Here is a 56467-nt window from a genome sequence, read left to right on the forward strand (position 1 = left end):
CAGCGTCAGCGGGATCAGGGCGACCGCCGGGATCGGACGCAGGAACTCGGTGATCGGCCGGATCAGGGCCTCCAACCGGGGCGAGGAGCCGAGGACCAGGCCCGCCGGCACCGCCAGCGCGGCGGCGGCGAGCACCCCGGCCCCCCACATCTGCAGGGTGGCCACCACCGACCGCAGGAACTCGGCATCGCCGGCCAGGCGGACGGCACGGGCGACGACCGTCGAGGTCAGCGGCAGAACGGAGCGGTCCACCAGCCCCGTCCGGCCGGCGGCCTCCGCGGCCGCCGAGAGCACCGCGATGCCCGCCGCCCCGGCCGCCCACCGGCGACCCCGGCGACCCGTTCGGATCACTTCGCCGCCGACGCGGGGACGATCATGGGCTGGACGTTCACCTGCTTCTTCACGAAGCCGTACTGCAGCATCAGGTCGGCCACCCGCTGCAGCCGCGTCGGGTTGAGCGAGGTGGGGTAGCTGCCCAGCGTGATCAGCTGCGCGGTGCCGGGATCGATGCCCTTGACGTAACTGGGCAGGACGCCGGTGACCACCGACCGGCCGCCGGCCGCCAGTTTCTGGGCCTTGCCCATCGCCCGCTGGAAGGCCGCCACGGTCTTGGGGTGCTTCTTGGCGTAGTCGTCAAGGACGCCCCAGCCCGCCATCGGAAACGCCTCGGTGGTGCTGCCGGGCTCGGCGGTGTCCAGTACGGTGCGCGCCCCCATGGACTTCTGCATGGCGGTGATGAACGGGTCCGGTGTCCAGACGGCGTCCACCTGCCCCTTCGCCAGAGCCGTCGGCATCTGCGGGAAGGGCATCTCGACGAACTTCAGGTCCTTCTGATCGATTCCCCGGGTGTGCAGCGACGCCGTGATCATCAGCTGCCCGACCGAATGCAGGGAGGGAATCGCGATCGTCTTCCCCTTCAGATCCTCCGGGGTCCGGATCGACGACTTGGGGCCGACCAGCACCACGAAGGCGCCCTTGGCGGCCTGGTAGGAGTCGGCGACCAGGTGCCAGTGCGCGACCCCCTGGTCGTCGGCGGCGAAACTCGCCACGTAATTGTCCAGCGAGAAGTCCATGGCGCCCGAGCGGAGCTTGGGCACCGCGAAAGAACTCGACTGAAGGACGTCGACCTTGACGGTCAGGCCCTCCTGCCGGAAAAAGCCCTTCTGCTGTGCGATGGCCAGCGGCGCGGCATCCGGGATCGGAAGGATGCCGACGGTGATATTCGACTTCTCCAGGCCATTCACATGCTTCTCGGAGGAACCGCCGCAAGCGGCCGCCGGGGCGACAAGACCGACGCCCACAATACCTGCGATCACGCGGAACCGCATCGAGCACCGGAAGGAGGACGAGTGCGACGGGCGCGGGGCCGTCGCGCGACCCGGCGAGACCCTCCGCAACCGGTCAGGGAGGAAGGCCATGGAGCGGCTCCGAGGTTTCATGGCGAAGATCTCATCGGAACAAGCAACCCGAAAGCAACAGGCATTTACTATGCATCAACTAGGCGTTTCAACGCCAAGCGTGACGCGAACTAGGCGTTCCGGGCACCGGCGGACGCCGCGTCATTCTCCTCCCGCCACGGCTTCCTGCCTGGTAGGCGCACATGGGCGGGCAGGTAGCGACATTCCCCGGCGAAAGCGGCAGGGTTGCGTCGCAGGGCAAAACACCGGAATTGGTGGAATATTGGTCAGTTGAACGCCACAATGTGAGCCGGTCCGGTGGAGCCTTGAGAGGGAGACGATGACGCCTCGCCCCTGGTTGGCTGACCTGCGTAAAGCCGCCTGTTACACCCAGTCCTCCCTGGCCGAGGAGATCGGGGTGTACGTCACGACCGTCAGCCGCTGGGAGACGGGCGCCACCGAGATCGCCGACCGCCACCGGCGCCCCCTGGCCGACGCCCTGCAGCTCACCCTGGACGAACTCAACAAGCTCCTCGACCCGGTCGCCAGGAGGCGGGCACCGGGCGGCGCCGGCGTGACGGGCGCCCCCGGCAGGCATGGTCCCGGCGCCGCCCCCGCGGCGCGCCCGCAGGCCAAGACGGCGGTGGCGCTGGACGTCGAGGGAACCGCGCCCGCCGACGGGCTCCCCGCCGACTCGGTCGAGCGGCTGCGCATCGGCCTCGACCGGTCGGTGCGCACCGCGGACCTCTCCCATCTCGTCGAGGACTGGGAGCTGACGGCCTACGAGCACGCCTGCTCGGTGCGCGTCGCGCCGCCCAACGCCGTCATAGGCGACATCGGCGCCGACATCGGCGACCTCCGCGAGCTCATCAACGCCCCGCCTCCCGGCCTCGACGACGCTGACGGGGACGTGGACATCCACCAGTCCCTGTTGCGGGTGAGCGCCCAGCTCTGCGGGCTGATGGCGGTGGCGCTCACCGAAGCCGGCGAACTCGCGGCCGCGTCCCGCTGGTGGCGCACCGCACGCCAGACCGCCCGGGCGAGCGGCGACCAGCAGCTGCAGACCTGGATCTGCGGGCGGCGGGCCCTGGCCGCCCAGGCGACCGGAATGCCCTCGCTGGCGTTGCGGGTCGCCGAGCAGACGCGGAAGCTGGCCGGCGAAAGCCCCTGCGCGGGATCGGCCGAGGCCCACGCGGCCCGCGCCCTGTCGCTGGCCACGTCATTGACCACCTCGAGCGGCCCCGCACGGGCCCGGCTGGCCATGGCCGAGATAGCCGGGCTGGAGGAGCTGTTCGAGCAGCTCCCCGACGAGGTCCGTACCGAGGAGCACGCCCTCTGGGGCTGGCCGCAGAGGCGGTTGCGCTCCACCCGCACCGCCGTGCAGGCCATCCTGGGGCCCGGCACCCCCTACACCGACCTCACCGGCGACCTCGAGAGCGACCTCAAGGCCGAACTCCACGAGCTGGAACCCGAAGCCGTCCGCGAACGCGTCGAGGTGAAGCTCAAAACGAGCATGGTCCTCATCCACGCCGGACAGACCTCCCACGGCCTGGACACCGCGGCCGCCGCGCTGGACGGACTGCCGCCCGACCACCGCACCGCCACACTGGCCTACCTGGCCCGCCGCGTGTACCAGTGCGTGCCGGAACGCGACCGCGACCGCCCCGCCGCCCACGGCCTGCAAACACTCGCCGGCCAGTACTGGCGATGAAGGCAAGGTGCTCAGCCCTGCCGAGCCCGGTTCCGGACACCCGATGTGCGGCGTCGGTCAGAGCGCTGGTTCTGCGATTGGCGCGCGGTCGAGCGATAGCCAACAGCGTCGACGCGTTGAATCGGCCCGCCTCAGCTCACTCCGCAGCGCTGCGAGTGACACGGCTCCAACGAGGACGGTCCCGTCCGGGAACCGGAAGACCGGCACTCGCGGGCCGGACGCGCAGACGGCCTGCGCAGGTTCCGCGCGGGGCCGCTCGCCGTCCTTCTCCCCGTTCCACCGGACGCCGATCGCGGACGCCATGCTCCGCAGCACGTCCGCGTCGGCGATGTCCAGACCGTCGGTGAAGTAGGCGCGGTACAGGCGGGCGGCCATGTCCTCGGCGGTGCCGTGCGCGGACGCCAGCGCGATGAGCCGGTGGGCATGGGCGCTGTGGGCGGGCACGATCCGGTCGAGGTTCACCACCAGGCCGTCGGCCGCCGCTGCCCGTGCGATCTGCTCGGCCCCCGCGGCGGGGACGAGCTGGAGATCTCCGCGGCTCGGCGACGTCCCCGCTGACGGGACCGCGGTCTGGTACGGCCTGAAGACGATCTCCAGCTCGCCGCCGCCCGCCCGGTGCTCCGCGGCGGCCCGCTGGAAGCGGGCGTAGCCGAGCGCCGACCAGACGCAGGCGATGTCGTGGGTGAACTCAACTTTCATGGGGCTCGTCCCTCAATGGCGGCACGGATCGTTCCGTGCCGCCTCAGCATGCCCGCCGCCGTCCACCGAGTCAATACGGAACGTTCCGTGCCGCCTGAGGGCTATGCTGTTCGCATGTCACCTAGACGTCCCGAGCGCCGCAGCGAAGAGGCCGCCAACGCCGTCATCAAGGCCGCCATGGACCTGTGCCAGGAGGTCGGGTACCGCAAGCTCAGCATCGAGGGCATCGCCGCCCGCGCCGGCGTCGGCAAGAACACGATCTACCGCTGGTGGCCGTCCAAGGCCCTCGTACTGCTGGACGGCCTGCTGTCCACCTGGAAGATGGACGCCTCCTTCCCCGATACCGGTGACTTCGTCGCCGACATCAAGACGCAGATGGCGGCGGCCTCCCGCATCCTCGGCGACCCTGACGTCTTTCCGCACTACCGCGCACTGATCGGCGAAGCCCAGCACGACCCCGACCTCCACCGGGCCCTGTGGGACAGCTTCATCGGCCACCTGGCGGGCGCCGCCGCCGAACGCATAAAGACGGCGCAGCGCGAAGGACAGGTACGTCCCGACGCCGACCCGGTCCTCGTCACCGAACTGCTCTACGGCGCCGCCTACTACCGCCGGCTGCTCACCCCGCGCACGGCCGACACCGAACACATCAACGCCATCGTCGACCTCGCCTTCACCGGTCTCGCCCCCTCCTCCGGATAGCACGCCCCACCGCTTCGACGGACTCACCAAAGGTAATCGAATGACACGCCTCGGTGATCGGAGCTTCGGCCGCCGGTCCGGACCACACTGACCACATGAGTGATCGGGATGCGGAGGAAGGGGCACAGCGGACGTTTCCTCCGTTGCCGGAGAGTGCGGCGCACGCTCGAGGGTTCGTGCGGGACAGGCTGGCGGGCGGCGTTGCCCAGGACGTCGTGTGCACCGCCGAGCTGCTGGTCAGCGAGCTGGTGACCAACGCGGTGCTCCATACGCGTTCCGAGATCGGGGTGTCGGTCCGGTCCCTGGACGGCACGGTCCACGCGCGGGTCGTCGACCACGAGCCGCGTCGCGGGCTGGTGTCGCGGCGCCGCCATCCGTACACCGACACGGGACGGGGCCTCTACCTTGTCGAGCGGCTGGCGTCCCGCTACGGAGCCGACACCGGCGAGAAGAGCAAGGCGGTGTGGTTCGAGCTGGGCCCGCCAGGACCCCGGTCGGCGGCTTCCGCCGGGTGGGGTCCGGTCGTTCCGTTCTCCGGCGCCGTCCGCGGCGTGACGCTGGCCGACCTGCCGTGGGCGCTGTGCATGGCCGAGCAGCAGCACCGGCACGCGCTGCTGCGCGAACTCCTCCTCGCCTCGGCCGGCGGCGGGCCGCTCGACATCCGGCCGGGCGACCTCGAAGCCGCCCACGACGTGAGCAACGTGATCAGCGCATGCGTGGCGGCCGCCGGGGAGGACCCTCCCGCCGACGCCGATGTCCGCACTCTGGCCCTCTCGGTGCCGGCGCACGTCACGCCGGCCCTGCTCGCCTTGCGCCGCGTCCTCGACAGGGCCGAGGAAGCCGCCCGGCTCGAGCACCTCCTGACCCGGCCCTCCCTTCCGCAGCTCTCCGCCCTGCGGCGGTGGATGCTCGACGAGATCGGCGGGCAGCTCGGCGGAAGCGCCCCCACCGCGTGGACGGTGGTCCCCCGGGAGCCGACCGCCTCGCCCCTGGAGCTGAGACCCTGGGACCGCGAGCAGATACGGGCCAGCAGGTTCCCCACCATCGCCATCGACGACCGGAACCAGATCATCGCGGCCAACGAGGCGGCGGCGGACCTGGTCGGCTGGGACGCCGGCGACCTCGTCGGGCGGCGGCTGTCCGTGCTCATCCCCGAGCACCTGCGGGAACGCCATCTGGCCGCGTTCACGTCCCTGCTGCTCACCGGACGCCCCCGGATCCTGGGCCGGCCGGTCCCCCTCCCCGCGCTGCACCGCGACGGCCGGCTGATCCCCATCCGCCTGCTCATCCAGGCGCAGGAGATGATCGATGGCCGCACGGTCTTCGTCGCCCAACTCGTCCCCCGGACGGCCGCGCCCGAGCCCTCGCCCGGCGAGTGGCCCGGGGAACTCCAGGAGAGCCGGAAGGCGGCCTTGACCCAACCGCCGCCCTCGCCGGACGTGCAGCCTCGCGGGCTCGGCGAGCGGGCGCGCGAACACGACCGGAGCATGTCGGAGCTGGCGCGACTCTCCCTGCTGGCCGAGAGCGGGCGCGCGGCGAGCGAAGCCCAGGACCTGCCGCAGGCTCTTCGCCACGTCGGCCTACTGCTGACCCGGCGGCTGGCGGACTGGTGCGCGGTGGACCTGATCGACGAGCACAACGAGGTGGAGCGGGCCGTCGTCGTCCGCCACGATCCCGCCCCGTCCTCCTCCGTCTACGAGGGCGCTCTCCCCGCGCTGTCGAGCCCCGCCCGGGGCCCCCTCGCCCGGGCGCTGCGCGGCGCGGGCCCGCTGCTGCTCACATGCGCGCCCCCGATGGGCGCGGGCGAGAGCCCGCTGGACAGCCGGTACGCGGAGCTGTCGGAGCGGCTGGGCGTCTGCAGCGCCGTCGTGGCGCCGCTGCAAGCCCATCGCGAGATCGTGGGCGCGCTCACGGTGGGCCGCCTCGGCCCGGAACAGCCGTTCACGCAGGACGACGTGGAGCTGGTCGGAGAACTGGCCGGGGGGCTCGCCCTCCAGGTGGCGAACCTGCGCAGGTTCACCCGCGTCCGCAACATCGCCGAGCACCTGCAGCACTCCCTCCTTCCGGCGCTGCCCGAGATCGAAGACCTGCGGCTCTCCGCGCGCTACGCACCCTCGACCATCACCGCCCAGGTGGGAGGCGACTGGTATGACGGTTTCCTCCTCCCGGACGGCGGCACGGCCGTGGTCATCGGGGACGTCACCGGCAGCGACATCGACGCGACCGCCGCCATGAGCCGGCTGAGCAGCATGATGCGCGGCATCTCCGTCGTCTGCCAGGAACCGCCCGAGGAGGTCCTGCGCCACCTCGACATGGCGAACCGGACCCTGGTCCAGGAGGCCACCGGCACATGCGTCTACGCCGTCGTCAAAGCATCCGGTGCGGGCCTTTGGGAGCTGTCCTACTCCTCCGCCGGGCACCTGCCGCCACTGCTGACCACGCAGAACGGCGAGACCCGCTACCTGGAGGAGGGCGGCGGCCTCATGCTCGGCACCGGATTCGACCTGCCGCGCCCCGGGGCCCGGACCCTGCTGCCCGCCCATTCGACTGTGCTGCTGTACACCGACGGCCTCGTCGAACGCCGCGGCGAGGCTCTCGACCGCGGCCTGGGCAGGCTCCGCGAACACGCCGCCGCCCTTTCCCGCGCCCCTCTCGAAGCGTTCTGCGACGAACTGCTCATCAGGCTGGGCTCTGACAGCGACGACGACATCGCCCTCATCGCCGTCCGCCCGACCCCACCGTGAACAGGGATGCAGTGTCTCGCCGGGCGCCCAGCCGGCGCCGCAGAGTCGAGCCCTACGGTGTCGACCGCCAAGGCGGCCAGATCGGTGCGGCGGCCCGTCGCGACCAGAAGGCGTTCGGCGCGCAGCGGATGCGGAGCGTCTTCGAGCCCGACCTCGAAGGCCGTGCCGTCGTGGTCGATCCGCTCGGCCCGGGCACGGGTGCACGGTGACGCCATCGGCCCGCAGCGCCTTCCCCGCCAGATCCCCGGCCGCGATGGCTTCCCGGTTCGTTCAGTACGGCGTCACCGCCAGGCCCGGCACCGGAGGGACGCCGGGCCGGGAGCCGGTGGCCACGACGATCCCGCGCCGCGCCTGGAACGTCCGATCGCCCACAATCGCCTGGCGCGGACCCGCGAGCCGCCTCGTCCCTCGGACCAGCCGCACGCCCTTGGCGACCAGGCGGTCGGCGGCCGCCTGGTCGTCCCAGCCGCGAGTGGCCTCGCTCCGGATGCGTAACGACATCCGCCTGGTCTTTCACGTCGTTCTCCTCTCGTTCGCATATCGGTGGTCGTCGGCGCATGCGACGTCGGACTTCCGGGTGCGGCGATGCCCGAGAGCAGCAGCGGTTGTTCGGGCGGCTCGGATGTAACGGCGCTCGCCGGGGGTGGTGCCGGCCCAGATGCCGTCCGGTTCCCCTGCGGTCAAGGCCCATTCCAGACAGGGGCGTACGGCAGGGCAGGCGGCGCAGATTCGACGTATCGGTGCGATCTGGTCCGCGTAGACGGTTTCGTCGGCCACGGGAAAGAAGAGGTCTGGATCGAGCGAGCGGCACGACGCCGACTCGGTCCAGTGCAGATCAGCCTTGCTCATGTCCGGTCACTGCTTCGTTTCAAGGGAGCGACGACAGATCTCTGGGCTCGGGGCAATACGCTCGCCGATCCGGCGATGCCGCACGGCTTCGGCTCCAGCAATGGGTGCTTCCGCAAAACGCGTGAGTTGCCGGAGGGGCCGATGACGTCCGCGGCGAAGAGGGCTTCGAGGGCCGTCACGTTCCCCCTGTGTGCGGCGTCGAGGAAGGTGGACAGCAGACGCCGGTGCTCGCCGGCTCCGATCGACGCGCGCCGCGGGGCGTTCAGGTACCTGCGAGCGCGGCTCACCAGTTGGCGGACGTTGGCCGGGCTGAGCCGGATGATCTCGGCGATCCGCTCGTAGGGGTAGTCGAAGGCCTCACGGAGGATGTAGGCGGCCCTCTGGGCGGGGGTGAGCCTCTCGAGCACGAGCAGCAGGGCCCGCTCGAGCGCTTCGCCCTGCTCGAAGCCGACGGCGGGATCGGCGCCGGCGTCGATGGGCCGCCAGGATCCGAAGCCGGTCTCCCGGCGGACCCGGGCGGACCGGGCGGCATTGATCGACAGACGTGTCGCGATCAGTGCCAGGAACGCCGCCGGATCGGCGATGACCGACCGTTCGGTGCACTGCCAGCGCAGCCACGTCTCCTGGACGATGTCCTCGGCCTCCGCCGCGCTGGCGAGCATCCGGTAGGCGATGCCGAAGAGGCGCGGACGCACGCCCACGAAGGTCGCGGCGGCATGATCTAGAGAGTTTTCCTGGCCACGTTCGTCAAGCTGAATACTCATTCCAACCTTCGATGAAATCGCACATACACGACGTGCCGAACCGATGAGAGCAGGGACGCCGAAAGAGGCGGAGTCCGACCAGGAAGCGGTTCAATCTCTTTCTCAGGCCGTTAGTCGCCGGCACGAATGTGCTTCAGGTAAACGCGTGCGGGCGCCGGGCGCGAATTCACTCCGAGCCCGCAGAACATGTGCATGAAGTGCGGGCCGACCATGGCTCCCCGAACCGGGTTCGGCCTGCGCCGCCCGCTTGCGGCCTCGTTGTCGCCGGGCTCGGCGGCTTCGGCCGTGGCCAGGGCGACCTGGTCGATGGGCGAGCCCTGCGCCGAACTCAGGTCGGCGGCTCCTTTGCGCAGCGCCCGCCGCAGCGGCGCCGGCAGCGTCTCGCGAATGGCCCTGCGGACGATGTCGTGCCGGAACGTGAACGGGTCCGTGGGGCGGACGATGCCGGCGTCGACGGCTTCCTGCAGTGCGGCCACGACCTCGGTGACGGTGTGCCCGCCGAGATCGGCGAGCACGGCGGGCTCCAGGTCGCGGCCGAGCACCGACGCGAGCCGGAGCACGCCCCGGGCGACCGGGGAAAGATGGTCCAGGAGGCTCTGCGCAGAGCCGTGGGAGTGGAGCGGCACATACCGTCCGGTCAGGTGCGCGACCGTCTCCGTCCAGGTGACAGCGCCTTCGCCCATGAGCCCGCGGACGGTCTCGATCACCAGGAGCGGCCGCCCGTCGGCCTGCCGGAGCAGGTCGAGGACGTCCTCGCCGGGTTCGGCGCCGAGCAGGTCGCGGGCGATCTCCTCCACCGCGTCGTCCTGCAGCCCGGCCAGGCGGATGGTGCGGGCACCGGTGTCGACGAGGTCGGCGACGGTCGCCCGCACGTCGGCGCCGGACGATCCGGTACGGACGGTCACCAGCCACAGGACCGGCTGCGAGGACAGCCCTGCCGTGAGGGCGCGCAGGGCCAGCAGCGTTCCGGCGTCGCACCACTGGAGATCGTCGATGACGATGAGCAGCGGCCTGGCCTGCGCCGCCCGCGACAACTGGTCCTGCAGCGCCCGGAACAGCCAGAACCGTTGCTCGGCGGACTCCGACAGCGTCCGGAGAACGCCTGCTTCGACGAGGGGCCTCCCGTCCGAGACCAGCGCCTGCAGCAGCGCGCCGAACGGGACGCTCTGCCGGTCGTGCTCTCCCGCCCCGCTGAGGACCCGGACCGGGAAGGCCTCCGCGATGGCGCACACCTCCCGCGCGAGGCGGCTCTTACCCGCCCCCGGCTCGCCCTCGATGAGGACGACGCCGCCGCGCGCTTCGGCCAGCCGCGAGATCCGTCCGGCCAGGTCGGCGACCTCGGTGTCCCGGCCGCGCAGTTCGAGCTCGCCCCCGTGCGGCCTGAGCTCGCGTCCGCGCCCCGGAAGACCGCCGACGCGACCGGACGGCACCCGGGCGCACCTCGCGCCTACGGCCCGCGTCCGCATCCCCTTCTCGACCCCCATGGCCCCTCCGTTCGACATGACCGCGAGCGTCCCTCGCCGACACGACCAACTGTCGTCGGGGGCCTGCCGCGGGCGCATCAGTGAGAAGCCCTGGCCAGGGTCCCTAGTGAAGGGCCGAGCCACCCCGAGGTCCCTGGGGAGATGCCGGGCCGATGCCCTGGGGCCACTGGTCGGCCAAGGCGCGGCGAACGGCTCAGAGCAGGTATTGCAGCAGGTAGCGGGAGGCGACGCCGAGGTCCATGAAGGCCTCGGGCAGGTGGGGGATGGCGCACAGGCATGCGGCGATCCCCTAGTCGGTCAGGCCGGCCGGGGCCACCCGGGGCTACCACTCGCCGGAGAGCAGGTGGGCGCGGGCGTGGACGACGCCCATCCGGATGCGGTCGAGCCGGTGTCCCTGGGGCCAGTTCGCGGCGGGCAAACTTCAGGGGGCTGACGGCCCGAAGATGCGCCGCAGGTGGTGTTGCCCAGGTGGCGCGGCCGGAACAGCTGGTCCCGGCGCACTCCGAGCGTGCGCGGTCGGAGCGTTCGTCCGCCGAAGCGCGGGCCGGGGGCTGTTCGGCATCTTGGAGCCGTTCCACGGCGTGCGGCAGCGGGCGGGATCGTTGTCGATGTGTCGCACGCTTGGGCGGCGACGCTCCGCAGAAGGACCCGGGCGGCGGACGCGAGGCCGGGAAGCCCGGCGCAGAACGCGAGATGCGCGAGCACGACGAGATCGATGGGGGGCCGGATGGGGAACCCAAGCAACGCGCCCAACACGTCCGCGTCCCTCGCGCCCTTTTGGCGGCGTCCGCCTCGGTGCAGGCGGCGGCGAAACGGCCGGTCTCGAACGGGGTGGTCTCAGCGGCGAGACGATCCCGCTCCGGTTCCGCCTGGTCGGCCGGTGAACAGGGGGCCGACGACGGATCCAACGCGACCGCGTCGCCGCATCAGGAAGACCCAGGCCCGGGTCCGCAGGGAGATGACCTGTGTCTCCCTGCGGACCCGGGCCTGCGACGGAACGCCATCACCTTGTGAAGGCGCCACCTGTGGTCCGGAACGGCTGCAGCTCAGTCCTGGTGGTGGTCGACGGCTTCGAGGATGCAGGCGACCACGGCGTCGGGCTGGGACGCGGCGATGGCGTGCGAGGCCCCGGCGACTTCGCGGCTCCCGCGGGCGGAGGCCCGCTCGGACATGAACCTGATCGCCTCGGGCGGGATGTTGCGGTCCTGCTCGCCGAAGACGAACCACGAGGGCTTGGTGCGCCAGGCCGGCTCGCTCGCGTCCAGCCCGTCGGCGAGCGCTCGCTCGGTCACCGGCCGCTGGGTCGCCGCCATGAGGGCGGCCTCCTCGGCGTCCAGGTCGGCGCAGAACTGGTGGTGGTACTTCTCCTCGTCGATCCGGAACTCGTTGCCGCCGGACGCGACGGGGTAGGCGACGAGCGCGCCGCCCAGGGTGCTGCCCTCGAACTTGCCGGACAGCTGCAGGGCGCTCTCGCCGGAGTCGGGGGCGAAGGCGCCGACGTAGACCAGCGAGCGGACGGCCGGGTCCCCGGCCGCCGCCTGGGTGATCACCATGCCGCCGTAGGAGTGGCCGACCAGGACGACCGGACGGCCGATCCCCGCGACGACGTCGCGCACGTAGGCGGCGTCGCCCGCCAGGTTCCGCAGGGGGTTGGCCACGGCGACGGCGCGGAGGCCGTGGCCGTCCAGGCGCCGGATGACGCGGTTCCAGCTGGCCGACTCCGCGAACGCGCCGTGGACCAGGACGATGGCGGGCTTCTCGCTGGTCATGAGTCTGCCTTTCCGGTGTTCAGGGCGGCCTGGAGGACCGTGATGGCCTGTGCGGTGGCGGCCCGGGAGGCCTGGGTGTCGCGGACCGGGTCGAGCATCATGAAGTCGTGGAGCGTCCCGTTGTAGCGGATGGCGGTGGTGGGGACGCCGGCCTCGGTGAGGCGGCGGGCGTAGGCCTCGCCCTCGTCGCGGAGCACGTCGTTCTCGTCGACGATGAGGAACGCGGGCGGCAGACCGGCCAGGTCGTCGAGGGTCGCGCGCAGGGGCGAGGCGGTGATCTCCGCGCGCTCGGCGGGATCGGTGGTGTAGGCGTCCCAGAACCAGGCCATGGCCTTGGCGGTGAGGTGCGGTCCGTCGGCGAACTCGCGGTAGCTGGCGGTGTCCTGCGCGGCGTCGGTGACCGGGTAGTACATCGACTGGTGGACGAACGTGACGTCACCGCGCCGCTTGGCCATGATCGTGAGCGCGGCGGTCATGTTCCCGCCGACCGAGTCGCCCGCGACCGCCAGCCGGGACGGGTCGAGGCCCTCGTCCGCGCCGTGCCGGACGATCCACTGCGCCGTGGCGTAGGCCTGCTCGATCGCGACGGGGTAGCGGGCCTCGGGCGACCGGTCGTACTCCACGAACACGACCGCGGCGTGCGCCCCGGTGGCGAGTTCGCGGACGAGCCGGTCGTGGGTGCCGGCGTTGCCGAGGACCCATCCGCCGCCGTGGACGTAGAGGACGGCGGGCAGCACCGTCCCGGACGTCCCGGCGGGCTTGACGATGCGGACCCGGACGTCTCCGACCGCGGCGGGGACGGTGATCCACTTGTCGTCGACGTCGGGCGCGGCGACCGGGCCGGCCTGGACGTCGTCGAGGAGCTTGCGGGCCCCCTCGGTTCCCCGCTCGTACAGGAGCGGCGGCTTGGCGGCCGCGTCGGCGAACTCCTGCGCGGCAGGCTCCAGGACGTGCTCGTTCATGCTGTCCTTCCCTTCTCCGTGGTGGTGCCGCCGGCCGGGCGGGTCGCCGGGCCGGGCGCTTCCTCGCGGAAGTCGATCTTTCGGTGGGTCCCGTCGCAGAGCGGCTTGCCGGACGAATGCCCGCAGCGGCACAGCGTCATTCGGTTCCGGGTCTCCAGAGGCCGCCCGTCCGCGCGGTGGACGGGCACACCGCCGGTGACCCACAGCGCGCTGGCCAGGCCGTCCTCCTCTTCGAGGACGGAGATGGCGGGCGGGAGATCGGGCTCGATCGCCTCGCCTCCGCGCCGCTGGGCGTAGCTGTAGGAACCGGAGGGGCAGTGCTCGATCCGTCCCATGACGTTGGAGCGGACGTCGCTGTCGCCGGTGTCGGCGAGCATCGCGGCGATCGGCCGGGTGCGCCCGATGCAGAACGCGGCGTGGATGCACAGCTCGCCGACCCGCTGGGCCGAGATGTTCACGCCGTCGTGCACGTGCTGCAGTTCCTTGTACGGCCGGACGTCGGCGCTCTCGGTGCCGTCGAACCCGGCCCGGGCGTGCGTCCCGTCGCAGAACGGTTTCGACCGCGAATGACCGCAGCGGCACAGGGCGTAGGTCGCCTCGGTGGGCAACGCGTCGCCGGTCTGCCAGGTGAGCGCGTTGCCCTCGCCTGAGACGATCTTGCCCTTGCGCCTGAGCGGGACCCCGCCGTAGACGAGGTACGGGCCGTCGGGGAGCACCGTGATCCGCTGCGCACTGTCGCCGGCGATCCACCCGCGGCGCTCGGGCGGGACGTACTCGAAGGTCGGCCCGGCCGTCGTGCCCTCGCCGTCGGGCATCCGCATCAGGGCACGGGCCTGCGCCTTGATCGTGTACATGGTGGCGGTGGCGACCGCGAGCAGCCTCGGGCTGCCGTTGAAGGCCTGCTCCAGCAGGTGCAGGAGGGTGCAGTAGGTCCGGTTGAACTCCTCCTGGGCCACCCGGATCTCGCTGCCCGGAGCGTGGTCGGCGATCTTCGGGTTCGGCCTCATCGGCAGGACGCCGGCGAGGTCCACGGCGACCTTCTCGCCGGTGGGCCCGGATCGCGGGGTGTCGCCGCGCCGGTAGCGCCGGCCGGCCCTGAGCTCGTGGAAGCGGTAGTAGTGGGCGACCTCGTCCCGGTCGGGATGGTGGACGTCGGGGTCGCCGTCCCAGACCGCGCCGCGGGAGGTGCCCTCGCCCTCCTCGACGATCTCCTCCAGGGCGGCCAGTGCCGAGGCCAGATCGGTGACGGCGATCATCCGGCCGGCGGTGTGCCGGAAGTGCCCGGCGCGGATCTGGCGGGCCGGGTCGCCGCCGAAGACCTCCCGCTCGCCGAGCCGGTCGCACAGGCCGCGCAGTGCGTCCCCGACCGCGTCGTAGAACTGCCCGATCGTCTCGTAGCCGTCGCCCTCCGCCGGAGCGCCGGGCGGTGCCGGCTGCTCGAGCCGGAGGAACATGTCGAGCGCCTCGTCACCGAACGGGAGCAGGGACAGCTCCAGCGAGGGGTCGCTGTGCGGCAGCCGCCGGGGATGCGGGGGCAGCATCCGCGGCGTGTCCAGCCGCGGGCTCCCGCCGACGGCGTTGAGCAGGTTCGCGGCCAGCGTCAGGTGGAGCATCTCCTCGATGAAGACGCCGGCCACCGCCTCGACGGCCTCGGGGTTGCGTTCGGGATCGAGCGAGTAGAGCGCGCACAGGTACGGCGGCAGGGTGGCGTGTTCCAGCTCGATCGCCCACTGCAGGTGCTCGCGGAGATCGTCGAGCGTGGCGATGCCGGCGGACGGGACGGGAACGGGGGCATGCTGCCGCCCGGCTGGGTGGTTCATGGCGTCTCGCTTCGGATGTCGTGAGGTGATGTCACCGGCGCCGCGGCGGCCGGTGCGCGGAGTTCAGGCGCCTTCGCCGGTGCGGCGCCCGCGGGACCGGAGGTCGGCCTCCAGCTCCTCGGCCGCGCCGAGAAGGTTGCGGAGCCCGACCTCCTCGCGCTCGACGTCGGCCGGATCGAACAGCCACTCCGAGGCCGGGACCCCGGCGGCGCGCTCCGGGTCGCTCGACTCGGCCAGGCTCAGTTCGGCCTGGACCTCCACCTCGAACTCGATCTCGAACTCGTCGCCGGTGGGCGTGCTCATCTGTCCTCCATAAGGGAATCGTTCGGACGGCCGCACAGCCGGACGTCTGGTGGCGTGGATCAGCAGCATGGAGATCTGCCCAGAGGCGAACAGGCGGGTGAGCTCTCGGCCTGGCGGGATCGCGTACCACTCCCCCAACTGCTCGTGCGCCGTCGTACTCGGCGGCGCCGTTGTCGTCATGCGCCGGTCAGGACTGGCCGCCGTCAGCGGGCGCCGACGCTCGCCAGCCAGTCGGCGTACTTGATCTGGCCGAGGGTCGCGCCGTCGTCCGGGACGAGGTCGCGCTCGCGCATCTCGGCGCCGAAGTAGTGCGCGTGCGGGTCGGTGACCAGCTCGCGCGGGTCGCCCCAGGCCGTCAGGGCGTCGCGGAAGAACTCGTCCATCCGGAACCGCTCGGGACCGGCGATCTCGGTCCGCCCGTTCAACGGCGCCCCCACCGCGGCCCGGCCGACCGCCTGCGCGACCTCCTCGCCGGCGATGGGCTGGAAGAGCACCGGGGGCATCCGGACCGTGGCGCCGTCGGTCGCCTCGTCGGCGATCCGGTGGGCGAACTCGAAGAACTGGGTCGCGTGCACGAGCGAGAACGGGACGCCCGAGTCCTCGATCAGCTTCTCCTGGGCGAGCTTCGCCCGGAAGTAGCCGACGTCCGGGCGCCCCTCGGTGCCCACCACCGACAGCGCGACGTGGTGCGCCACCCCGGCCTTCTTCTCCGCCGCCAGCAGGTTGCCCGTGGAGGTCCGGAAGAACTCCAGCACCGCCGCGTCCTCGAAGGACGGGGAGTTCGACACGTCGATCACCACGTCCGCGCCGGCCAGCACCTCGTCCAGCCCCTCGCCGGTGAGCGTGTCGACGCCGGTGTTCGGCGAGGCGGGCACCGCCCGGTGGCCGTGCTCGCCGAGCTTGGTGACGAGCTTCGACCCGATCAGGCCGGTACCGCCGATGACCACGATCTTCATGAGAACCCTCCCGTTCACCGGGCCGTCGGTCACCGCCCGGTCGCCAGCTAAGACAGCCGACCCGTCCGGGCTGTGACAGCTCCGGCGGAAGAGCCTCCGAGGTGACCGGATCCGGCGCCGGCCGTCACGAACAGAGGCTCTGCCTTGTCTACGCAGCTGGACGAATCCATGCGACGACGGGAGCGAGACCGTGCCGCCAGCAGGAGCCGCGTGCCGGATCCGCGTCCGGATGACCGCGCGCGCGATCGACGAGCCGCACCGCGCCTCGAGCCAGCTCGAGCTGCTGTTCGATCTCACCTTCGTGGTCGCGGTCGCGGCCGTCACCGCCGAGTTCGCGCACCACATCGCCGACGGGCACGCCCTGTCCGGGCTCGTCCCGTTCCTTCAGGTCTTCTTCGCGGTGTGGTGGGCGTGGATGAACTTCACCTGGTTCGCGTCGTCGTACGACACCGACGACGTCCCCTACCGGCTGCTGACCATGGTGCAGATGGCGGGCGTCCTGGTCCTCGCCGCGGGCGTGCCGGCCGCGGCCGGCCACTCCGACTACCGTGCCGTCGCCATCGGCTACCTCGTCATGCGGGTCGCCCTCGTCGCGCAGTGGCTGCGCGCGGGCGCCGAGGACCCGGCGGGCCGCCGCACCGCGCTGCGCTACGCCCTCGGCATCGCCGTCGCGCAGGCGGGCTGGATCCTCTGGCTCGTCTCGGCGGAGGCGGGTGCCCTGCCTGCCCAGGCCCAGGTCCCCTGCTTCGCCGCCCTCGCCGTGCTGGAGCTCGCGGTGCCGCGATGGGCGGAGCGGACCAGGCCCACCAGCTGGCATCCGCACCACATCGCCGAACGCTACGGCCTGTTCACGATCATCCTCTTCGGGGAGAGCGTCCTCGCCGCGTCCAACGCGGTCGCCGGAGCGCTCGAAGAGGCCGAGGTCAGCCGCCGGCTCATCGTCATCGCCGGTTCCGGGCTCGTCCTGCTGTTCGCCCTCTGGTGGCTGTACTTCCTGCTGCCCGCGGGCGAAGGGCTCAACGAGCGCCGCCACCTCTCCTACCGGTGGGGCTACGGCCATTACGGGATCTTCGCGAGCCTCGCCGCCCTCGGTGCCGGGCTCGAGGTCGCGGTCGGGCAGACCGGGCACGACGCCGGGGCGTCGCCGCTCGTGGTCTGCTACGCCGTGGCGATCCCGACCGCGCTGTTCATCCTGCTGCTCTGGGCGGTCCACGCGCGCCTCCTGGCCGCGCGCCTCCTGTATCCGGCGGTGGTGCTGTGCGGGGTCGCCGCCATCCTGCTCCTGCCGCTCGCGGCCTCCGGGACCGGAGTGGCCGCGGTCGTCGCGACGACCGCGGCGATCTGCGTCCTGATGGTCGCCGTCACGATCGTCCTCGGCCGGGACGGGGCTTCACGGCGGACGGCCCGGCCGCCCCGGGCGGCGGGCAGGCCATGATGATCATTGGCCAAACGGCCTGGACCTCAGCCGGTCGTGGAGTCGGACTCGCTGCGGGGCAGCGCGTCGGGGAGCTGCTTGCGCGAACCGATCCCGAGCTTGGTGAACACCTGGCGGAGGTGCCACTCGACGGTCCGGGGGCTCAGGAAGAGGCGGGCCGCGACCTCCGGGTTGGACAGGCCGTCCCGCACGAGCAGGGCGATCTGCCGCTCCTGCGGCGTCAGCCCCTCGTTCGTCGCGGCCTCGTTCCTGCGTTTGCGGACGGCCTCGCCGGTGGCGAGAAGCTCCCGCCGGGCGCGCTCGGCGAACGCCTCCATCCCGATCGACGTGAACATCTCGTACGCGGTCCGCAGGTGGGTCCGCGCCTCGGTCCGCTGCCGGTCCCGGCGCAGCCATTCCCCGTACAGCAGATGAGCGCGCGCCAGTTCGGGACGCAGAACCGTCCGGCTCAAGCGCTCGATCGCCTCGCGGTAGAGGCCGGCCGCGGCGGCGTCGTCGCTCAGCAGCGCCCGGCAGCGACTCAGGATCCCCTGGGCCCAGTCCGTGTCGCAGGGTTCCGCCGTGACCGCGAGATCTTCGAGCGCCCCGTGGGCGGCCGCGTCGTTTCCGGCACGCGCCGCCGCCTCGACGAGTTCGGAGAGCGCCCATTGGGAGACCAGTGCATTGGCGCTCAGGGTGGTGGCCTGGGCCGCCGACAGCGCACGTTCGTAGTCGGCCAGGCCGTTGTAGAGGATCGCGGTCGCCCACTGCGCGGACGCGACGCCCGCCAGCTGGCCGCCGGCGCCGGCCTCCTCGATCGTGGCGGCGATCAGCGCCGAGGCCTCCGCCTCCCTGCCCTGCAGAGCCGTGAGCAGGAGCTTGGTGTGCTGCGTCATGGGCACGCCCGTCGCGGCGGCGACGGCCTCGGACTCGGCGACGATCGCGGCCGCGGCACCGAACTCGCCGCTCAGCGAGGTCGGTATCCCCAGGGCGTGGAGATAGACGGGCAGATCGGCCAGGGCACCGGCCGCGCGCACCACCTCGAGCACCCTGGCGGGCGTCCGGGTCATGATCCGGTCCTCCCAGATGAGCGCGACCAGGCCGTTGGCGGCCCAGCTCCATTTCAGGAGGTCCTGCAGGGGGGCGTCGGTGAGCGCGCTCACCGCCTTGCGCAGCGTCGGAAGCGCCGTGGTCCGGCCCTCGGAGATGAGCAGCGCGTAGCTTTCGAGCACGAGGTCGAGGACGCTCGGGCTCCCCTCGCGAGGGGGCAGGTTCCCGATCGCCCGCGAGATCGCCACGAGGCTCTCCCGGTTCGCGGCCCCGTAGGAGGCGCCGCCCCAGGCGATGAGGTAGGTCTCCCTCGCCAGGTCCATGTCGAACGGCTCCAGCCGCTGCGCGGCTTCCAGCAGCATCGGCGGCGCCTCGTTGTTGAAGCCCGCCGCGAACGTGATGTGGCTTCGGACGAGGTGGGCGCGCACGCGCTGGAATTCGCTCCGGGCGTTCCCGTCGGCGATGTCGGCCAGCTTCCGTGCGGCGTCGAGGTCGCCCGCCCGGAGGCTGGCGTCGGCGGCCGACAGGGCGCGTTCGGCGCGCCGCGCGGTGTCGACGCTCAGTGCCAGGGACCGCTGCAGGAACGCCGCCGCGGCGGCCAGCCCGCCGCGCGCCTGCGCCCGGTCGGCGGACCGTTCCAGTTCGGCGGCGACGGCCTCGTCGGGGACGGTCGTCGCGGACGCGAGGTGCCAGGCACGGCGGTCGGGGTCGGCCTGGGCGTCCGTCACCTCCGCCAGGGCGAGGTGCACCGCCCGGCGATCCCGCTGCCGCGCCGCCCCGTACACGGCCGACCGCACCAGCGGGTGATGGAAGATCACCCGTGCGTCGAACGACAGAAGCCCGTCCGTGCCGGCCGCCAGGGCCGTCGCCGGGACGATGCCGAGCCGTTCGGCGGCGCGCCACACCAGGTCCGGATGGCCGGTCGGCTCGGCGGCGGCGACCAGCAGCAGCAGCCGGGTCTGCTCGGGCAGCGCCTCGATCCGGGCCAGGAAGCTCTGCTCGATCCGGCCCGGCAGCGCGTCGCCGCGCAGCAGCCCCAGTCCGCCCGCCATCTGGGTCACCGACAGGCCGCGCGGCAGCTCCAGCAGGGCGAGCGGATTGCCCTGCGTCTCGGCCACCAGCCGCTCGCTGATGTGCCGGTCAAGGCGGGCGTGCGTCACCGAGTCCAGCAAGGCGCGCGCGTCGGCGTCGCCCAGCCCGGCGATCTCCAGTTCCGGCAACCCGATCAGGTCCTGGGGACGCCGCCGGGAGCCGAAGAGCAGGGCGACCGACTCGGCCAGCAGCCGGCGGGCGACGAAGCCGAGGATCTGCGCCGAGGCGCGGTCCATCCACTGGGCGTCGTCGACCACGCACAGCAGCGGGCTCTCCTCGGAGGCCTCCGACAGCAGTCCCAGCACGGCAAGCGCGACGAGGAACCGTTCCGGCGCGGGCCCCGCCCGCATCCCGAACACCGTCTCCAGCGCCTCGCGCTGCGGCTCGGGAAGATTCCCGAGCCGGCCCAGGAGCGGCGCGCACAACTGGTGCAAGGCGGCGAAGGCGAGCTCCATCTCCGACTCGACCCCGCCGGCCCGCAGCACCTGCACGCCCGCCGCCGCGCGCTCCGCGTGCGCCAGCAGCGCCGACTTCCCGATCCCGGGTGGGCCGTGCAGCACGAGCACGCGGCTCTCCCCGGTGCGGACGGCCGCGATCATCTGATCAAGAAGGGCGCACTCCGACGCCCGCCCGAGCAACCGGGTGTTCTCACCGTGCCCGGCCGCGCGCGTACGCTGGTCCACCGCCACCCGCCTTAATTGCGGCCAATGCCGCTAGTGCGGTCAATTATGTACGCCACGGAGGCTTCCACTAGGCGCCCGGGGCGGTCCGGTCGAGATCGGCGAGCGCGGTCTTCAGTTCGGCGCGTCCCCTGATCCCGAGCTTCGCGAAGACCTTGCTCAGGTGGTATTCGGCGGTGCGCGCGCTGACGAACAGCCGGGCGCCGATGTCCCGGTTCGTGAGTCCCTCGCGGGCGAGCCGCGCCACGTTGAGCTCCTGGTCGGTGAGCCGCGCCGCCGACCCCTGCGGACGCACGCCCACGCTCTCACCGGACCCGCTCAACTCGCGGGCGGCGCGGGCGGCGAAGCCGTTCAGGCCGATCTCCGAAAGCACCTGGTGCGCGGTCCGGAGCCGCCCGCGCGCCTCGGCGTTCCGGCGCGCGCGGCGCAGCCACTCCCCGTACAGCAGGCAGCAGCGCCCCACCATGATCGGAATCCGCTCGCGCTCGAAGCGCCCGATCGCCTCCAGGTACAGGCCCTCGGCCTCGTCACCGTCGCGCACCTGCGCCTTCGCCATCGCCAGCACCGCCAGGGCCCAGTTGGTCCCCACCGGCCGCGTGACGCCCTCCAGTTGCTCGCACGCCTGCTCGGCGAGCTCGCGCTCGCCGGTGTGCGCCGCCGCCTCCACCAGTTCGCCCAGCACGCGCATCGCGTGGCTCAGCTCGTGCGTGTACGGCAGCTCCCTGCGACCGGAGACCACCACGTCGGCGAAGCGTCCCAGGCCGTTGTAGAGGAGGGTCTCCGCGAAGTTGACCGCGCTCAGCCCGTAGCCCTCGCCGCGCTCCTGCGCGTCGGCCCGGATCCGCACGGCAAGGCGCTCGGTCTCGTCGACCTGGCCCCGGTACGCCGCGAGGAACAGCCGCCCGTACTGCGGGAGCGGATTGCCGGTGACCTCCTTGATCGCGTCGATCTCGTCGCAGGACGCTTCGGCCGCGTCCAGCTCACCGTCGACCGTCTGCGCCACCATCAGCAGGCTCAGCGCGATCGGCAGGACCGTCACCACGCCTTCGGAGCGGGCCAGCTCGACCTGCCGGTCGGCCAGCGTGCGCAGCGCGCGGGCGTCCCAGAGGTCCTGCGCGGCGCGGGAGGCGAACCACATCCAGTGCAGCTCGAGCGAGTCCGGGGCCTGGTCGAGGAACGCGCGCTGCGCCCGGCGCAGGGTCTCGATCGCGGCCTCCTGCCCCTTGGCGGCCAGCAGTGCCTGACCGCGCAGGATCAGGTCACGTGCCCGGTCGGACTCCTCACCGTCGGTGGCCTCCAGGATCGCGTTCGCGACGGCCGCCATCTGCTCGGCGTCACCGAGCCGGCCGCCGTAGATCGCGGCGGACAGCGCCTCGATGTAGGTGTCGCGGGCCAGTACCGGGTCGAGCCCTTCGAGGCCCTGCGCCGCCGCGAGCAGGAGCCGCGGCCCGCTGCTGTCACGCTGCAGTGCGTAGCCGGCACGCGCGCGCAACCGGCCCACCAGCGCCTCCTGCAGCTCGGTCAGGGGAAGGCCGCGGGTGGTGGCGAGCAGGCGCAGCGCCGCCGCGGGCGCGCCCGCGTCGTGCTTGGCCTCGGCCGCCGCGATCAGCCGCCGCACGCGCTGGACCGGCGCGGGCGTCAGCTCCGCCGCCCGCTCCAGGAACGCCCCCGCCGCGGCCGCGCCGCCGCGGCGCCGGGCGCGCACCGCCGATCGCTCCAGATCAGCGGCGACCGTCTCGTCCGCGAGGAGCGTCGCGCTGGCCTGGTGCCAGGCCCGGCGATCCGGGTCACGGTCGATCCCGGTGGCGTCGGCCAGCGCGGCATGGACGCGCCGCCGGTCCTCCGGGGACGCCGACCGGTACACCGCCGACCGCACCAGCGGATGCCGGAAACTCACCCGGGTGCCGACGGTCAACGCGTCGGCGTCCCGCGCGGCGTCGAAATCCTCCGGCGCCAGGCCGAGGGACGCGCTCGCGCGCCACAGGAGCCCGGTGTCGCCGGTCGGATCCGCGGCCGCCAGCAGCAGCAACAGCCGCGTCGGCCCGGGCAGGGGTTCGAGCTGGGCGAGCAGGCTCTGCTCGATCCGGCTCTCCAGCGGGATCGACCCGGTCAGTGCGAAGCCGCCGGCGATCTCGGCCGGGCTCAGCGCCCGCGGCAGCTCCCGCAACGCCAGCGGGTTCCCCCGCGCCTCGGCGATCAGCTGATCGCGCACCCGCCCGTCCAGACCGCCGGGCGTGGAGAGGCGCAGCAACTCGCGGGCGTCGCCGTCGCCCAGCCCCTCGACGACCAGCCGCTGCAGCCCGGCGAAGACCTCACCGACCGTCCGCATGGCCAGCACGACCGCGATTCCCTCGGCGTCCAGCCGCCGGGCGGCGAACGCCACCGCACGTGCCGACGCCTCGTCCAGCCACTGCGCGTCGTCGACGACGCACAGCAGGGCCCCGTCGCCCGCGACCTCGGTGAGCAGCCCCAGGAGCGCCAGTCCGACCAGGAACGGGCTGGGCGCGGCGGCCCGCCGCAGGCCGAACACCACTTCCAGCGCCTCGCGCTGCGGAACGGGCAGGCGCTCCGCCGAATCCAGCAAATGCCCGCACAACTGATGCAGGCCGGCGTAGGCCAGCTCCATCTCGGACTCCGACGCCACGACGCGTTCGATCCGCACGCCGGCCGGCGCCCGCGCCACCATTCGGTCCAGCAGCGCGGTCTTGCCGACACCCGCCTCGCCCGAGACCACCAGCGCGCCGCTGCGTCCGGCGCGGGCGCGCTCCAGCGTCGCGTCCAACTCCGCCAGCTCGCGGCGCCGCCCCCGCAGCGGCATGGTTCCGGTCACCGGCTCAACCCTCACTGGGATTCGTCGATCAGGGGCGTCATGACGCACCTTATCCGGCACGATCCGATCATCGTCTCCTCGACCTTGAACACGCGCTCACCTGAACGAACGTCCGTACGGGGGGTGTGGCCACACCGGGCCGAGAACACATAACTTGGCCACGTGCGTGTCCCGGGTGCATTCCGGACGGCGAACCGAGGTAGGGGTGGGTGGCGGTGGGCCAGCGTGGGCGGGGCACTGGGCGCGTGGACGTTGGGCTGCTCGGCCGGAGGGAGGAGTGCGCTCTCCTCGATCAGATGATCGCGGCGGCCGGCACTGGACAGAGCCGCGTGCTGGTCCTGCACGGGGCGCCTGGAGTGGGAAAGTCCGCGCTGCTGGAGTACATGGACAGTGCGGCGACCGGCATGCGGGTGCTGCAAGCGGCGGGTGTCGAGTCGGAGATGGAGTTGGCGTTCGCCACGTTGCACCAGCTGTGCGTGCCGCTGCTGGATCGGCTGACCGGGCTTCCCGCGCCGCAGCGCGAGGCACTGGAGACGGTGTTCGGGAGGCGGGCGGGAACGCCGCCGGAACGGTTCCTGGTCGGGTTGGCGGTGCTGAGCCTGCTGTCGGACGCCTCGGGAGACCGCCCCCTGCTGTGCGTGGTGGACGACGCGCAGTGGATGGACCGGGCGTCGGCGCAGACGTTGGGGTTCGTCGCACGGCGGTTGCTGGCGGAGCCGGTCGCCCTGGTGTTCGGTTCCCGGCAACCGCCTCAGGACTTGCTCGGGCTACCAGAGCTGGAGGTCACCGGGCTGAAGGACGCCGACGCCGACGCTCTGCTGCAGTCGGTGACCCGCGCCCGGCTCGATCGCCACATCCGCGAGCGGGTGGTGGCCGAGACGCAGGGCAACCCGCTCGCCCTGCTCGAACTGCCGCGCGGCCTGTCGGCGACCCGGATGGCGGGGGGATTCGGCCTGCTGCACGCCGACACGCTGCCGGGCCGGATCGAGCAGAGCTTCCTGGCCCGGATCGACGCGCTGCCCGAGCAGACCCGGCTGGTGCTGCTGATCGCCGCGGCCGAACCGGTCGGCGATCCGGATCTGGTGCGTCGTGCCGCCGAACGGCTCGGGATCACGCTGGCGACCGCTCTCGAGGACGGCACGGACGGGCTGCTGACCATCGAGGCACGCGTCACCTTCCGCCACCCGCTCGTCCGATCGGCCGTCTACCGGGCGGCCGACGCGGGCGACCGGCGGGCGGCACACCTGGCACTGGCGGAGGTCACCGACGCGCAGGCCGACCCCGATCGCCGCGCCTGGCACCTCGCGTCCGCCGCGACCAGGCCGGACGAGACCGTCGCCGCCGAACTGGAACGGTCCGCCGACCGGGCGCAGGCGCGCGGCGGGCTGACCGCCGCGGCGGCGTTCCTGCAGCGGTCCGTGGCGCTGACCATCGACACTCCGCGGCGCGTCGACCGGGCCGTCGCGGCCGCGGACGCCAGCCTCCAAGCCGGTGACCTCGACGCCGCGCGCGCCTTCGTCGACAGCGCCGACCGGGACGCCCAGAGCGAGTCTCAGCGCGCCAGGGCGCACCTGGTACGAAGCATGATCACGTTCGCGGCCGGCCTCGACAAGCAGGCGCCGCCGATGCTGCTGGCGTCCGCGCGGCGGCTCGAACCCCTCGACATGGAGCTCGCGCGAGAGACGTACCTGACCGCGTGGTGTGCCGCGACACTGGCCACCGCCGACGCGGGCAGCGCGCAGGCGATCTCCGAGGCGATGAGGGGGCTCGCCCCTCCGCATGGTGGTCCGCGCGCCCTCGACCTGGTGATCGAGGGTTACGCGCTGCTCATCACCGAGGGCCGCGGCGCCGCGATCCCCGTGTTGCAAAGGGCGGTGACCGCGCTCGGGGAGCTTCCCGTCCAGGACTTCCTGAAGTGGGGCTGGGCGGCCTGCAGCGTGAGCCCGGTCGTCTGGGACGACCGGGGCATGCGCGAGATCTTCACTCGGGTGGTCGACCGGGTGCGCGCCGTCGGCGCCCTGACCGAGCTTCCCCTCTACCTCTCCGGGTTGGGAACGATGACCGTGCTGCACGGCGATCTCGCCGCCGCGGCCGCGATCGTCGCCGAGTCCGAAGGCGTCGACGCCGCGACGGGCGTGCCCATGGCGCAGTACACCAAGCTTCTCCTGACGGCGACGCAGGGCAAGGAGGCCGAGGCCGCGGCGCGGATCGCCGCCGTGATCGAACAGGCTGAAGCGGACGGCCAGTTGAACGCCGTCGCCGGCGCTCAGTGGGCGGCCGCGGTGCTCCACAACGGCCTCGGCCGCCATGATCGGGCGCTGTCGGCGGCCCGCGCCGGCGTCGGGACCGCCAACCTGATCCTCTGCCAGTGGATGCTGCCCGAGCTCGTCGAGGCGGCGGCGCGCGCCGGCGACCGCACGGTCGCCCTCGGCGCGCTGGACAGCATGGTGGAAGCGGCGGCACCGTGCGACACCGACTGGGCGCAGGGGTTGCTGGCCCGCTGCCGGGCGCTGTTGAGCGACGGGGCGGCCGCGGACGGCCTGTACCGCGAAGCGATCGAGCGGTTGGAGCGGACGCTGCTGCGTCCCGACCTGGCGCGCGCTCACCTGCTGTACGGCGAGTGGCTGTGTATGGACGACCGTCGACGGGCGGAGGCACGGGCGCACCTGCGGACCGCATACGAAATGTTCGCGTCGATCGGGATGGAGGCGTTCGCTGGACGCGCCCGGGACCGGCTCCAGGCCGCCGGCGAGCCGGTACGCGAGCGCTCCGCGAAGACGAGGACCGTGGGCACTCCGTTCACCGCGCAGGAGGCGCAGATAGCGCGCCTGGCCAGTGAAGGTCTGACGAACCCCGAGATCGGCGCTCAGCTGTTCATCAGCGCGCGCACCGCCGAGTACCACCTGCGCAAGGTCTTCATGAAGCTCGGCATCACCTCCCGCAGGCAGCTCCGCGACGCGCTGCTCGACGACACGGCGCACACGGCGTAGTCCTCGGTTCTCCGCAAGGTGCTCTTCCGCCCCCGGCCCGGAGCACGTCGCCGAAGCCCTGCTCAGCACGATGAGCTGGATCGCTTCCGAAGCGGGCCTGCCCGTCCCTAGCCGTGCCGACCAGGGACACACCCTGGTGCGGACCGGTGGCCGCCCGGGCGAGCCTTGGAGTGTCGGCATATCGCCGAGCGCAGGAGGCGCGGGTTCAACGCCCGGCTCTCCGGGCGCCCGGACCAATCGGTCACCGAGTTCTCCTTGGCCACGGAAGTGAATGAGGCAGTCTTGAAGGATCAGCCGCTGGACGGAGCCGTCGCGCTCGTCACCGGCGCCGGCAGCGGGATCGGCGCCGCGACCGCGCGCCGCCTGGCCCGCGAGGGTGTGGCGGTCGCCCTGCTCGCCCGTCGCCGCGACCGCCTCCAGCACGTCGCGAGCGACATCGCGAAGCTGGGCGGACGCGCCGTCGCGGTGGAGGCCGACATCACCGAGCCCGAACGCGCCGAGGACGCGGTGCAGGAGGCCCTGGACCGGCTCGGGCGCCTGGACATCCTGGTCAACAGTTCCGGAATCATGCTGCTCAACTCGGCGCTGCACACCACCATCGAGGAGTGGGATCGGATGATCTCGCTCAACGTGAAGGCGTTGATGCACGTCACGCACGCCGCCGTCCCGCACCTCATCTACGCGGCGTCGACATCGCCGCGGCAGGTGGCGGATCTGGTGAACGTCGGCTCGACGGCCGGGCGCGTCGCCCGGCCGGGAAGCAGCGTCTACAGCCTGACCAAGTCCGGCCTGAACGCGTTCACCGAGTCGCTGCGCCAGGAGCTGCTCAGCGAGCGGGTCCGCGTCAGCGTGGTGGAGCCCGGCGTCGTCGACACCGAAATGGTGAGCCACCTCGACGAGGTCACCCTGGATGCGGCGCCCGGGCGGACCGCCGGAACCGAAGCACTGCGGGCGGACGACGTCGCCGACGCCATCTGCTACGTCGTCACCCGAGACCGGCGGGTCGCCGTCAACGAAATGCTGGTTCGCGCCGGCGACCAAACATGGTAGCCCGGCTATTTCGAGCGCGCCCCGGAGGGCACATGAGAACACCCGCCTTCGCGGCCGCCGTCACCGCGCTGACCGCATCATGTCTCGGCATGTTCCCAGGGCTTTCCGCAGCCGCGTCGGCCCCGGCCGCGGACCCCGCACGAAACATCGTGACGAATGCCGCGACAAAGTGCGCGTCGCTTGCCGGACTACACCTCGATGCTGCGGCCATCGGCCTGCCCACCCGAGGCGGCGAAGTCGACTCCGCGACCCTCGACCGCGCCGGCCCGGCCGGCGGCCGGCCCGAATTCTGCCTGGCCCGGGGCAAGGTCCGCAGCTTCGGCAGAACGGCGCCCGATATCAATTTCCAGGTCAATCTCCCGACTTCATGGAACGGGAAGTCGGTGCAGTTCGGCGGCACCGGATTCAACGGAACCGTCGTCACCGGGCTCGATGTGGCCCCCGGCTTCGTCAACACCGACCCGGCCCAGGGACGGGCGCCGATCGACCGCGGCTATGCCACGTTCGGGAGCGACGGAGGCACCGCGGTGGGCGCCGATCCCACCGGGTCCTTCGCTTTGAATCGCGAAGCGCTGGCCAATTGGGCCGGGGAGAGCGTCAAACGCACCAGGGACGCCGTCATCACCGTCATGAAGAAGTACTACGGCACCCGGCCCGACAAACAGTATTACGTGGGAGGCTCCAAAGGAGGGCACGAGGCGCTCGTCGCCGCCCAGCGATACGGCGACGATTACGACGGACTCATCGCCTACTACCCGGCCACCGAGAATCAGGCGATGGTGATCGACTGGCAACGCATATGGCAACAGGCGTACGGCCGCCCCGGCGGCTATCTCGACCCCGCGAAGCAGCAACTGGTCTCCGAGGCCGTCTACAGAACCTGCGACGGCCTCGACGGCGTCGTCGACGGGGTGATCGCCAATGTCCGGGGCTGCGACAAGGCCTTCTCCGTCGAGTCGCTGCGCTGCCCCGATCGAACCGACGGTTCGGAGACCTGCCTGTCCCCTGCGCAGATCCGAACCCTGCGGACGGCGGCCTCCCATTACACGTTCAAGTTCCCGCTGGCGAACGGGGTCACGGGGATCGGGCCCTACCCCGTCCTGCGAGGCGCCGACCTCGCCCCTCTGATGCTCGACGGCGCGGGAGACGGTGAAGCCACCGGCTACTACACGCTCTTCGATCCGATTATCCGTTACTTCATCCAGCAGGACCCCAACGGGTCCTCGGCGAATTTCGACTACCGCCAGTACGAGAAGCGCATCAAGCAACTGTCCCGGCTACTCGCCACAACGAACCCGGACATCGATCGCTTCGCACGCCGCGGCGGCAAGCTCATCATCGTCCAGGGCACCACCGACATGGCGGTCCCCGAAACTTTGACCGACGACTATTACGAACGGCTCGCCGAACGCTATGGCCCATCGATCCGCGGCTTCGTGCGCTACTACGTTCAGCCGGGCCTCGCTCATGGGAGCGGACGCTTCGACCTGGCCTGGGACTCCCTCACGGCCCTCGACGACTGGACCAGCCGAAACGCCCCGCCGGTCAACCCGGTGGCGACCGACGCCAACGCCGCCAACGGGAACCGCACACGCCCTCTGTGCGAGTACCCGCTGTGGCCGAAGTACAAGGGCCACGGTGACGCGAACAAGGCCGAGAACTTCACGTGCGCCGGCCATAGGCAACGGTGAAACCGGCCTCGCGCGCTGATCGTTCGTGATCACGCAGACTGCGTGAAGGAACGACCGGGCGGCCGCCACCTGCGGCCGCCCGGATTCATCGAGCCCAACGGGCGCTGCCCGGTCTCAACCATCGACCTGTGCGTCGGGACTCGCCAGGGGAAGGCGGCGCGGCGGCGGGTACGGCAGGGATCGCCGCGTGTCGGCGGTGATGCCGTCGAAGGCGAGTTCGAGGTAGCGGCGCCATGCCTCCGGCTCGGTGACCAGCAGCGGCGCCGCCGTGTGCTGGATGCCGCTCAACAGCAGGACGACGTCGGTGCCGGTGACGTCCGGCCGGACGGCCCCCTGCCGCCGGGCGCGGGCGGTGAGTTCCTCCGCGACGTCGCGCAGGCGGTGGATCGCCTCGCGCACCTGCTCGCTCTGCAGGGACGGACGGCCGACGACCTCGCAGAACGCCCGGTCCCTGACGAAGATCTCCACCCCGGCGGCCATGAAGTCCCGCAGCGCCAGGGCCGGATCGCCGGCCTCCAGCAGTGCGGTGCCGGCGCTCTCCAGTTCGTCGAGCATGCCGAGCATGATCGCGGCCAGCAGGTCGGCCTTGGAGGAGAAGTGGCGGAAGACCGTGCCCTTGCCCACGCCCGCGCACTGCGCGATCTCGCCGATGGACACCTCGACGCCGCGCTCGGCGAACGTCCTGGCCGCGGCGTCCAGCAGCAGGCGGCGGTTGCGCACCGCGTCGCTGCGCGACGGGACGGCCGGCGTGGTTCTGCTCATGCGCGCCTCCTTCCCGGAAGCCAGTCTACCTAAGGTGACCGATCGGTCCGTTTGGCGGCTAAACTAAGGTGACCGGCCGGTCCGTTTAGCGGTCCACCCGATGGCCGGGCGGGCCGCGGACCTCGCGAGCCGGAACGGAAGGGGAGAACGACATGAGCGACAGGCTGAACGGAAAGGTCGTCCTGGTCACCGGGGCGTCGTCGGGCATCGGCGAGGCGACCGCGCTGGCGCTGTCGGCGGAGGGGGCCCGCGTCGCCGCCGGGGCCCGCCGGGCCGACCGACTGGCGGCCCTGGCGGACAAGGCGCCCGGCGAGGTGCTGGCCCTGGACCTGAACGTGGCCGACCAGGACTCGGTGCGGGCCGCCGTCGCCGCGACCGTCGAACGGTTCGGCGGCCTGGACGTCCTGGTGAACAACGCCGGGGTGATGCTCAGCGGCCCGATCGCCGGCGCGGACACCACCGAATGGACGCGCATGGTCGAGACCAACCTGCTCGGCTCGATGTACGCGGTCCACGCGGCGCTGCCGCACCTGCTGGAGCGCAAGGGCACCGTCCTGCAGGTCTCCTCGACCTCGGGACGGACCGCGTCGGCCAGCAGCGGCGTCTACGCCGCGACGAAGTTCGGCATCAACGCCTTCTCCGAGGCGCTGCGGCAGGAAGTGACCGCGCTAGGCGTGCGCGTCGTGCTCGTCGAGCCGGGCTTCGTGTCCACCGAGTTGGCCGGCCACATCACCGACCCGGCCATCCGGGCGGCCGCGCAGGAGATGGCCGCCTCCATGCGCACCCTGCAGCCCGAGGACATCGCCAACGCCGTCGTGTACGCACTCACCCAGCCCGAGCACGTCGCGGTCAACGAGATCCTCATCCGCCCGACCGACCAGACCCAGTAGAAGGCGAGGACGTGCCGGTTCTCCCGCTGGCCCGGCTCAGTGGGAGCGGTCGGCGTCCAGGCTCTCCCAGCCGGCGTCCCACAGGCGGTCGCGCCGGCGGTCGAAGCGGTACCGGATCAGCATGTAGGCGGCCAAAGCCGGCGAACCGGCGGCGGTCACGGCACCGAGGCCCGCGCCGACGGCCTCCCCCACGGTCCGCGCGTGCCGCCGCGGCGCCTCGTCCGACACCGTGGCCGGGCCGGCCCATAGCTGCAGATGCTCACCCACGGTGGTTCCGTACCAACTGCTGTAGGAGCCCGTTCGCGGTTGCCCGCTCGGCTCCCGCCACTTCACGGTGATCCGATGCCCGGACGGCAGATCGTCGACCTTCAGTACCGTGGCGTCGACCTTATGGCGTGTCGCGACCTCGTACCGCTCGGCGCGCACACCGGAGTCGTACACGGCCTGAACGATACGACCGCAGATCGGCAGGCCGACGCCCACGAACAGCATCAGCAGGAGCAGGCCCGCCCTCCGTTGCCTGCGGTCCACGTCGCGGCGCAGTTCATTGCCATCGCAGCCGATCCTCCGCCGCAGCCGGCTGAAGCCCGCCGGTGTTGTTCTGGTCGGTTCCATGGCCACCTCCCGGGCCCTCTCGCCGCGACGTCATGCGACGGGACGGGCCCGGCTCGCGGAACGAAAGGGCGATGGGACGCGGGGCGACGTGGGCCGCCTCTCGTCCCTGGCGAGCATGAGCAGGCTCGAGATCTGGCTCCACCCGACCAGGTCCATCAGTTTGGCCAGGTGGGGGGCGACCGATCGCAGGACCAGCCGCCGCTCGTGCGCCTCCAGCCGGCAAGCGGCGGCGGCCAGCGCGCGGAGACCGCCGACGTCGATGAAGTCGAGCCTCTCCACGTCGACCCACACGTCACCGGAACTGTGGTCGAGCACGCTGGTCAGCGCTTCGGCGAACGCGCGGCACGTACTCACGTCGACCTCCCCGTCGACGACCAGGTGCGGCGGCTCGAAGGTGCCGTCCAGTCGCAGCAGAGCGCTGCGGACCCGCACTCCTCCGCTCACAGAGCCACGGGCTGCCCCGCCAGGTGACGGGCGCGTGCCGGCGACCGCCCGCTCGGGCCTGCCCCCAACGATCTGTTCGGTCATGTCGTCTCCTTGATCGGTTTGCTACCGGGCGACGCCGCGGACGCGGTGCTTCCGGACGCGAACCTGTGCGGCGGTACGTCAGGCGAGGGAAGAAAACGCGGATGTCGCGCCGGATGCGCTGCCGGCGGTCCTCACTCCACGAGCTTGCCGTCGGACGAGACGTGGCGCATGAGCGCGGCGATCGGCGCGGGGATCGGCGGGATCTCTTCGCGCTCGACCTTGCCCGGACCCGACCACACCAGGTTGACCTGCATGGACTCCTCGAGGCCGGGATAGTCCGAGCGGTTGTGGCAGCCGCGGGTCTCGCGCCGCTCCAGCGCCGCTTCGAGGGTGGCCCGGGCGGCCAGCACGGTGGACTTCAGGTCGAAGGCGTGGGCGAGGTCCTGGTAGCCGGCGTTGTCGGGATGGACGCCGATCGCGCCGATCCGCGCCTCGACCGCGTCGAGCTCCGCCAGGCCCGCCCGCAGGCCCGCCTCATCGCGGACGACCCCGCAGTGCTCGGTCATGATGTCGCGGACCCCGCGCTGCAGGACCCGCACGTTCTCCGGGCCGTCACAGGCCAGCATCCGGTCCACTTCCCGCCGCGCCTCGGCGAGCGCGAGCGGGCACCTCCGCTGGGCCTGCAGGGACGCCGAGTAGGCGGCGGCCGCCTCACCCACGATCCGTCCGTACACCAGCAGCTCGATCAGCGAGTTGCCGCCGAGCCGGTTGGCGCCGTGCAGGCCGCTGGCGGCCTCACCGATCGCGTACAGCCCGTCGACGTCGGTGCTGTGGTCCTCGGGCCGTACCCGCACGCCGCCCATGGAGTAGTGCGCGGTCGGGGCGATCTCGATCGGGTCCTGGGTGATGTCGAGCATCTGCAGTTCGAGCAGGGTCTGGTGGACGCGCGGCAACCTGGTCATGATCGTCTCGCGCGGAAGGTGCGACACGTCCAGCCGGACGCCGCCGCGCGGGGTGCCGCGCCCCTCCTTGATCTCGGTGTAGGCGGCCAGCGCGACCCGGTCGCGGGTGGACAGCTCCATCCGCTCGGGGTCGTAACGGGCCATGAACCGCTCGCCGAGGGCGTTCAGCAGCTTCCCGCCCTCGCCGCGCGCCGCTTCGGAGACCAGCGTGCCGGCGGCGTCCTCGGGTTCCAGGAGCCCGGACGGGTGGAACTGCACGAGTTCGGGGTCGCGGATGCGGGCACCGGCGAGCACGGCGAGGCGGAACGTGTCGCCGGTGTTCTCGTCCCGGCGCGAGGACGTCCGCCGCCAGATCCGGGTGTGCCCGCCGGTGGCCAGGATCACCGCGTCGGCGTGGATGACGTACCGGCTGCCGTCGCCGAGGTCGAACCCGTAGGCGCCGAAGACCACGTTGTGGCGGACCAGAAGGCGGGTGATGTGGACGGTGTCGAGGATCGGGACGTCGAGTTCGGTCGCCCGGCGCACCAGCGCGCGCTGGATCTCCAGCCCGGTGTAGTCGCCGCTGAAGGCGGTGCGGCGGTAGGTGTGGGCGCCGAAGAAGCGCTGCGAGATCCGTCCGTCGGCCTCCCGGGCGAACGGCGTCCCGTACCGCTCCAGATCGGCGATGCCGCGCGCCGCGCCTTCCGTCACGATCCGGACCGTGCGCGGATCGGCCAGCAGGTAACTCTCCTGAAGCGTGTCGGCGGCGTGCTGCTGCCAGGTGTCCTGCGGGTCCATCGTCGCCAGCGCCGCGTTGATGCCTCCGGCGGCGAGCGTGGTGTGGGCGTCGGCCTTCGGGCGCTTGCCGACCGCCAGCACCCCGACGCCCCGCTCGGCGAGTTCGATCGCGGCCCGCAGCCCCGCGCCTCCGGTGCCGATCACCAGGACCGACGCCGCGATCCGCCGCTCAAAACCGTCCATGAAGGTGCTCCTTGCTAGAAACCGCCGGCGCCCAGAGCCTGGCCGCCTCCCGGTCAACAGCTAAGACAGGACAACCCCGCAGCATGTGACAGCTCCGCGTCCGGCCCGTCCTGGCTCGGTTACGGGACGGAGGCGGGGTGGAGCGGCCGCGGGAGGGGCCCGCCGGGAGGTGCGCTGGGGTCAGCGGCCGACGTAGTGGGGGTCCCGCTTCTCCAGGAAGGAGCGGACGCCCTCGCGGTGGTCTTCGGTGGTGAACAGCTCGCCCAGGGTGGTGCTGACCCAGGCGCCCAGGTCGTTCCAGTCCGGATCCAGCGCGCGGCGCAGCCCGCGTTTGAGCGCGGCGACGGCCAGCGGCGGGTTGGCGGCGATCCGCGCCGCCAGCTCCACCGCCGACGTCAGCACGTCGTCATCGTCCACGACCCGGCTGACCAGGCCGATCCGCTCGGCTCTCGCGGCGTCGACGATCTCGCCGGTGAACAGCAGCTCGGCGGCGCGCTCGCGGCCGACCAGCTGGGCCAGCCGGGCGATCCCGGCGACGTCGCTGCACAGCCCGCGCTTGACGAACAGCTCGCCGAAGCGGGCGCGCCGGGCCGCGACCCGGATGTCGGCCATCAGCGCCAGCTCCATGCCCCATCCGACCGCGGGGCCGTTGACCGCCGCGATCACGGGGACGTCGGTCTCCAGCAGCGCCCCGGCCGCAGGGGTGAGGCGGGCCTCCGGCGGCGGGCCGTCGCCGGTCAGCAGCTCCCGGACGTCGTCGCCGGAGCAGAACGAGCCACCGGCGCCGGTCACCACCAGCGCGCGGGCCGTCGTGGACCGGACGAGGTCGGTCAGCTCGTCGTAGGTCCGGCGGCGCAGCGCGTTGTGCACCTCCGGGCGGTTCAACGTGACGATGCCGACGTGCCCGTCGGCCTCGTACAGGACATCTGCCGCCATCACGACCTCCCAGGGCCCCGGAGCGCGTTCACCGGCGACCGGACGTCCCGGATCCCTTAGAACGTTTGTTTAATAGAAATACTCGATCGGCCGGGCCCAGCCAAGAGGAGAGCACCATGCAGGAGATCCGCTACGAGGTCGGCGACGGCGTCGCCACGCTGACCATCGACCGTCCGGCCAAGCGCGGCGCGATGACGTTCGCGATGCTGGAGGAGTTCTCCGCCCGCGTCGCGGAGGCCGGGGCCGACCCCGGCGTGGCGGTGCTGGTCGTCACCGGCGTGCCGGGCAGCTTCTGCGCCGGCATCGACCTGGCCGACCTCGCCGCCCGCTCCCCGCACGAGCGGGGCGGGCCCGGCCGGGACCGGCCCGACGAGCCGCCGCTGCTGGTCGGCTGCCCGAAGCCGGTCATCGCGGCCGTCGACGGCATGGCGGTCGGGATGGGCGCGGAGTTCGCCGCCCAGGCCGACCTGCGGATCGTCTCGACCAGGGCGAAGTTCCGGTGGGCCTTCGTCCACCGGGGACTGGTGGCCGACACCGGCGCCGGGACGTGGCTGCTCCCCCGCCAGATCGGGATCGGCCCGGCCCTGCGGCTGCTCTACACCGGCGCCGACCTGGGCGCCGACGAGGCCCTGGCGCTCGGCTTCGCCACGGCCGTCGTGGAGCCGGAGGCGGTGCCCGAGGCGACGCGCGAACTGGCCGCCGCCATCGCCAAGGGGTCCCCGTTCGCGCTGACGAGGATGAAGCGGCTGGTGATGGACGGCGCTTCCGCGAGCTTGCTCGACCACGTCGGCGCCACGCGGGCGGCGCTGGCCGAGTGCTTCGCGTCCGAGGACCACGCCGAGGGGGTCGCCGCGTTCCTGGAGCGCCGCGAAGCACGCTTCACCGGACGGTGACACAGGCAGGAACATGCGGGCGAGCCGGGCATGTCACCGGGCGCACGACGACCCCGGCCTCATCGCCCGTCGCCCCACACGGTCTCGCTCGACTCCGCTGCCGGGACGTCCTGGCGAAACCGGCCATTCCGACGATCTTGCCGGTCTAGGCTGGGCCGGGATTCTGCACCGGGAAGTCTGGAGGCCCACGATGGCCGAGGAGAAGCCCGCGGACGGCGGGGCGCCGGACGCGCCCGCGTTCGACACCAGCGTCGCGCACATCGCCCGGATCCAGGACTACTGGCTGGGCGGCAAGGACAACTACGAGCCCGACCGCGAGGCCGCGGAACAGGCCATCGCGGCACTGCCCGACATGGTCGCCTCGGTGCGCAACACGCGCGCCTTCCTGGCCCGCGCCGTCCGCTTCCTGGCCGCCGAGCGGGGCGTGCGGCAGTTCCTCGACATCGGCACCGGCATTCCGACCGCCGACAACACGCACGAGGTCGCGCAGGCCGCCGCCCCCGACAGCCGCGTCGTGTACGTCGACAACGACCCGGTCGTGCTCGCGCACGCCCGGGCCCTGCTCACCGGCACCCCGTCCGGCGCCACCTCCTACATCGACGCCGACATCCGCGACACCGCCGCGATCCTGGACGCCGCACGGCAGATCCTGGACTTCGACCGGCCGATCGCGGTGATGCTGATCGCGATCATGCAGTACGTGCCGGACGAGTCCGACCCCTACGGAGTCGTCCGCACACTGGTCGACGCGGTCCCCAGCGGCAGTTTCGTGGCGATCTCCCATCCGGCCACCGACATCCAGGCGAAGAAGATGGCCAACATGGCCGACCGTCTGAACGAGGCCATGGCGCAGACGATCACGCTGCGCAGCCACGACCAGGTGGCGGCCTTCCTCGACGGCCTCGACCTCGTCGAGCCCGGCCTGGTACGGGCCCCCGAGTGGCGCCCGGACGACCCGGCCCTGGCCTCCACCCCGTCCACCATGTGGAGTGGTGTCGCCCTCAAGCCGTGAACCCCCGGGAACGCGGATCACAGCGGGCGCGGAAGACGTCGTCCCGATGGGTCCTTGCCCGTCTTGATACTGCGGAGCAACACGAACCGTAGCGGTGGCGATCAACCCTGGTCCGGGCGTTGCTCAGTTGACCGCGCGGTATCGCAGGTGGGTGACCCCCGGGGCGTCGATGACGCGGACGAGGTCGAGCGGGCGGGGCGAGCCCGGTGCGCCGAACAGCGACCGGCTCCGCACGGGTGAGCACCTCGATGTGGACGCCGTCGTCCGGACCACGGGAAGGCTGGCCGCGCTGGTTCGGGCGACCGGAAGGCCTGTCCCACCGCGCGCCTCGTTGTCACCGTCGAACAGCCAGGCCGGGGCAGAATCGACCGGAGTTGTCGTATCCGGGCCGCGTTGTTCGTAGCCAGGGTGAGAGACGGCCCGCGCGGGCGCCGTCACGAGCACAGGAGATGTCGACCGATGCCGCACCCACAGGCCAAGATCCACCGTATGTTCGAGCTCATCGAGCCGATCGCCACCGTCACCTTCTCCGAGGTGCCGAACGAGGCGTTCCTGGCCCTCGGCATGCGCAACTACTGGGACGGATACTTCGCGGGCCGGGCCGCGCCGCTGGGACGGGCACCGGCCGAGGTGGTGCACGCGGTCTTCTACAACTTCGCCGACGGCGAGGTGGCGCGCCACATCCCGTGGGTCTGGGGGAAGACCACTCCGGAGGAGGCGATCGCCGTGCGCGAGCGGGGCAGCGCCGCCGCGCTGCGGCAGATGATCGTGGAGCTCGCCGACTCCCCCGGGTTGGTGCGGGCAGCCGACCTCGCCACCCGAGCAGCGGTCAGCGCGCCGACCGAGGGCCGAGTGCTGTACGCGGGGCTCCGGGCGCTCGACGTGCCCGAGGAGCCGGTGGCCAGGCTCTGGCACGCGGCGACGCTGCTGCGCGAGCACCGCGGGGACGGCCACAACGCCGCCCTCGTCGCCCACGGCATCGGCGGCACCGAGGCCCACGTCCTCCTCGCTCTCTCCCTCGGGATGAGGGCCGAGGAGTTCGGCCGGATCCACCACCTGCCCAAGGCACGGCTGGACGCTGTCATCGACGGGCTGCGCGACCGCGGCCTCGTGGACGCCGACGGCGGGTTCACCGACGCCGGCCGGGAGACCAAGGGACGGATCGAGGCCCTCACCGACGAGCTGGCGGCGCCGCCGTACGACGTGCTCAGCGCGGACGAGCTCGACGAGCTGGTCGCGGGGCTGGAGCCGATCGCCGCCGCGGCAGCGGCCGCCGACGACTGAGCAGGCGCAACAGCCGGCGGCCACGCCCCAGAGGCGACTGACGAAGCTCTCTCACCAGCAGCTACAGCGCAAGGGGCGCCTTTGTTCAGACCGCGGACTGCGGCCGATCAGGTTCTGCGCGAGATGACCATGATGTATTCGCAGGGGGCGTTCGTTCGGTTGGCGAAGCCGTGGTCGGCGTCGGCCTGGAAGAACAGGGAGTCGCCTGTGTTCAGGGTCTCGCTGATCCCGCCGATCGCGACGGTGAGGGTGCCTTCGAGCACCACGAGTTGCTTCTCCGTACCCGGCGGATAGGCGGGCAGCAGCCCGGTAGAGACCTGTGCGGGGAGGTGGTGGACGATCATTTCGGCTCCTCCCGCACCTGGGGCCGCCGACACCATGTGCCGCTCGAAGCCGGTTTCCGGGTCGCGGAAAACGGGGCGATCGGTCTTGCGCATGACGATGGCCACACCGGACGCGGCAGCAGCCGGCGCTCCGATCAGGTCCGAGAGCGGCGCGTCGAGCGCGTGGGCGATCCTGGACGCGACGCCGATCGTCGGGCTCTTCTCACCGCGTTCGACCTTGGACAGCATCGCCCGGCTGACCGACGACCGTGTGGACAGCTGCTCCAGTGTCAGGCCCGCCTCCTCGCGGCGTCGCCGCACGTTACCGCCGAACGCACCGGCCAGGTCGTCACCGTGCTGTGGTTCGGCGGCGTTTCCGTCTTGCTCGACCACCGTGCTCCTCGATCGATGGGCACCTCACTGCCCACAGTGTAGAGTTTCTCCTAAAGAAGAACATTCTTCTATTGGAGACAGACGATGTGCGCCCAGCACGACGGAGGTTCCATGCGTTTGATCTCGAGTGGCCGGCTCCATGCCACGTTCGCATTCGGCGATCTGCAGGTGATCTCGTTGCGAGACGGGTACATCGACATGCCGCCGACACGGCTCCGCGACGAGGACGGCTGCACGCTCGCTGAGCTGCCGGCCGCCGTCCCGCTGGCCGGCGGCAACCTGCGGCTGTCGGTCAACGCCTTCTTCGTCACCGACGGCACGCGGTCGGTTCTCATCGACACCGGCGCGTCCAACGCCTGGCACGACCCCACCATGGGATTGATCTACGACGCGCTCGACGAAGCGGGAATCGACCGTGGGCAGATCACCGATGTGGCCATCACCCACAGGCACGAAGACCACGTGAGCGGCCTGATCGCGCCGGACGACTCAGAGGCGTTCACCGAACTCGAGCGCGTGTGGATCGGCGCGGGTGACGCCTCCGTGTTCACGGGGCGGCTCGCGCCGATCCGCGACCGGGTCGTACCCGTGTCGGAGAAGGTCGCGATCAACGACTGGACCACCGCGATCCCGACACCGGGCCACACCCCTGGTCACACCGTCTACGAGATCAGGGGCGGCACCGGCCGCCTTCTCGTCTGGGGCGACACCGTTCACGTTCCCACGCTCCAATTCGAACGGCCGAACGTGTCCTGGGAGCTCGACGGCGACCAGTCCCAAGCTCGCGCCGCGCGAGCGGCACTCCTCGAACAGCTGACCCGACCGCACCACTTCGTGGCCGGCGCCCACCTCGACTCACCCGGCATCGCCCGCGTCACCCCCTCCGGCGACGGTTACGCGCTGGAATACCTCGCGCCACCGATCGGCTGATCGAGCCTCTCGACTCCGGAACGCACTGGGCCGTGCGCCTGCTCGGATGATCACGCGGCGCTCGCCGACCCGGCGACCCGCGCGATCAGGCTCCGCCGCCAGGAGGGCTCTGGCGTGCGGTGCCTTTGCGGCGCGGCTTCGCCGACCGGGGCGGGATGGCGCGCATGTGATCGCGGACGACGGTGAGGACGCGAGCGAGGCTGTCGACGTCCTCGGGCGCGAGCGGTTCGAGGAAGAGTTGCCGCAGGACGTCGATGTGACCGGGGAACACCCTGGCGAGCACGTCCCGTCCCGCCGCGGTGATGGTCACCGTCACGCCCCGGTCGTCCTCCGCGGACGGGCCGCGGGCGACGAGCCCGGCCTTCTCCAGCAGCCCCACCTGATAGGTCAGGCCGCTGCGGCTGTACACGACCCCGTCGGCCAGCTCGGTCATGCGCCGGCTGCCGTCCGCAGCGTCCCCGAGCGTGGCCAGGAGCTGGAACTGGACGTAGCTGAGGTCGCCGGCGTCGCGCAGCTGCTGCTCCACCGTGTGGCGCAGGAGGCTGCTCACCTCGATCAGCGCGAAGTACGCGCCGAGTTCGGCGGGATCGAGCGGCGGAGGGGGCTCTGCTTCGGTCATGCCGCCATCGTACTTGCTTCGACTTCGAAGCAGTGTTAACCTCACCCCAGTGCTTCGAATTCGAAGCACTACTCTAGAAGGAAGAAGCTAGTCATGAAGGCAGTGCGTTTCCACGAGTACGGCGATGCCGATGTCCTGCGCTTCGAGGACGTGGCGCTGCCCGTCCCCGGCGCCGGTGAGGTTCGCATCCGGGTCGCTGCGACGTCGTTCAACCCGGTCGACGCCGGTATCCGCGGCGGTGGTCTCCAGGGCCCGTTCCCGGTGACGCTCCCCCACACGCCCGGCATCGACGTCGCCGGAACGGTCGACGCGCTCGGTGACGGCGTCGACGCGGTGGCGGTCGGCGACGAGGTCGTCGGATTCCTCCCGATGATCGGCGACGGCGCGGCCGCCGAGTACGTCATCGCGCCCGCCGAGGTCCTGGCGGCCGCACCTTCGAGCGTGCCGCTCGCCGACGCGGCGGCCCTGCCGCTGGTGGGCCTGACCGCATGGCAGGCACTGTTCGAGCTCGGCGAGCTCACCGCCGGGCAGCGCGTCCTCATCACCGGCGCCGGAGGCGCTGTCGGCGGCTACGCGGTGCAGCTGGCGAAGAACGCCGGCGCGCACGTCATCGCCACGGCGAGCCCGCGCAGCGCGGACCGGGTCCGGGCCGCCGGCGCCGACGAGGTCCTCGACCACACCGTGACCGACGTGGTGGACGCGGTGGCCGAGCCGGTCGACCTCCTGCTCAACCTCGCACCGATCGAGCCCTCGCAGCTCGCCGGCCAGGCCGCTCTCGTGCGGTCCGGCGGGGCCGTGGTCAACACCACGGTGTGGATGCAGGCGCCGAGCGACGAGGCACGCCGCGTGCGCGGGCTCAACGTCTTCGTCCGGAGCGACGCGAAGCAGCTCGCCGGCCTCGTGGAGGCGGTCGACCGAGGCGAGCTTCGCATCGACGTCAGCCGCCGTGTCCAGCTCGAGGACCTTCCGGTGTTCCACGCGGAAGCCGCCGCCGGTGCCGTGTCCGGCAAGGTCGTCGTCCTTGCGCCGACCGCCTGACCCCTCTCCTCGAACGGAACCGACCATCGACTGCCGGCGGGGGGGTGGACGTTCAGCGCGCTATTCGACGGTGGACGTCTTCGAGCAGGTTCCGCATCGACAGGCGGAAGATCTCGGCCTGGTGGTCGCCGAGGAAGGACATGTGGCCGAACACCTCCAGGACGACGAGGCCGTGCATGTGGCCCCACGCGCTCATGAGCAGGGACGTCGCGGAGGGGATGGTCTCCGAGCCGACCGCCGGCTGGGCCGCCAGATGCGCCCGGAGGGGGGCCGAGAGCGCGGAGGTGTCGGCGGCGGCGAGTTGCGTCTCGGTGAACCCGCCGAACAGTTCGCGCTGGAAGATCCCGCTCATCTGTCGCAACGCACGGGTGGTCGGGCCCTCGGCGGGGGCCGCGTAGTCCCGCAGCGGGGTCCCGTAGATGAGCTGGAATCGCTCGGGATGGGTGACGGCCCAACGGCGGTAGCTCTCGGTCGCGGCCATGAAGCGCGCCGCGTGCGAGTCGCCTGGTTCGGTGTCGATGGCGGTCTGCACGGCGCCGGCGAGGTCGGTGTAGGTCTTGGAGATGAGCGCGGTGACCAGGGCGTTCCGGTTCGGGAAGTAGTGGTAGAGCGCCTGGACGGTCATCCCGAGGCTTCGCGCGACGGCCCGCAGGGACAGGGCGGCGGGTCCGCGTTCGGTGATGTGGCGCTCGGCGGCGTCGACGATCTCCTGGGTGGCGACGGCCTGGCGGCGCTGGCGCAGGGAGGGCGGAGCCGTCACGTCGTCGTCCGGGGGCATGGGCCGACCGTACGGCAGATCCGGCGCGTTCTAACAGTGTTCAAAAAAATCTCACACTGCCAATTCTCCACCGGCCTCACTAGCGTCGTTGCGGCGACGAGGAGGTGCGGCTCCGCACCTCCCTCCGCCGGGGCCGAGGCGCCTCCGCGGAGCACTGCGCCGGCCTTCCCCGTGCACCCGGCTGCTTCCGTCGTGCCCACCGCAAGGAAGCAAAGGAGATCCTTTCGTGTTCGAACGCTTGGCCGAGCTGGCGATTCGCCGGTCCCGGCTGGTCCTCGCCGTCGCCGTGGTGGCGCTGGCCCTCATGGGCGCCGTGGGCGCCGGCGCGTTCACCAAGCTGGTGGGGGGCGGGTACGACGATCCATCGTCCCAGTCCAGCCGGGCCGTGAAGGTCATCGACGACAAATTCGGCGGAGAGACGAACCTGGTCCTGCTGGTCCGTGCCGTGGACGGCGGCGTCGACGCCCCGGCCGCCGAGCGGAGCGGCCGGGCCCTGGTGGCCGACCTCAGGAAGGAGAAGGACCTCGCGAACGTCGTCTCGTACTGGGACGCGGGCGGCCCCGGCCTCCGCTCCCGGGACGGGCGCGACGCCATGGTGCTCGCCCATGTGACGGGCGACGAGACGCAGCAGCGGGAGAACGCCAAAAGGCTCCTCGACACCTACTCCGGAACGTACAAGGGCGGGCTCACGGTCAAGGCCGGCGGCGGTACGGCCGTGGGCAGCGACATGTCGACCCAGGTGGTCGAGGACCTCGCACTGGCCGAGGCCATCGCCATACCGCTGACCCTCGTGCTGCTCCTGTTCGTCTTCGGCAGCGTCGTCTCGGCACTGCTGCCGCTGGCCATCGCGGTCATCGCCATCGCGGGTTCGCTCGCCGAACTGTCGGTGCTCGGCGGCCTCACCGACGTCGCCGATACCGCGACGAACCTCACGACCGCTCTGGGCCTCGGGCTCGGCATCGACTACGCCCTGCTGATGGTCAGCCGCTTCAGGGAGCAGCTCGCGGCCGGGGCGAGCGTGGACGACGCCGTCCGGCGGACGGTGAACACGGCGGGCCGCACCATCGCGTTCTCCGCGGCGACGGTGGCGGCCGCGCTCGCGGCGCTCCTGGTCTTCCCCCAGTACTTCCTCCGCTCGTTCGGATACGCCGGGGTCGGCGTCGTCGCCATCGCGGCCGTCGGCACGCTGCTCGTGATGCCGTCCCTGCTCGTCGTCCTGGGGCACCGCGTGAACAGCGGGCGGCTGCCGTGGGCGAAGCAGGCTCAGCAGGCGCAGCCCGACGCGCGGACGCCGATGTGGGGGCGGCTGGCCCGAACCGTCATGCGGCGGCCCGCGCTCACCGCGCTGCCGGTACTCGTGATGCTGCTGCTGGCGGCGAGCCCGCTGCTCGGCATCACCTTCGGCACGCCGGACGAACGCGTGCTGCCCAAGGACGCCCAGAGCCGGCAGGTCGCGTCAATGCTGCGGGAGAACTTCAACGGCGACGAGAACGCGGCGCTCCACGTCGTCATCGACAAGCCGGTGAGCAAGGCCTCGCTGGCGTCGTACGCGACCGAGCTGTCCAAGCTCAAGGGCGTCCTCCGCGTTGAGGCCGGCACAGGGACCTACACCGGCGGGCAATCCGCGCCGGCGGGCCCCGGCGGCGCGGCCCTCGGCCGGCCCACCGCGCAGCGGATGAACGTGGTGAGCGGCCTCGCACCGCGGTCGGACGAGGCGCAGGACCTGGTCGGCCAGGTACGGGCGGTCACGCCGCCCGCCGGGACGCACCCCCTGGTGGGCGGAAACGACGCCGCGCTCGTCGACGCCAAGGCCTCGATCGGCGGCCGGCTCCCGATCGCCCTGGGCCTGGTCGGCCTCACCACCTTCGTCCTGCTCTTCCTGTTCACCGGCAGCGTCGTCCAGCCGCTGCGCGCGCTGCTCCTCAACCTGGTCAGCCTCGGCGCGACCCTCGGCATCGTCACCTGGATCTTCCAGGACGGCCACTTCTCCTCGCTGCTCGGCTTCACGGCGCAGCCGATGGAGGTGTCGATGACCGTGCTGATGTTCTGCATCGCCTTCGGCCTGTCGATGGACTACGAGGTGTTCGTCACCAGCCGGATCAAGGAACTGCACGACCTGGGCGAGGACACCGGGTCCGCCGTGACCCGCGGGCTCGGCCACACCGGACGGATCGTCAGCGCGGCGGCCTGCCTGCTCGCGGTGAGCTTCTTCGCGTTCGGCACCGCCGAGCTCAGCTTCATGCAGATGTTCGGGGTGGGCAGCGGGCTGGCCATCCTCGTCGACGCCATCGCCGTGCGCGGCTTCCTCGTGCCCGCGGCGATGCGCCTGCTCGGCCGCTCGGCCTGGTACGCGCCACCCGTCTTGCGCAGGTTCCATGCGCGGTTCGGCCTCAGCGAGGGCGGCCCCGAGGCCGCGCCGGCGGCCGTGATGGCCGAATCGTCATAGGTCCCAGTGCCGTGTGCCCGCCTCCGAACCGAGGCGGGCACACGCATGTCCCGGCGATCGATGCTTGCCGACAAGCCGCCCGTGGTCGGATCAGCGTTGTGCGTTGACGAGGCGCGACACCAGGGTGATGAACTGACGCCGCTGGGCGGCCGTCAAAGGCGCCAGGAATTCGTCCTGGATGCCGTCGATGACCTTGTCGAGTTCGAGGAGCCGTTCCACGCCTTCCGCCGTGATCGTGACGATGTTCCGGCGCTTGTGCGCGGGATCGGCCGACCGCTCGACCAGATGGCGCGACTCGAGCTCGGTCAGGGCGGCGGTCACGTCGCTGCGGTCGATCCTGGTCATCCGGCCGAGGTCGGCCTGACTCGCGGGCCCCCACTCCTCCAGCGCGGCGAGGAGCCGGTAGTGGTAGCCGCGCAGTCCGCCGCCATGGGACTCGAAACCGGCGTTCAGCAGCCCTGAAGAGCGCGTGTACGCCCGGCTGACCAGCCAGGTCGCACGTCCTTCGAGCCGGGTCGGAGCGGGGCCGCCGTCGTGGTGGTTCGTGGGCACGCGCCAAGCGTAACAGTTGTGGGGCACGCCAACACTCGCTATGTTGGCCAGGCCAACACATCCGCCGCCGCGCCCACCGCGTTGACGACCATGTGATCTTCGGCCCTCCGAGAGGAACCACCGGCATGTCACAGCAAGAAGGAGCCACGGCGAGCGGTCCCGTCGCCGCCGGCGATCCGGTGCCGGACCGCCGGCTCGGCGTCGCCACGTGGGTCATCGCCTTCGCGCGGTTCCTGGTCGTGCTCGACGGCACGATCATGATCGTCGCGCTCCCGAGCATCCAGGACTCGCTGAAGATCTCCTCGTCGAACCTGAACTGGGTGATCAACGCGTACTCGCTGACGTTCGGCGGGCTGATGCTCGTCGCCGGGCGGGTCGGCGACCTCTACGGCCGCAAGAGGGTCTTCAGCGCCGGCCTGGTGCTGTTCGGCGCGGCCTCGCTGCTCGGCGGGCTGGCGCCCACCGGCGGCGCCCTGATCGGGTTCCGCGCCGTCCAGGGTGTCGGGGCCGCGATCGCCACCCCCGGCGCGCTGTCGCTGCTGATCGCCACCTTCCCCGAAGGCAGGCCCCGCACCAGGGCGCTCGGCCTGTACGGCGGGATGACCGGGCTGGCCTCGGTCATGGGCCTGGTCTTGGGCGGCGTCCTGACCACCTACGCCAGCTGGCGCTGGGTGCTGCTGGTGAACGTCCCGGTCATCATCGGCGTCCTGCTCGGCGTCAACGCCCTGGACGAGGGCGAGCCCGCCGGGCAGACCAGGATCGACGTCCTCGGGGCGATCACCGCCACCCTCGGTGCCGGCTCGCTGGTCTACGCGGTGGACCGGGTCGGCGAGCACGGCTGGAGCGACGCCGTGGTCGTCAGCTGCCTGATCGCCTCGGCCCTCCTGCTGGCCGCGTTCGTGGTCCTCCAGCGCACCGGCCGCGCGCCGATGATCCCGCGCGAGGTCGTCAGCGACCGCGGCCGTGTCGGGGCGAACATCGTCACGCTGCTGATGTCGACCGGCAGCTTCGCCACGTACTACTTCCTGACCCTGTACATGCAGCAGGTGCTGGGCTACTCCGCGCTGCGGACCGGCCTGATGTACCTGCCGCTCGCGGTGGGCTTCGGCATCGCAGCCGGCGCCGTGGGCCCGCAACTGCTCGCCCGCACCTCGGAGAAGGCCGCCCTGTCGCTGGCCCTCGCGCTCGCCGCCGCGGGCACCGCCTGGTTCGGCTTCCTGACGGTGCACTCCAGCGTCTACGGGATGATGATGCCGGCGTCGCTGGTCACCGGCCTGGGACTGGGTGCCACCGTCGTCGTCGCCACCGGGGTCGGTGTCCGCGGAATCGACAGCTCCGAGGCCGGCATCGGCTCCGCGCTGCTCACCGCCGGCTCACAGATCGGCGGTGCGCTGGGCCTGGCGGGGCTGGCGACCGTCGCGGTCACGACGACCCGGCACGCGGCGGAGGGCACCGCCCTGCCGGACGCACTGGTCCACGGCTACACGGCGGGCTTCAAGGTCGCCGTCGGGCTGTACCTGCTCGGCATCGTGGTCTCCCTGGTCACCATCACGCCCCACGCCGGCGGGTCCCCTGCGTCAGGGGCAGGAAGAGTTCGTCGATGATCGACCGGATGCGTGCGGGCTTCAGGGGTTCGAGGTCCATGAGCAGGTCGTGGCGCACCAGGTCGAACGGCATGGCGAGCACCGCTGGAGGGATCCGGCCCAGGTCGATCTCGCCGCGGTCGTGGGCGCGCTGGTAGATGGTCCGGACGCGCGAGAGCGCCTGGTCTCCCAGGATGCGGTCGCGCGCCTGGGCGGGGGTGAGGCCGGTGCCGGCCAGCAGGCCGGAGAAGGCGGCGGCCGCCGCGACGGCGAAGAAGGCGGCGCGGGCCTCGCCCATGCCGGTCAGCGCGGCCAGGAGATCGCCGCGCAGGGTGCCCGTGTCGGGGACGTCGACCGGGTGGCTGCTCCGGTAGTGCTCCAGCGCGGCGAGCACGAGCTGGTCCTTGTTGGCCCAGCGGCGGTACAGCACCGCGATGCCGGTACCGGCGCGGGACGCGACGGACTCCATGGTCAGCTTCGCGAAGCCGGCTTCGACCAGCTCGTCCCAGGCCGCGTCCAGCAGCGCGGCCTCGAGCTCGGGCCCGCGCCGGCGTTGGCGCGGGGGCACTGCGGCAGGTTCTGTCACGGCTCCAGAATAAGGAAGGTTTGCATTTCTTAGCAACCGCCCCCTACTCTCATAAGAGATGGATTCAACTCTTATTCGGCCGTGGCGATGAGGGTCGTCCGGCAGAGGGGACGGCGATGGGCATGAGCACAGCGACGGCGGCGGGCGAGCGTTCCACCTTCTTCACCGACCCGGGGATGAAATCGATGGCCCGGGCGATGCTCGGCCGGGTGCACACCGGCGCGGCGGATGCCGGTGAGGCGTTGACGACGATGGACCGCATCACCGACGGCGACTACGCCTCGTGGGAACGCGAGTGGGAGGCGACGGCCGATCGCATCGCCGCGATCGGCGACGACTGCCTGCGCCGATGCCACCGGGTGAGCGGCCGCAACGCCCTGCTGCGCGCCGCGACGTACTACACGGCGTGCGTCCTGGTCGTCGACGGGTGCGACGAGCCGGAGACCGTGCTGACACGGACGTTCGCCGCGTACCGCCGGTGCTGGGAGCAGTACCTCGGTCTCCTGGACAACCCGCCCGAGCGTCTGGACATCCCCTATGAGGGCACGACGATGCCCGGCTGGTTCTTCGCCGCCGACGGCGACGGCCCGAAGCCGACGCTCGTGATGGCCAACGGCGCCGACGGCGCACTGAGCTACCTATGGCCCGGCTACGGCTCCGAGGCGGCGGCGCGCGGCTACAACGTCGTGTTGTTCGACGGACCCGGCCAGCAGCGCATGCTGTTCGAGCGCGGCGTCCCTTTCCGGCCCGACTGGGAGCACGTCATCACGCCGGTCGTCGACGCGGCGCTGCGCCGCCCGGACGTCGACCCGCGGCGGCTCGTCCTCTACGCCGTCAGTCAGGGCGGCTACTGGGGCCCGCGGGCGCTGGCGTTCGAGCACCGCTTCGCGGCCGCGGTCATCGACGGCGGGGTGGTCGACGTGTCCGCGGCGTGGCGTGATCTCCTGGGCCCCGATCTGATGGCGATCCTCGACGCCGGCGAGCGCGACCGGTTCGACGCGGCGATCGACCGCGCCACGCCGAACGCCAAGCGGGTCGTCGCCTGGCGGACCAAGCCGTACGGCTGCCCGAGCGTCTTCGACACCCACCGCGAGGTCCTGCGCTACCGGATCACGCCAGAGGTCGCCGCACAGATCACGACGCCGGTGCTCATCGCCGATCCCGACGGCGAGAAGTACTTCGCCGGCCAGCCCGAACGCCTCTACGACATGCTCCCGGGCGAGAAGGAGCTCGTCCGCTTCACCGAGGCCGAAGGAGCCGCCGGGCACTGCCAGCCGATGGCCCGGGCCCTCGCCGCCCAGCGGTTCTTCGACTACCTCGACGACCGCGTCGGCCTCGGCTCCCCCGGCCCGGAGCGGCTGGGTGAGTGATCACGCTTGCGGTCGGCGGTCGTCACGAAACACGCAGCCCGCGCAGGTCGAGCGGGGCCGCCCGGCCGGACGCCTCGCGCACGGTCTCCGCGCGCGGTGGGGCGCCCAGGCGGGCGGCGAGGTCTTCGCGCAACCGCGTCAGCCGTGAGATCTCGGCGTCCAGGGCCTGCAGGCGGCGCAGGGCCACGCCGGACGCCCGCGCGCAGTCCGGACCGGCGTAGTCCGGGAGCGTGTCCCCCTCCAAAAGCTGGAGGCGGTCCGCGCTGTGGCGCACGTCCTCGATGGTCAGCCCGAGGGCCAGCAACTGCCGGATGATGCGGACCCGGTTCACCTCTTGGGGCCCGTACTCGCGCTGCCCACCGGCCGTGCGGGAGGGCGGCGGAAGCAGACCGCGCTTCTCGTAGAACCTCAGTGCCCGCGGGGTCGTTCCGGCCGCCGCCGCGGCGTCACCGATCCGCATCCGCCCTCCCACTTCGCCCGGCCGCGGCTCCGCGCGGCTACAACTCCACGACGACGGCGCCGAGGTGACGGCCGCCGATCACCTCGTGCAACGCCTGCGGGGCGTTTTCGATGCCCGCGATCCGGACGTGCGGGAACGTCAGCTCGCCGGACCGCAGCCAACCGCCGACGGGCTCGGCCCAGCGCCCCTGGGCGTCGTCGTCCATGCCGCCGAAGCCGCGCATCTCGATCCGCTTGACGATCAGCTGGAAGGAATCGATCTCGACAGGTCCGGTGGTGCCGGGAAGACCGGGAGACAACTGCCCGGCGAGAGCGCCGATGAGGGCGAAGCGCGCGCCGGGGCGCGCGGCGGCGACGGCCGCCTGGAGCTGCTCGCCGCCGACGTTGTCGACCAGGATGTCGATGCCCTCGGGGGCGGCGTCCGCGAGCTGCTCGGCGATCGGCTTCCCGTCCGGTCCGGCGCCGCGGATCACGGCGGCGTCGTAGCCGAGCTCGGTGACGAGGCGCTCGGCCTTGGCGGGGGAACCGGTGCTGCCGACGACCCGTCCCGCGCCGAGCAACCGGGCGATCTGGCCGGCCAGCGAGCCGACGCCGCCCGCGCCACCGGTGACGAAGACGGTGTCGCCGCGGCGGACCGGCGCGTCCCGCGTCAGCGCCGTGTAGGCGAGCGCCGCCGATCCGAGATGCACGACGGGATCGGGCAGCGCGCCGTCCACCGGCGTCCACTGCCCGGCGGGGACGGCCGCGTACTCGCGCCATCCGAGGAAGTGCTGGACCAGGTCGCCGGGGCGCAGGCCGGTGTCCGGCGGCGCGGAGACGACCTCGCCGATCGCCGCTCCGAACAGGGTGTCCCCCGGCCGCAGCGGCGGGTAGGGAGCGCCGGGAACGCCTCCGCCGAGGAGCGTCCGCAGCGCGGGGAAGACGTGGAAGAACCGGTTCCGGACGAGCACGTCACCGTCGCCGGGCACCGGCGGCGGCGTCCGCTCGATCGCGAAGTGCTCCGGCTTCGGCAGGCCGTCGGGCAGGGCGGCGAGCCGTACTTCGCGAACGGACGCGGGCAAGCTGGGCATAGGACGCTCCTCGAATCAGGACGGCTCGGGCCCGGCATGACGCCGGGCGTGGCGACGCTAACCCCTGACCCGCGCGTCAAAGGCAAGCGCTCCGTCCCGGTTTCCATCCACGCGAGCACCCCAGGCGCGGCAAGAGGGCCGAGTCACGGTGGGGTGTTCCTTTCGGGTGGGAATTCGCCGGTCAGGAATTCCCGGCCGACCTCGGTCTGCCTGTAGGCCACCGGGTCATGGAGGGCACGGGCGTAGTGCCAGAACCGCGCCAGGCCCGGGCTCGACCGGGCCGAGCCGGGACCGGCGAGCTCGAAGACGCGGGAGGCGACCGCCAGCGAGGCCTGGACGGCGGCGATCTTGGCGGTGGCGACCAGGACCCCCGGCGCGCCGCACGCCCGCCCGGACGGCTCCGCAGCGTCAGCCCCGTGCAGGGCCGGACTCAGCTCCTCGACGGCCTGGTCCGCCAGCGCGCGCGCCGCGCGCACCTGGGCCAGCAGGCCGCCGTAGGCGCCGGACAGGTAGGCGTCGCCGCCGTTCCGCCTCGCCTGCCCGAGCGGCCAGGGCCGGGACCTGGCGACCGCGTGCGCGCGGGCGGCGTTCAGGGCCCCTTCGGCGATGCCGATGTAGAGCGCGGCGACCTCGCGCACGACCTGGTAGGCGGTGCGCCAGCAGGCCCCGCCGCCGCCGTGGTGCGCGGGGATCGGCAGCGCGAGCAGCCCGGCCCGCCGCAGGGCCTCGGCGCCGCGCGCCTGCGGGCGCCCGGCGTACCGGCCGTCCGGGTCGTCCACGGCCGGCGCGGCCGCGGTGGTCCGGGCCAGCGCGAGCCAGCCCGCGTGGTCGCGTGGGGAGGCCTGCTGCGCGGGCTGGTCGCACGTGGTGGTCACGGTCGTCTCCCAAGGGGCCGGAGCATCCGGCGGACGCGGGGAGTGTAAAGGTCCACCGGGCAAAGAATCAAACTAAATCAGTAGGAAATACATGTTATTGACGAGCGCCGGGCTGCCCCGGCCAGCCGCGCCGGTCCTCCGGCGACAGCAGCAGCACCTCCATCGCCCGCGCGCATGACTGGGCGTGCGCCAGGAACCACGGGACCCGCGCGTCCGAGACGACCTCGGGCGTCGAGCGCAGCGCGAGCGCGTAACGGGCGTGGCCGGCACGGTCCAGCAGCGGGACGGCGAGGGTGCGCACGCCCTCGGCGGACTCGCCGTCGTTCATCGCGTGCCCGGCGGCGCGGGTCCGCTCGACCTCCGCGCGCAGCGCGTCCACGTCCGCGATGGTCCGGCCGGTGAGCGGGCGCAGCGGCGCCAGCCCGGCCAGGTCGTCCGCGCCGGGCCGGGGCCAGGCGAGCAGCACCTTGCCGAGCGCGGTGGAGTGCAGCGGGCGGCGCAGCCCGACGCCGTCCTCGGTGCGCCGCACGGTGCCGCCGGCGAGCAGCAGCGCGTGGTCGCCGCTGCGGATCGCGAGGTCGGCCGTCGTCCCGGTGACCCGGGCCAGGTGCTCCAGTTCCGGCGCGACCCGGTGCAGGCCCTGCTGGTGGAACGACAGCAGGCCCAGCTCGGTCACCGCCGGGCCGATGCGGTAGCGGGCGGCCGGGTCGCGGACGAGGAACTCCGCGCCCGCGAGGGTCTGCGCGAGCCGGTGCGCGGTCGAGGTGCTGAGGCCGAGGCGGCGGGCGACGCCGGACGCGGTCATCGGTGAGCCGCCGTCGCGGAAGCAGAGCAGGACGTCCAGCGCGCGCCGCACCGCCTGCCCGCCAACGGGATTTTCTGCCATGTTTCCCACCATATGGGATCCATATTGAGTTGGTAGGTTTTGTTGGCAATACTCGCCGGCATGGCCGACACCCGTCCCCGGGACCTCTGGTTCACCCGCTGTCCCGTTCCCACCGCCACCGGCATCGCCGCAGACCAGGGCTGGCTCGCGGCGGAGTTCGCCGCCGACGGCATCACCGTGCGCTCCCTCCAGGACGCGGGTGCCGGGCCCGACCGCGGCGAGCACTTCCGCCACCGGCTTCCCACGCTCGTCCGCGAGGGCGGCAACGTCCCGGCGCTGTGGGCCCGCTCCACCGGCGCGCCGACCCGCCTGGTCGGCCTCACCTGGTTCGAGGAGCGGCAGGTCGTGCTGGCCCGCCCGGGCGCGGGCGTGCGCGGTCCGCACGACCTCAAGGGCCGCCGCCTCGCCGTCCCGCGCCGCTCCATCGAGATCGACTTCTGGCGGGCGATGGCGCTGCGCGGCTTCGACGGCGCGCTCCGCCATGCCGGGCTGACCCTCGCCGACGCCGACCTCGTCGAACTCGACGGCGACGCCCTCCCCGGGCAATGGGAGGCCGAGCTCGCGGCACTGCGCGACGGCCGCGTCGACGCCGTGTACACCAAGGGCTCGGTCGCCGTGGAGACCGCCGCCCGCTACGGCGCGGAGGTCGCGATCGACCTCGACGCCCTGCCGGACCGCCGCCGGCGGGTCAACAACGGGACGCCGCGTCCCATCACCGTCGACCAGCGGCTGCTCGACGACCATCCCGACCTGGTCGTCCGGTTCCTCGCCGTGCTGCTCGGCGCCGCCGACTGGGCCCGCGACCGTCCCGGCGACCTCGCCCGGATCCTGCGGGCCGAGACAGGGGCCGGCGCGAAGGGCGTCGCCCGCGCCTACGGCGACGGCTTCCACCGCGAACTGCACGCCGGCCTCGGCGCGGACCGCCTCGCGCTGCTCGCCGAGCAGGAGGAGTTCCTGCACCGGCACGGCTTCCACGATGCCCCGGTGGACGTATCCGCCTGGGCCGACCCCGCACCCCTCACCGCCGCGCGCGACCTCGTCCCGCGGCTCGCCTTCGTCGCACAGGAGCACCCATGAAGCGCTTCCCCGCCCGACCGGCCCTGGCCGCCGGCGCCCTCGCGGTCCTGCTCGCCGCCGCGGGCTGCGGCCGAGCGGACGCGGACCCGTCCGGCGGCGGGACGATCACCGTCCACGTCCCCGACCCGGGCAACTCCGGGGTCCTCGCCGCCGGGAAGAAGGACGGCAGCCTCGCCAAGGCGCTGTCCGCCGTGCATGCCAAGGTCGCGTGGACGGGCAGCGCAGGGCCGTTCGCGCCCGCCGCGCTGGAGCTGAACGCCGGTGAGCTGGACTTCGCGCAGGGCTCGATCACCTCCGCGATCGCCGCCCTCGCCCAGAAGCCCGGCTTCAAGCTGTTCGCGCAGATCGCCCCCGACAGGATCGGCGAGGGGATCCTCGTGCGCAAGGACTCGCCGATCCGGACGCCCCGCGACCTGGTCGGCAGGTCGGTCGCGGTGAACAAGGGCGGGACCGCCGAGTACCTGCTGCTCAAGGCGCTCGCCGCGTCCGGGATCAAGCCGGACCAGGTGAAGCGCGTCTACCTCAACCCCGCGCAGACCGCCCCCGTCTTCAACTCCGGGAAGGTCGACGCGTGGGCGGTGTGGGCGACGTACTCGCTTCCCGAGATGGCCGCGACCGGCGCGCACTTCCTGGTGAACGGCGGGCAGATCGGGTCGCAGAACTACTCGGTGTGGGCCGTCCGGACGAAGCTCGCCGACGCGCACCCCGAGATCGTCAAGGCGTTCTACCAGTACCTCCACGACCGGGGGCAGGACCAGATCAAGAACCCCGGCGGCTACGTCAACGTGTTCACCAAGGCGGGGCCGCAGGCCGTCAGCGGCGCCGCCGAACGGCTCACCGTGCAGAACCTCGCGCAGGGCGCGGCCGCCGAGCCCATCGGAGCGCCCGACCTCGCCGGGTTCGCGAGCGTCGCGCAGTTCTTCGCCGACCAGAAGATCACCCCGGTGAAGGTGGACGTCAAGCCGTACGTGGTGACGCTTCCGGGGAGCGGGACATGACCGTCGCCCCTGCCGAGAGAGCCGCGTACGCCGATCTCGTCGTCCCGCGCCCGCGCATCCCGAGGCCGCGCCGCCGCGGCGTGACCGTCGCGCTGCGCACCCTCGGCCCGCTCGCGCTGCTCGGCGGCTGGTGGCTGGCGTCCGCGACCGGCGTGCTCAGCCCCGACGTGCTCGCCTCGCCCGCGACGGTCGCGGACGCCGCCCGCGAGTTGTGGGCGGACGGCCAGCTCAGCGACGCGCTGCGCGTCTCGCTGACCCGTGCCGTGCTCGGCCTGGCGTGCGGGCTCGCCGCCGGGCTGCTGCTCGGCGTCGTCACCGGGTTCTCCCGGCTCGGCGAGGAGCTGCTGGACTCGCCGCTGCAACTGCTCCGCGCGCTGCCGTTCCTGTCGCTCGTCCCGCTGTTCATGGTGTGGTTCGGGATCGGCGAGTCGGCGCGGGTCGTCCTCATCGCCGTCGCCACCACGTTCCCGATGTACGTCTCGACCGCGGGCGGCGTCCGGAACGTGGACCGGCGCCTGCTGGAGGCGATGCGCACGTTCGGCCTCGGCGGATGGCGGCTCGTCCGCGAGGTGGTGCTGCCCGGCGCGCTGCCGTCGCTGCTCGCCGGATTCCGGTTGTCGATGACGCTCAGCGTGATCGCGCTGATCGCCGCCGAGGAGATCAACTCGACGTCCGGGATCGGCTACCTGATGACGCAGGCGCAGAGCTTCTCGCGCACCGACATCCTGTCGGTCTGCGTGCTGGTGTACGGGCTGCTCGGGCTGGCCGCGGACCTGCTCGCGCGCGGCGCGGAGCGGCTGCTGATGCCGTGGCGGGCGAAGGAGGCGGCGCGATGAGCACCGGCACGACGAGCACGGGCACGATGGGCACCGGCACGATGAGCACGGCCGTGCACCTGCGGGGCCTGCGCCGGGTCTTCGGAACTCGCGCCGTCCTGGACGGGGTGGACCTCGACATTGAACGCGGCGAGTTCGTCGCGCTCCTCGGCGCCAGCGGCACCGGCAAGACGACGCTCCTGCGCATCCTCGGCGCCCTCGACCGGCCGGACGGCGGGACGGTGCTGGTCCCGGAGGCTCGCACGATCGTGTTCCAGGAGCCTCGGCTGGTGCCGTCGAAGCGGGTCCTCGGCAACGTCGCCGTCGGGCTGCCGCGCGGCGCCGCCGTGCAGGAGAAGGGGAGGCGGGCGCTCGCGGAGGTCGGGTTGGCCGACCACTCCCGGGCGTGGCCGCACACGCTGTCCGGCGGTGAGGCGCAGCGGGTCGCGCTGGCGCGGGCACTGGTCCGGGAACCGGAACTGCTGCTGCTGGACGAGCCGTTCGCCGCGCTCGACGCGCTTACCCGGCTGCGGATGCAGGACCTCGTCGGCGACCTGGTCCGCACCCACCGCCCGGCGGTGCTGCTGGTCACCCACGACGTGGACGAGGCGATCCGGCTGGCCGACCGGGTCGCGGTGCTGAAGGACGGCCGGCTCGTCACCGACGAGCGGGTGGCGGCGCGGCATCCCCGCGACGCGGCCGACCCGGAGTTCACCGCGCTGCGCCGCCGGCTGCTGAGCGACCTCGGTGTCCGGCTCACCGGCCCCGGGCCGGAGCACGGCAGGGAGAAGGCCGGACGGCCGCAGGAAGGAGCGATACGTTGACCCGCTTGCATGTCGTGGCGCCGACCCGCGCGCCCGGACGCGCGGTGCTGCCCGATTTCGTCACCGACGTGCGCCCGCGCGCCGTCGAGCCCGAGCACCGCGCCGTGGGCCGGGCCGCCGAGCTGGGCGGGCTGGACGGCGTGCTCGTCCCGTTCGACCCGGGCGGCCATGATCCGCTGGTGCTCGCGGCGGCGGTGCTGCGCGACTCGCGGCACGTCCAGGTGGCGGCCGCGTTCCATCCGGCGATCGCGACGCCCGTCTACGCGGCGAAGCTGTCGGCGTCGCTGCAGCGCTACACCGGCGGGCGGCTCGCGTGGCGGCTCGCCGTCGACCTCCCGCCGGACGTCGCGCGCGCACACGGCGACTTCCTGGAAGGCCCGGCCCGCTATGCCCGCGCTGATGAGTTCCTCACGATCGCAAAGGGCGTGTGGGGCGAGCGCCCGTACACCTTCGAGGGCGAGCACTTCCAGGTCCTGGACGGCGGCTTCCCCGGTTCCCGGGTGCCGCGCCCGTTCCCGCGCGTGTACCTGTCCGGGACGTCGCCGGAGGCCCTCGCACTGTCCGCGCGGCACGCCGACGCGCACCTCATCGGCCCCGACGACGACCCCGGCCTCGTCCCGGACGGCGTCGACGCGGCGCTGCGCCTGCGCGCCGACGGCCTGGACGAGACGGCGCTCGCCGACGAGATCCTGCGCCGCGCCGAAGAGGGCGTCGCCGAGTTCTTCGTGGAGCCGGCGGCGACGCCCGCCACCGCCTACTGGCTGGCGCAGCGCGTCCTGCCCCTGCTGCGGAAGGAGACCGAACGTGCCGGTTGACATCTACTGGCGCATCGCGATGGAGGGCGACGCGCCCGCGCTGCGCCTCGGCGACATCACCCGCGGCGGCTTCGGCCCGTACCTCCCGGGCGCCCTCGGGCCCGGCCTGCGCGGCAGCGGACCGGACGGGTACGGCCCGCTCGACTACATGGGAGAGGTGGCGCGCGCGACCGAGCGGTCCGGGTTCGTCGGCGGGCTGATGCCGTCGTTCCCCGAGACCGACGACCCGTGGGCGGCGGCCGCCGCGCTCACCGGGGAGACCACCGCCTACCGGTTCATGATCGCTTTCCA

51 protein-coding genes (2 of these 51 cut by a window edge) are annotated in these 56467 nt (G+C 72.4%); 23 read left to right on the forward strand and 28 right to left on the reverse strand.

All coding sequences use genetic code 11. The features are described from left to right. Positions 1 to 351, reverse strand: partial view of an ABC transporter permease gene (locus tag ABD296_RS00390; protein ID WP_344260026.1) — the beginning only. Its footprint begins 435 nt before the window's first position; 351 of the gene's 786 nt are visible here — the first part of the coding sequence; its start codon is at positions 349 to 351; its stop codon lies off the left edge, out of view. Then, positions 348 to 1328, reverse strand: coding sequence for an ABC transporter substrate-binding protein (locus ABD296_RS00395; RefSeq protein WP_344260028.1), 981 nt, complete (start codon positions 1326 to 1328; stop codon positions 348 to 350). The genes ABD296_RS00390 and ABD296_RS00395 overlap by 4 nt, the downstream gene beginning before the upstream one ends. 409 nt (positions 1329 to 1737) lie before the next feature. Between ABD296_RS00395 and ABD296_RS00400 the strand changes: the two genes are divergently transcribed. Continuing rightward, entirely contained in the window at positions 1738 to 3108 is a 1371-nt protein-coding gene (locus tag ABD296_RS00400) for a helix-turn-helix domain-containing protein (RefSeq protein WP_344260030.1), read from the forward strand. Between the two features lie 57 nt (positions 3109 to 3165). Here the strand turns inward: ABD296_RS00400 and ABD296_RS00405 are convergent, their stop codons facing one another. Then, the gene (locus ABD296_RS00405) at positions 3166 to 3807 is read right to left on the reverse strand and encodes a DsbA family oxidoreductase (protein WP_344260032.1); all 642 of its coding nucleotides are present in this window, start codon (positions 3805 to 3807) and stop codon (positions 3166 to 3168) included. 114 nt (positions 3808 to 3921) lie between these two features. On the opposite strand from ABD296_RS00405, the gene ABD296_RS00410 reads away from it, so the two are divergent. The 3 genes from ABD296_RS00410 to ABD296_RS00420 all read left to right on the forward strand — a co-directional run bounded on the left by ABD296_RS00410 (position 3922) and on the right by ABD296_RS00420 (position 7462). Then, complete coding sequence (locus ABD296_RS00410; protein WP_344260034.1) at positions 3922 to 4509, forward strand: TetR/AcrR family transcriptional regulator; 588 nt, start codon at positions 3922 to 3924, stop codon at positions 4507 to 4509. A 95-nt stretch (positions 4510 to 4604) separates the two neighbouring features. Beyond that, the gene (locus tag ABD296_RS00415; protein WP_344260036.1) at positions 4605 to 7253 is read left to right on the forward strand and encodes a SpoIIE family protein phosphatase; all 2649 of its coding nucleotides are present in this window, start codon (positions 4605 to 4607) and stop codon (positions 7251 to 7253) included. An 11-nt stretch (positions 7254 to 7264) separates the two neighbouring features. Continuing rightward, on the forward strand, positions 7265 to 7462 hold the full coding sequence (locus ABD296_RS00420; protein ID WP_344260038.1) for a hypothetical protein: 198 nt from the start codon (positions 7265 to 7267) through the stop codon (positions 7460 to 7462). 61 nt (positions 7463 to 7523) lie between these two features. On the opposite strand, the gene ABD296_RS00425 is transcribed toward ABD296_RS00420, so the two are convergent. The 9 genes from ABD296_RS00425 to ABD296_RS00465 form a co-directional block, all read right to left on the reverse strand. Continuing rightward, positions 7524 to 7754 carry a hypothetical protein gene (locus tag ABD296_RS00425; protein ID WP_344260040.1) on the reverse strand — a complete coding sequence of 77 codons (231 nt, stop codon included), beginning with the start codon at positions 7752 to 7754 and terminating at the stop codon, positions 7524 to 7526. 12 nt (positions 7755 to 7766) lie between these two features. Further along, on the reverse strand, positions 7767 to 8102 hold the full coding sequence (locus tag ABD296_RS00430) for a WhiB family transcriptional regulator (RefSeq protein ID WP_344260042.1): 336 nt from the start codon (positions 8100 to 8102) through the stop codon (positions 7767 to 7769). Then, the gene (locus ABD296_RS00435; protein ID WP_344260044.1) at positions 8099 to 8866 is read right to left on the reverse strand and encodes a sigma-70 family RNA polymerase sigma factor; all 768 of its coding nucleotides are present in this window, start codon (positions 8864 to 8866) and stop codon (positions 8099 to 8101) included. The genes ABD296_RS00430 and ABD296_RS00435 overlap by 4 nt, the downstream gene beginning before the upstream one ends. A 110-nt stretch (positions 8867 to 8976) precedes the next feature. Further along, complete coding sequence (locus ABD296_RS00440) at positions 8977 to 10350, reverse strand: ATP-binding protein (RefSeq protein ID WP_344260046.1); 1374 nt, start codon at positions 10348 to 10350, stop codon at positions 8977 to 8979. A gap of 1046 nt (positions 10351 to 11396) precedes the next feature. Continuing rightward, a complete protein-coding gene (locus tag ABD296_RS00445; RefSeq protein ID WP_344260048.1) occupies positions 11397 to 12119 on the reverse strand; it encodes an alpha/beta fold hydrolase in 723 nt (240 codons plus the stop codon). Further along, entirely contained in the window at positions 12116 to 13081 is a 966-nt protein-coding gene (locus tag ABD296_RS00450) for an alpha/beta hydrolase (RefSeq protein ID WP_344260050.1), read from the reverse strand. Before ABD296_RS00450 ends, ABD296_RS00445 begins: the two co-directional genes overlap by 4 nt. Continuing rightward, positions 13078 to 14901 (reverse strand): ferritin-like domain-containing protein, encoded by a 1824-nt coding sequence (locus ABD296_RS00455; protein WP_344260052.1) that lies wholly within the window; start codon positions 14899 to 14901, stop codon positions 13078 to 13080. The genes ABD296_RS00450 and ABD296_RS00455 overlap by 4 nt, the downstream gene beginning before the upstream one ends. Before the next feature lie 63 nt (positions 14902 to 14964). Further along, the gene (locus ABD296_RS00460) at positions 14965 to 15204 is read right to left on the reverse strand and encodes a hypothetical protein (RefSeq protein WP_344260054.1); all 240 of its coding nucleotides are present in this window, start codon (positions 15202 to 15204) and stop codon (positions 14965 to 14967) included. Between the two features lie 203 nt (positions 15205 to 15407). After that, positions 15408 to 16160, reverse strand: coding sequence for an SDR family oxidoreductase (locus ABD296_RS00465; protein ID WP_344260056.1), 753 nt, complete (start codon positions 16158 to 16160; stop codon positions 15408 to 15410). A 190-nt stretch (positions 16161 to 16350) separates the two neighbouring features. On the opposite strand from ABD296_RS00465, the gene ABD296_RS00470 reads away from it, so the two are divergent. Continuing rightward, positions 16351 to 17595, forward strand: a complete 1245-nt coding sequence (locus ABD296_RS00470; RefSeq protein WP_344260058.1) for a low temperature requirement protein A — start codon at positions 16351 to 16353, stop codon at positions 17593 to 17595. A 26-nt stretch (positions 17596 to 17621) separates the two neighbouring features. Here the strand turns inward: ABD296_RS00470 and ABD296_RS00475 are convergent, their stop codons facing one another. Together ABD296_RS00475 and ABD296_RS00480 are read right to left on the reverse strand one after the other, a co-directional pair. Beyond that, the gene (locus ABD296_RS00475) at positions 17622 to 20399 is read right to left on the reverse strand and encodes an ATP-binding protein (RefSeq protein WP_344260060.1); all 2778 of its coding nucleotides are present in this window, start codon (positions 20397 to 20399) and stop codon (positions 17622 to 17624) included. Positions 20400 to 20466: 67 nt separating this feature from the next. Next, entirely contained in the window at positions 20467 to 23226 is a 2760-nt protein-coding gene (locus ABD296_RS00480) for an AAA family ATPase (protein WP_344260062.1), read from the reverse strand. A 245-nt stretch (positions 23227 to 23471) separates the two neighbouring features. Between ABD296_RS00480 and ABD296_RS00485 the strand changes: the two genes are divergently transcribed. The 3 genes from ABD296_RS00485 (at position 23472) to ABD296_RS00495 (ending at position 28957) form a co-directional block, all read left to right on the forward strand. After that, a complete protein-coding gene (locus tag ABD296_RS00485; RefSeq protein ID WP_344260064.1) occupies positions 23472 to 26216 on the forward strand; it encodes an ATP-binding protein in 2745 nt (914 codons plus the stop codon). Positions 26217 to 26498: 282 nt separating this feature from the next. Then, on the forward strand, positions 26499 to 27266 hold the full coding sequence (locus ABD296_RS00490; RefSeq protein ID WP_344260066.1) for an SDR family oxidoreductase: 768 nt from the start codon (positions 26499 to 26501) through the stop codon (positions 27264 to 27266). 32 nt (positions 27267 to 27298) lie between these two features. Further along, the gene (locus ABD296_RS00495) at positions 27299 to 28957 is read left to right on the forward strand and encodes a tannase/feruloyl esterase family alpha/beta hydrolase (RefSeq protein ID WP_344260068.1); all 1659 of its coding nucleotides are present in this window, start codon (positions 27299 to 27301) and stop codon (positions 28955 to 28957) included. A gap of 114 nt (positions 28958 to 29071) precedes the next feature. On the opposite strand, the gene ABD296_RS00500 is transcribed toward ABD296_RS00495, so the two are convergent. Then, positions 29072 to 29719, reverse strand: a complete 648-nt coding sequence (locus ABD296_RS00500; protein ID WP_344260070.1) for a TetR/AcrR family transcriptional regulator — start codon at positions 29717 to 29719, stop codon at positions 29072 to 29074. Between the two features lie 152 nt (positions 29720 to 29871). On the opposite strand from ABD296_RS00500, the gene ABD296_RS00505 reads away from it, so the two are divergent. Further along, the gene (locus ABD296_RS00505; protein WP_344260072.1) at positions 29872 to 30609 is read left to right on the forward strand and encodes an SDR family NAD(P)-dependent oxidoreductase; all 738 of its coding nucleotides are present in this window, start codon (positions 29872 to 29874) and stop codon (positions 30607 to 30609) included. Between the two features lie 36 nt (positions 30610 to 30645). Here the strand turns inward: ABD296_RS00505 and ABD296_RS00510 are convergent, their stop codons facing one another. The 4 genes from ABD296_RS00510 to ABD296_RS00525 all read right to left on the reverse strand — a co-directional run bounded on the left by ABD296_RS00510 (position 30646) and on the right by ABD296_RS00525 (position 34550). Further along, positions 30646 to 31224 carry an Rv1733c family protein gene (locus ABD296_RS00510; RefSeq protein ID WP_344260074.1) on the reverse strand — a complete coding sequence of 193 codons (579 nt, stop codon included), beginning with the start codon at positions 31222 to 31224 and terminating at the stop codon, positions 30646 to 30648. A 30-nt stretch (positions 31225 to 31254) separates the two neighbouring features. Further along, positions 31255 to 31668: an STAS domain-containing protein gene (locus tag ABD296_RS00515; RefSeq protein WP_344260076.1), complete on the reverse strand. Its 414-nt coding sequence runs from the start codon at positions 31666 to 31668 to the stop codon at positions 31255 to 31257. Positions 31669 to 31883: 215 nt separating this feature from the next. Further along, entirely contained in the window at positions 31884 to 33614 is a 1731-nt protein-coding gene (locus tag ABD296_RS00520; protein WP_344260078.1) for an L-aspartate oxidase, read from the reverse strand. Between the two features lie 180 nt (positions 33615 to 33794). After that, positions 33795 to 34550, reverse strand: coding sequence for an enoyl-CoA hydratase/isomerase family protein (locus tag ABD296_RS00525; RefSeq protein WP_344260080.1), 756 nt, complete (start codon positions 34548 to 34550; stop codon positions 33795 to 33797). A 116-nt stretch (positions 34551 to 34666) separates the two neighbouring features. Here ABD296_RS00525 and ABD296_RS00530 point away from each other — a divergent pair, with 116 nt between their 5' ends. The 3 genes from ABD296_RS00530 to ABD296_RS00540 all read left to right on the forward strand — a co-directional run bounded on the left by ABD296_RS00530 (position 34667) and on the right by ABD296_RS00540 (position 37739). After that, positions 34667 to 35443, forward strand: coding sequence for an enoyl-CoA hydratase/isomerase family protein (locus tag ABD296_RS00530; RefSeq protein WP_344260082.1), 777 nt, complete (start codon positions 34667 to 34669; stop codon positions 35441 to 35443). 190 nt (positions 35444 to 35633) lie between these two features. After that, positions 35634 to 36455, forward strand: a complete 822-nt coding sequence (locus tag ABD296_RS00535; RefSeq protein ID WP_344260084.1) for an SAM-dependent methyltransferase — start codon at positions 35634 to 35636, stop codon at positions 36453 to 36455. A 489-nt stretch (positions 36456 to 36944) separates the two neighbouring features. Continuing rightward, positions 36945 to 37739, forward strand: coding sequence for an SCO6745 family protein (locus tag ABD296_RS00540; protein WP_344260086.1), 795 nt, complete (start codon positions 36945 to 36947; stop codon positions 37737 to 37739). Positions 37740 to 37846: 107 nt separating this feature from the next. On the opposite strand, the gene ABD296_RS00545 is transcribed toward ABD296_RS00540, so the two are convergent. Further along, a complete protein-coding gene (locus tag ABD296_RS00545; RefSeq protein ID WP_344260088.1) occupies positions 37847 to 38455 on the reverse strand; it encodes a helix-turn-helix domain-containing protein in 609 nt (202 codons plus the stop codon). A gap of 84 nt (positions 38456 to 38539) precedes the next feature. Between ABD296_RS00545 and ABD296_RS00550 the strand changes: the two genes are divergently transcribed. Then, positions 38540 to 39385, forward strand: a complete 846-nt coding sequence (locus ABD296_RS00550) for an MBL fold metallo-hydrolase (protein WP_344260090.1) — start codon at positions 38540 to 38542, stop codon at positions 39383 to 39385. Positions 39386 to 39470: 85 nt separating this feature from the next. Here ABD296_RS00550 and ABD296_RS00555 read toward each other — a convergent pair whose 3' ends face one another. Beyond that, positions 39471 to 40004: a MarR family winged helix-turn-helix transcriptional regulator gene (locus ABD296_RS00555; protein ID WP_344260092.1), complete on the reverse strand. Its 534-nt coding sequence runs from the start codon at positions 40002 to 40004 to the stop codon at positions 39471 to 39473. A gap of 93 nt (positions 40005 to 40097) precedes the next feature. Here ABD296_RS00555 and ABD296_RS00560 point away from each other — a divergent pair, with 93 nt between their 5' ends. Further along, a complete protein-coding gene (locus ABD296_RS00560) occupies positions 40098 to 41042 on the forward strand; it encodes an NADP-dependent oxidoreductase (protein ID WP_344260094.1) in 945 nt (314 codons plus the stop codon). A 52-nt stretch (positions 41043 to 41094) separates the two neighbouring features. Here ABD296_RS00560 and ABD296_RS00565 read toward each other — a convergent pair whose 3' ends face one another. Then, positions 41095 to 41820, reverse strand: coding sequence for a TetR/AcrR family transcriptional regulator (locus ABD296_RS00565; RefSeq protein ID WP_344260096.1), 726 nt, complete (start codon positions 41818 to 41820; stop codon positions 41095 to 41097). A 226-nt stretch (positions 41821 to 42046) separates the two neighbouring features. Here ABD296_RS00565 and ABD296_RS00570 point away from each other — a divergent pair, with 226 nt between their 5' ends. Continuing rightward, positions 42047 to 44266 (forward strand): MMPL family transporter, encoded by a 2220-nt coding sequence (locus ABD296_RS00570; RefSeq protein ID WP_344260098.1) that lies wholly within the window; start codon positions 42047 to 42049, stop codon positions 44264 to 44266. A gap of 90 nt (positions 44267 to 44356) precedes the next feature. Here the strand turns inward: ABD296_RS00570 and ABD296_RS00575 are convergent, their stop codons facing one another. Continuing rightward, a complete protein-coding gene (locus tag ABD296_RS00575; protein ID WP_344260100.1) occupies positions 44357 to 44818 on the reverse strand; it encodes a MarR family winged helix-turn-helix transcriptional regulator in 462 nt (153 codons plus the stop codon). Positions 44819 to 44943: 125 nt separating this feature from the next. On the opposite strand from ABD296_RS00575, the gene ABD296_RS00580 reads away from it, so the two are divergent. Beyond that, on the forward strand, positions 44944 to 46422 hold the full coding sequence (locus ABD296_RS00580) for an MFS transporter (protein WP_344260102.1): 1479 nt from the start codon (positions 44944 to 44946) through the stop codon (positions 46420 to 46422). On the opposite strand, the gene ABD296_RS00585 is transcribed toward ABD296_RS00580, so the two are convergent. After that, the gene (locus ABD296_RS00585) at positions 46367 to 46987 is read right to left on the reverse strand and encodes a TetR/AcrR family transcriptional regulator (protein ID WP_344260104.1); all 621 of its coding nucleotides are present in this window, start codon (positions 46985 to 46987) and stop codon (positions 46367 to 46369) included. The genes ABD296_RS00580 and ABD296_RS00585 overlap by 56 nt on opposite strands. Before the next feature lie 122 nt (positions 46988 to 47109). Between ABD296_RS00585 and ABD296_RS00590 the strand changes: the two genes are divergently transcribed. Further along, complete coding sequence (locus ABD296_RS00590; RefSeq protein WP_344260106.1) at positions 47110 to 48357, forward strand: alpha/beta hydrolase family protein; 1248 nt, start codon at positions 47110 to 47112, stop codon at positions 48355 to 48357. A gap of 22 nt (positions 48358 to 48379) precedes the next feature. Here ABD296_RS00590 and ABD296_RS00595 read toward each other — a convergent pair whose 3' ends face one another. The 4 genes from ABD296_RS00595 to ABD296_RS00610 form a co-directional block, all read right to left on the reverse strand. After that, positions 48380 to 48817 carry a MerR family transcriptional regulator gene (locus ABD296_RS00595; RefSeq protein WP_344260108.1) on the reverse strand — a complete coding sequence of 146 codons (438 nt, stop codon included), beginning with the start codon at positions 48815 to 48817 and terminating at the stop codon, positions 48380 to 48382. Between the two features lie 37 nt (positions 48818 to 48854). Beyond that, a complete protein-coding gene (locus ABD296_RS00600) occupies positions 48855 to 49886 on the reverse strand; it encodes an MDR family NADP-dependent oxidoreductase (protein WP_344260110.1) in 1032 nt (343 codons plus the stop codon). Between the two features lie 143 nt (positions 49887 to 50029). After that, positions 50030 to 50761, reverse strand: coding sequence for an acyl-CoA dehydrogenase family protein (locus tag ABD296_RS00605; protein ID WP_344260112.1), 732 nt, complete (start codon positions 50759 to 50761; stop codon positions 50030 to 50032). Positions 50762 to 50855: 94 nt separating this feature from the next. Next, a complete protein-coding gene (locus tag ABD296_RS00610) occupies positions 50856 to 51647 on the reverse strand; it encodes an IclR family transcriptional regulator (protein WP_344260114.1) in 792 nt (263 codons plus the stop codon). A 60-nt stretch (positions 51648 to 51707) separates the two neighbouring features. Here ABD296_RS00610 and ABD296_RS00615 point away from each other — a divergent pair, with 60 nt between their 5' ends. The 6 genes in view from ABD296_RS00615 to ABD296_RS00640 are tightly spaced (each overlapping or abutting the next) and all read left to right on the forward strand, a layout consistent with a single transcriptional unit that may run on beyond the window. Then, a complete protein-coding gene (locus tag ABD296_RS00615; RefSeq protein WP_344260116.1) occupies positions 51708 to 52724 on the forward strand; it encodes an ABC transporter substrate-binding protein in 1017 nt (338 codons plus the stop codon). Next, a complete protein-coding gene (locus ABD296_RS00620) occupies positions 52721 to 53722 on the forward strand; it encodes an NrtA/SsuA/CpmA family ABC transporter substrate-binding protein (RefSeq protein WP_344260118.1) in 1002 nt (333 codons plus the stop codon). The genes ABD296_RS00615 and ABD296_RS00620 overlap by 4 nt, the downstream gene beginning before the upstream one ends. Further along, positions 53719 to 54558 carry an ABC transporter permease gene (locus ABD296_RS00625; protein ID WP_344260120.1) on the forward strand — a complete coding sequence of 280 codons (840 nt, stop codon included), beginning with the start codon at positions 53719 to 53721 and terminating at the stop codon, positions 54556 to 54558. The genes ABD296_RS00620 and ABD296_RS00625 overlap by 4 nt, the downstream gene beginning before the upstream one ends. Beyond that, positions 54555 to 55361 carry an ABC transporter ATP-binding protein gene (locus tag ABD296_RS00630; protein ID WP_344260122.1) on the forward strand — a complete coding sequence of 269 codons (807 nt, stop codon included), beginning with the start codon at positions 54555 to 54557 and terminating at the stop codon, positions 55359 to 55361. Before ABD296_RS00625 ends, ABD296_RS00630 begins: the two co-directional genes overlap by 4 nt. Further along, positions 55358 to 56176: an LLM class flavin-dependent oxidoreductase gene (locus tag ABD296_RS00635; RefSeq protein WP_344260124.1), complete on the forward strand. Its 819-nt coding sequence runs from the start codon at positions 55358 to 55360 to the stop codon at positions 56174 to 56176. Before ABD296_RS00630 ends, ABD296_RS00635 begins: the two co-directional genes overlap by 4 nt. Further along, a protein-coding gene (locus tag ABD296_RS00640) for an LLM class flavin-dependent oxidoreductase (protein WP_344260126.1) crosses the window boundary here: on the forward strand, positions 56166 to 56467 show its start. 817 nt of this gene lie beyond the right edge of the window; 302 of the gene's 1119 nt are visible here — the first part of the coding sequence; its start codon is at positions 56166 to 56168; its stop codon lies beyond the right edge, outside the window. Before ABD296_RS00635 ends, ABD296_RS00640 begins: the two co-directional genes overlap by 11 nt.

The organism is Actinomadura napierensis (assembly GCF_039529375.1).
Classification (GTDB): domain Bacteria; phylum Actinomycetota; class Actinomycetes; order Streptosporangiales; family Streptosporangiaceae; genus Spirillospora; species Spirillospora napierensis.

Coding starts and splice junctions, on each gene's coding strand:
- ABD296_RS00495 (WP_344260068.1), top strand. CDS start 27,299: ATGAGAACACCCGCCTTCGCGGCCGCCGTCACCGCGCTGACCGCATCA.
- ABD296_RS00620 (WP_344260118.1), top strand. CDS start 52,721: ATGAAGCGCTTCCCCGCCCGACCGGCCCTGGCCGCCGGCGCCCTCGCG.
- ABD296_RS00465 (WP_344260056.1), bottom strand. CDS start 16,160: ATGAAGATCGTGGTCATCGGCGGTACCGGCCTGATCGGGTCGAAGCTC.
- ABD296_RS00595 (WP_344260108.1), bottom strand. CDS start 48,817: ATGCGGATCGGTGACGCCGCGGCGGCGGCCGGAACGACCCCGCGGGCA.
- ABD296_RS00510 (WP_344260074.1), bottom strand. CDS start 31,224: ATGGAACCGACCAGAACAACACCGGCGGGCTTCAGCCGGCTGCGGCGG.
- ABD296_RS00400 (WP_344260030.1), top strand. CDS start 1,738: ATGACGCCTCGCCCCTGGTTGGCTGACCTGCGTAAAGCCGCCTGTTAC.
- ABD296_RS00540 (WP_344260086.1), top strand. CDS start 36,945: ATGTTCGAGCTCATCGAGCCGATCGCCACCGTCACCTTCTCCGAGGTG.
- ABD296_RS00560 (WP_344260094.1), top strand. CDS start 40,098: ATGAAGGCAGTGCGTTTCCACGAGTACGGCGATGCCGATGTCCTGCGC.
- ABD296_RS00550 (WP_344260090.1), top strand. CDS start 38,540: ATGTGCGCCCAGCACGACGGAGGTTCCATGCGTTTGATCTCGAGTGGC.
- ABD296_RS00630 (WP_344260122.1), top strand. CDS start 54,555: ATGAGCACCGGCACGACGAGCACGGGCACGATGGGCACCGGCACGATG.
- ABD296_RS00615 (WP_344260116.1), top strand. CDS start 51,708: ATGGCCGACACCCGTCCCCGGGACCTCTGGTTCACCCGCTGTCCCGTT.
- ABD296_RS00535 (WP_344260084.1), top strand. CDS start 35,634: ATGGCCGAGGAGAAGCCCGCGGACGGCGGGGCGCCGGACGCGCCCGCG.
- ABD296_RS00625 (WP_344260120.1), top strand. CDS start 53,719: ATGACCGTCGCCCCTGCCGAGAGAGCCGCGTACGCCGATCTCGTCGTC.
- ABD296_RS00440 (WP_344260046.1), bottom strand. CDS start 10,350: ATGGGGGTCGAGAAGGGGATGCGGACGCGGGCCGTAGGCGCGAGGTGC.
- ABD296_RS00445 (WP_344260048.1), bottom strand. CDS start 12,119: ATGACCAGCGAGAAGCCCGCCATCGTCCTGGTCCACGGCGCGTTCGCG.
- ABD296_RS00395 (WP_344260028.1), bottom strand. CDS start 1,328: ATGCGGTTCCGCGTGATCGCAGGTATTGTGGGCGTCGGTCTTGTCGCC.
- ABD296_RS00610 (WP_344260114.1), bottom strand. CDS start 51,647: ATGGCAGAAAATCCCGTTGGCGGGCAGGCGGTGCGGCGCGCGCTGGAC.
- ABD296_RS00415 (WP_344260036.1), top strand. CDS start 4,605: ATGAGTGATCGGGATGCGGAGGAAGGGGCACAGCGGACGTTTCCTCCG.
- ABD296_RS00530 (WP_344260082.1), top strand. CDS start 34,667: ATGCAGGAGATCCGCTACGAGGTCGGCGACGGCGTCGCCACGCTGACC.
- ABD296_RS00405 (WP_344260032.1), bottom strand. CDS start 3,807: ATGAAAGTTGAGTTCACCCACGACATCGCCTGCGTCTGGTCGGCGCTC.
- ABD296_RS00525 (WP_344260080.1), bottom strand. CDS start 34,550: ATGGCGGCAGATGTCCTGTACGAGGCCGACGGGCACGTCGGCATCGTC.
- ABD296_RS00590 (WP_344260106.1), top strand. CDS start 47,110: ATGAGCACAGCGACGGCGGCGGGCGAGCGTTCCACCTTCTTCACCGAC.
- ABD296_RS00565 (WP_344260096.1), bottom strand. CDS start 41,820: ATGCCCCCGGACGACGACGTGACGGCTCCGCCCTCCCTGCGCCAGCGC.
- ABD296_RS00500 (WP_344260070.1), bottom strand. CDS start 29,719: ATGAGCAGAACCACGCCGGCCGTCCCGTCGCGCAGCGACGCGGTGCGC.
- ABD296_RS00455 (WP_344260052.1), bottom strand. CDS start 14,901: ATGAACCACCCAGCCGGGCGGCAGCATGCCCCCGTTCCCGTCCCGTCC.
- ABD296_RS00450 (WP_344260050.1), bottom strand. CDS start 13,081: ATGAACGAGCACGTCCTGGAGCCTGCCGCGCAGGAGTTCGCCGACGCG.
- ABD296_RS00460 (WP_344260054.1), bottom strand. CDS start 15,204: ATGAGCACGCCCACCGGCGACGAGTTCGAGATCGAGTTCGAGGTGGAG.
- ABD296_RS00555 (WP_344260092.1), bottom strand. CDS start 40,004: ATGACCGAAGCAGAGCCCCCTCCGCCGCTCGATCCCGCCGAACTCGGC.
- ABD296_RS00505 (WP_344260072.1), top strand. CDS start 29,872: ATGAGCGACAGGCTGAACGGAAAGGTCGTCCTGGTCACCGGGGCGTCG.
- ABD296_RS00425 (WP_344260040.1), bottom strand. CDS start 7,754: ATGTCGTTACGCATCCGGAGCGAGGCCACTCGCGGCTGGGACGACCAG.
- ABD296_RS00430 (WP_344260042.1), bottom strand. CDS start 8,102: ATGAGCAAGGCTGATCTGCACTGGACCGAGTCGGCGTCGTGCCGCTCG.
- ABD296_RS00410 (WP_344260034.1), top strand. CDS start 3,922: ATGTCACCTAGACGTCCCGAGCGCCGCAGCGAAGAGGCCGCCAACGCC.
- ABD296_RS00520 (WP_344260078.1), bottom strand. CDS start 33,614: ATGGACGGTTTTGAGCGGCGGATCGCGGCGTCGGTCCTGGTGATCGGC.
- ABD296_RS00435 (WP_344260044.1), bottom strand. CDS start 8,866: ATGAGTATTCAGCTTGACGAACGTGGCCAGGAAAACTCTCTAGATCAT.
- ABD296_RS00580 (WP_344260102.1), top strand. CDS start 44,944: ATGTCACAGCAAGAAGGAGCCACGGCGAGCGGTCCCGTCGCCGCCGGC.
- ABD296_RS00600 (WP_344260110.1), bottom strand. CDS start 49,886: ATGCCCAGCTTGCCCGCGTCCGTTCGCGAAGTACGGCTCGCCGCCCTG.